Genomic DNA, 46,109 nt, shown 5'->3' on the forward strand with positions numbered 1-46,109 from the left:
AGAACTTCGCCTGGACCCGCGGCACGCCCGCGTCCTTCCGCTCCTCCTCGGTCGCCGAACGCGACTTCTGCAAGGATTGCGGCACACCACTCGGCTACCGGCTGCTGGTCTGCGACAGCATCGAGATCATGACCGGAACCTTCGACCGGCCGGACCGGGTGGTTCCGACCCTGCAATACGGCATCGAGGCCCGGCTCGGCTGGACCGGAACCATCGCGAACCTGCCGGGCAAAACCACGTTGCAGAACTACGGGCCCGATCGGATGGCACAAGTGTTCAGCTATCAGCAGCCGGACCACGACTGAGCCTCGCATGACGCGTCAAACCGGCCATGATAACATCGGCTGGAACAGAGAACGAAGAACATGAGCAAGATTCCGAACTTCGCCGACCTCGCCTTCCAGCCGACCGCCGCCCCTGCGCCCGCAGGCGAAGCCCAGCCGTGGCTGACGCCGGAAGGCATTCTGGTAAAGCCGGGCTACTCCGAAGCGGACGTGGCCGGCATCGATTTCCTCGACACCTGGCCGGGCGTCGCGCCGTTCCTGCGCGGCCCCTACCCGACCATGTACGTCAACCAGCCCTGGACGATCCGGCAATATGCCGGCTTCTCGACCGCGGAGGATTCCAACGCGTTCTATCGGCGCAACCTCGCCGCCGGTCAGAAGGGTTTGTCGGTGGCGTTCGATCTCGCCACGCACCGCGGCTACGATAGTGATCATCCGCGCGTCGCCGGCGACGTCGGCATGGCCGGTGTGGCGATCGATAGTATCTACGACATGCGCACGCTGTTCGCCGGCATTCCGCTCGACCAGATGAGCGTGTCGATGACCATGAACGGCGCGGTGCTGCCGATCCTCGCGCTGTTCGTCGCCGCCGCCGAGGAACAGGGCGTGCCGCCGGAGAAGCTGTCGGGCACCATTCAGAACGACATTCTGAAAGAGTTCATGGTGCGCAACACCTACATCTACCCGCCGACGCCGTCGATGCGCATCATCTCCGACATCTTCGCCTACACGTCGCAGAAGATGCCGAAGTTCAACTCGATCTCGATCTCCGGCTATCACATGCAGGAAGCCGGCGCAACGCAGGACCTCGAGCTCGCTTATACGCTGGCCGACGGCGTCGAATACGTCCGCGCCGGCATCGCGGCCGGGCTCGACGTCGACAAGTTTGCGCCGCGGCTCTCGTTCTTCTGGGCGATCGGGATGAACTTCTTCATGGAAGTCGCCAAGATGCGCGCGGCGCGGCTGCTCTGGGCCAAGCTGCTGACGCAGTTCGACCCGAAGAACGACAAGTCGCTGTCGCTGCGCACGCATTGCCAGACCTCCGGCTGGTCGCTGACCGCGCAGGACGTCTACAACAACGTCATGCGCACCACGATCGAGGCGATGGCGGCGACGCAAGGCCACACCCAGTCGCTACACACCAACGCGCTCGACGAAGCGCTGGCGCTGCCGACCGATTTCTCGGCGCGCATCGCCCGCAACACCCAGCTGTTCCTGCAGCAGGAGAGTGGCACCACCCGGATCATCGATCCGTGGGGCGGCTCGTACTACGTCGAGCGGCTGACCCACGACCTCGCCGTCAAGGCCTGGGGCCACATTCAGGAAGTCGAGGCGCTCGGCGGCATGGCCAAGGCGATCGAGGCCGGCGTGCCGAAGCTGCGCATCGAGGAAGCCTCGGCCAAGACCCAGGCGCGGATCGACACCGGCCGCCAGTCGGTGATCGGCGTCAACAAATACAAGCCGACCGACGAAGCGCCGCTCGACGTGCTGAAGGTCGACAATTCGACCGTGCGGCGGCTGCAGATCGACAAGCTCGGCCGGCTGCGCAAGGAACGCAAGCAGGCCGACGTCGATGCCGCACTCGCCGCGCTGACCAGCGCCGCCTCGGACGGCACCGGCAATCTGCTGGCGCTGGCGATCGACGCGGCGCGCGCCAAGGCCACCGTCGGTGAAATCTCCGACGCGCTGGAAACCGTCTACGGCCGGCATCGCGCCGAGATCCGGTCGCTGACCGGCGTCTATAAACGGGAGGCTTCGACCATGTCGGATCGCGTGGAGAAGGTGCAGGCGCTGATCGATGCGTTCGAGGACGCCGAGGGCCGGCGACCGCGCATCCTGGTCGCCAAAATCGGCCAGGACGGCCACGACCGCGGCCAGAAGGTGATCGCCTCGGCGTTCGCCGACATCGGCTTCGACGTCGACATCGGGCCGCTGTTCGCCACCGCCGACGAGGCGGCGCGCCAGGCGGTGGAGAACGACGTCCACATCCTCGGCGTGTCGTCACTCGCCGCCGCGCATCTCACCGCGGTGCCGGAACTCAAGGCCGCGCTGAAGAAGCAGGGCCGCGAAGACATCATGATCATCATCGGCGGCGTCGTCCCGCCGCAGGACTACGACGCGCTGTACAAGTCGGGCGCCGAAGCCATCTTCCCGCCCGGCACCGTGATCGCCGACGCCGCCGAAGAGCTGATCCGGAAGCTCAACGCGCGGCTGGGGCACACGAGTCAGGCGGCGGAGTAGCTGCGGAGACGGCGGCGATGTGATAGTCTGCGGCTATGACAACGGTCGCCGACATGCCGCTGGACACCATCCTCGCCCGCCTTCGCGCGCAGACTGACGCCCTGCGCGCCGCGGGCGTCGCTAAGCTGTTCGTGTTCGGCTCGCGCGCCCGCGGCGACGCGCGGCCGGATAGCGATCTCGACGTGCTGGTAAAGATGCAGCCCGACTACAAGCTGACCTGGAAAACGCCCCTTGAGATCGGCTCAATCTGCGAGGAAGCGACGGGCATATCGACCCAGGTCACTCTGCATGGTGACCATCTTAAGCCGCGTTTCGTCGAACGGATCGCGGACGATCTGGTCGAGGCAATCTGATGCCGCCAAAGACCGATGATCGGCTACGCGACATCATCGAAGGGATCGGGCACGTCGAGGTTCGGACCGCCGGCAAATCTCTGACCGACTTCAAGGCCAGTTTCGATTTACAATTGATGGTCGAGCGGCTTCTGCTCATCGTCTGCGAAGCGTCTCATCGACTTCCTGAAGAACTCAAGTCGCTGGGGACTGAAATCGATTGGCGTGGCATCAACAATTTTGGCAACCGGCTGCGCCATGCCTACCATACGATCGAAAGCGAGACCGTCTGGAACATCGTCATCGCCGATCTCCCGCGGCTGAAAGCATTCGCTGAAGCGCAGCGCCGGGCAGGATCTCACAACTAGCTCAAAGCGGATAATTCTCGTGGCACGTTTTCTTCAAATGTGGTCGTTCGTTCTGGTCGCTTTTCTGCTCTCCCCCGCTCTCGCCGAGCCGGCCAAACCCAAGCCCGACTTCGCGGTGAAGACCAAAGCGATCGACGGCACGGTTCTGCTCGATGCGGCGATCAAGGCCGATGCGAAGCTGGCGGAGAACTGCCTCGCCGAGGGCAAGAAGTACATCGCCGAGCAGCGCGCCGAGGCGGAGCCCGAGCTGAAGAGCGATCCAGAGCTGTTCCGCAATGGCCCGTGGACCTACGAGCGCAGCTACACGCAGGCCTCGCTGATCGCGGATCGCTATGTCAGCGTGCTGCGGATGGACTACAGCTACACCGGCGGTGCCCATCCCAACACCGAGATCGATACCGTGCTGTGGGACAGGCAGCAGGCCAAGCGCATCAGCATCCGGCCGTTCTTCACCGATCTCGCCGACGGCAGCCCGGCGATGCAGGCGATGGTCAAGGGTGTGCTGGCCTCGCTGAAGGCGGAGAAGAAGGAGCGCGGCACCGAGGATGACGGCGAGGACTACGCCAAGAGCATCGAACCGAAGCTGCTCAAGATCGGCCCCGTCACGCTCGCCCGCTCGACCGAGGCCGGCAAGAGCTCCGGCCTGATCTTCCACTACGCGCCCTATGCGGTCGGCGCCTATGCCGAGGGCACCTACGACGCCTACGTGCCGTGGCAGAGCCTGAAGCCCTACTTCACCGCAGAAGGCACCGCGATCTTCGGCGGCGAGCGCCCGAAAGGCGATGATGACCGCAACAAGTAAGAAGCCGCTCGATCTGCCGTCGCTGGCGAGCGAGGTGCGCGGCGGCCACCGCGCCGCGCTGGCGCGGGCGATCACGCTGATCGAAAGCCGGCGCGGCGATCACCAGGCCTCGGCGCGGGCGCTGGTGCAGGAGCTGCTGCCGCAGACCGGGCGCGCCATCCGCGTCGGCATCACCGGCTCGCCCGGCGTCGGCAAGTCGACCACGATCGACGCGCTCGGCATGTATCTGATCGAGCAGGGCCATAAGGTCGCCGTGCTGGCGGTGGACCCCTCCTCCGCGCGTACCGGCGGCTCGATCCTCGGCGACAAGACCCGGATGGCGCGGCTGTCGGCCGAAGCCAATGCCTTCATCCGCCCCTCGCCGTCGTCCGGCACGCTCGGCGGCGTCGCCGCCAAGACCCGCGAGGCGATGCTGCTGTGCGAAGCCGCCGGCTTCGACGTCGTGCTGGTCGAGACCGTCGGCATCGGTCAGTCCGAAACCGCGGTGTGCGACATGACCGATTTCTTCCTGGCCTTGATGCTGCCGGGTGCCGGCGACGAGCTGCAGGGCATCAAGAAGGGCCTCGTCGAACTCGCCGACATGATCGCGATCAACAAGGCCGACGGCGACAACATCGCCCGCGCCAATCTGGCCGCCGGCGAGTATCGCGCCGCACTGCACATCCTGACGCCGCGCTCGGTGCACTGGCAGCCGCCGGTGCAGACCTATTCGGCGATGACCGGCGCCGGCATCGCGGAGCTGTGGCAGTCGATCCTCGCCCACCGCGACGCCACCACGCCCTCCGGCGAGTTCGAGACCCGGCGACGCGAGCAGCAGGTCAAGTGGATGTGGACCATGCTCGAGGACCGCTGGAAGGCGCGCCTGAAGAGCGACGCCGCGATCCGCGCCAAGGTCAAGCACACCGAAGCCGACGTCGCCGCCGGCCGCCTCACCCCGGCGATTGGCGCCGATGCGATCGCGGAGTTGCTGGCGTGAGGGACCTCCCCCGCGCCAGGGCGTCATTGCGAGCCAACGGGTCCGGCCTTCGGCCGGCCCGATGACAGGCTCCGCGAAGCAATCCAGATGCGCGGTGCACGGAGCTGGATTGCTTCGTCGCTACGCTCCTCGCAATGACGGGGATGGGCATCGCCTCATGACCGCGCTGCGTATCTTAATCACCGGCTTTGGCCCGTTTCCCGGCGCGCCTTACAATCCGACGCCGGCGCTGGTCGAGCGGCTGGTCAAGCTGCGGCGGTCGGCGTTCGACGCAGTCGAGCGCATCGGCCATGTCTTCCCAGTGAGCTATCGCGCCGTCGACCGCGACCTGCCGCGGCTCCTTGCAACGCATCGGCCCGACGCGCTGCTGATGTTCGGCCTTGCCGCGCGGACCCGGCATTTGCGGATCGAAACCCGCGCCCGCAACGCCGTCACCATGCTGTGGCCCGATGCCGAGCGCACGACGCTGCGCACGTCCTCGATCACCCCGGGCCGGGACGCGCAGCAGTTCGGCCCGCATTGCGCGCGCCTGCTCCGCGCGGCCCAGGCCACAGGGGTCGACGCCCGCCTCTCGCGCGATGCCGGCCGCTATCTGTGCAACTATCTGAGCTGGCGCGCGATCGAAGCGACGCACAAGCCGGACGGTCCCCGCCTCGCCGCCTTCATCCACGTCCCTCTGCTGGCCCGCGATGGCCGCCCCTGGCCCGGCAGCGCGATCAGCGCCGAGCACCTGGCCGATGCGGGCGAAGCGATCCTGCTGGAGATGATCCGGCAGGCCCGCCGCGCAAGGCTCACGACGGCGTGATCGCCCAGGCGAGTTGCGAGTCTGAACCCGCGACGCGGTTCGGCGTTGGAACCCGATCGGAGGATCCTATGCCCTACGCGCTGTATTGCGACGATGCCAAGATCAGCAAGGCCTATCCGACCGAGGCCAGCGTCTGGAAACATGCCCAGGAAAGTGGCCTCGTCGTCGATGTCGATACCGGCGACGACTCGCCGCGGCCACGCCGCATCCTCGACAATGGCTACCAGATCCGCGCCTGCAGCGCCGAGCCGGGCGAAAACCCCGAGCACAACGAAGCCGAGGCGCATGCCGAGCGGGACTACCAGCTCTCGCGCAACGCTGCCTGAGAGTTAACCGTACCGCGAAACATCGCGCTGCTGCGACACCGCCGTCCCCCGGAGGATGGCGGTTTCTGCGTTACCAAGACATCTGGTTCACGCAGAGGCGCAGACATGACGATCCATCGCCGCGACCTGCTCGGCGCCCTCGCTGGCGGACTGGCCGTCGCGGCCACGCCGCTGGCGGCCGCGCCGTTGACCTCTAAGCGCGGCCGCGATGCCACCCAGCTCGGCGTGCGGCCTGATAGTTCGGACGATCAGACGGCCGCGCTGCAGCGCGCGATCGACGACGCCGCCGAGCGCCGCGTCCCGCTGGCGCTGCCCCCGGGCACCTATCGCACAGGCACGTTGCGCCTGCCCTCCGGCGCGCAGCTCAGCGGCGTGCGCGGCGCGACGAGGCTGCTGTTCACCGGCGGCCCATCGTTGTTCGACAGCGCAGGCGCCGACACCCCGACGCTGTCCGGCCTGATGCTCGATGGCGGCGGCATCGCGCTGCCCGCGCGGCGCGGACTGGTGCATTGCATCGGGGCGCGGGCGCTACGTATCGAGCAGTGCGAGATCACCGCCAGCGGCGGCAGCGGCATCTGGCTGGAAACCAGCTCCGGCACGATCAGCGACAACATCCTGACCGCGATCGCCGTGACCGGCGTCGTGTCGTTCGACGCACGCGGCCTGCGCGTCGACGGCAACACCATTGTCGGCACCAACGACAACGGCATCGAGATCCTGCGGACCACGATCGGCGACGACGGCACGCTGGTCACCGGCAACCGGGTCGAGAACATCAAGGCCGGCCCGGGCGGCTCGGGTCAGTACGGCAACGCCATCAATGCGTTTCGCGCCGGCAACGTCATCGTCAGCGGCAACCGCATCAAGAATTGCGATTACTCCGCGGTGCGCGGCAATTCGGCGTCGAACATCCAGATCACCGGCAACAGCGTCAGCGACGTCCGCGAAGTCGCCCTGTATTCCGAGTTCGCCTTCGAGGGCGCCGTGATCGCCAACAACACCGTCGACGGCGCGGCGCTCGGCGTCTCGGTCTGCAACTTCAACGAGGGTGGACGGCTCAGCACCGTGCAAGGCAACATCATCCGTAATCTCAGGCCGAAACGCCCGATCGGCACCGCGCCGGACGACGATGCCGGCATCGGCATCTATGTCGAAGCGGACACCGCGGTGACCGGCAACGTGATCGAGAACGCACCTTCGTTCGGCATCGTTGCCGGCTGGGGCCGCTATCTGCGCGACGTCGCGATCACCGGCAACATGGTGCGCAAGGCGTTCGTCGGCATCGGCGTGTCGGTGATGGACGGTGCCGGCACCGCGGCGATCAACGGCAATATCATCGCCGAAACCCAGCGCGGCGCGGTGGTCGGCCTCGATCATGCCAAGCCGGTGACGCCGGATCTGACCGCACCGAATGCAGCGCGGTTCGCGCAGATCGCGCTCGGCAGCAATTCAGTTCGCTGATCCGCGCTACTGATACGCCGCCGCGAAGAAGCTGCGCTCCAGCCGATAGTGACCGCCGACATCGCGATACACCTGCCGCAGGCACTGACCGTCGCGGCAGACCGCAACCGGGCCGTTGCGGCAGCCGAGATACTCGAAGTGCAGCACGATGGTGGACGGTGTGTAGGTCGCGAAATAGTGGCCGGCGATCGGTCCCGCCGGGCATTGCGCCGCCACCGCCCGCTGGATTTCGGATGGCAGCTGCGTCAGGTGATAGGAATTCCAGAGCGAGTCCTTCGGCGTCTGAGCCGATGCGGCCTGGCCGGCTGCGCCCAAGGACAGCAGCGCCAGGCTCGCGAAAGTCAATCGTGCGATCACAGCATCCTCCCCGAGATGCGGCGCAGCTCGACAGCGCGCGACGGTGAATCTGCACGCGACGATAACGAGCCCAAGCTGACAGGATGCTTGCAACGACGACGCGAGCAGCTCGCAACGCCGCATTTGCGGCGCGCTCTCAATGTCGCAATGCGATAACGGTTCTCAGAACTGCGTGCGCAGCCGCGTCGCAACGATCGACACCGGCCCGCGATCGCGGTTGAACGCCGGATGGGCGATGAACTGATAGTCCGCGGTCAGCCGCCAAGAATACATTGGCAGGCTGTAATAGGCCTCGATCACCTGCTCGTCGCCGGGATTTGGCAGGCGGCCGTCGCCGATGATCGCGGTCAGTCCGCCGGCATCGAGATAGCCGATGCGTGACGCCGAGATGTGATTGATCAAGCCGGCGAGGCCGAACGTGTCGTCATCCCTTCCCCACAGCCGGCCCGACACCGACACTCCCGCAGACACGGTCCGGTCCGAATCCGTGAAGGCGTTGGCCTCGAGGTTGGGGCTGCTGAAGCCGGCGCGGCCGAACAGGCCGACCTCGGCCGTGAGCTGCTGCTCGAGGCTGGCAGACAGACCGGTCTTGCTGGTGTAGCGGCGTACATCGGCCGTGCTCGGGATTGCTCGGGTTGCCTGCGCGAGTTGGACGGCATCGGCGAAATTGCCGAGCCGCGCACGGTTGAGGAAGCCGGTGAGCAGCAGCTTGCCGGGCTGGCCGCCGAGCTCGTGCCGATGTTCGATCTCACCGATGAACTGGAATTGACCGAAGCTCGGGTCGAGGTCGGTGCTGTTCGGCGTCACCGGCAGGTCGAACACCCCGCTTCGGACCGTCCAGGCGCCGACGTACCACTCGGCCGCCGCCCCATAGGTGAAGGCCCAGGCGTCGGCCGCATAGTCGAAGGTCGCTACGTCGGCGAGCCCCCAATTCAGGAAGTCGACGCGCGGGTCGTGGGCGTATTTGTTGACGTCGAAGATGTCGCCGACCGCGAATTTGCCGACGGTGAGCACGACACGATCCGCCGACTGCTTGCCGGCGAACTGGTTCGGACCGCCCTGCACGCTCTGCAGCTCGCCGCCGAGATCGATGGTCTGCCGGATGAAGTAACGCGGCAGCCGCGCATAGGGATAGTTCGAGCCGACCTTGTAGGATTCACCGCTCGGAAACGCCGCGACGCCGAACGTGCCGCTCAGGCCGAACCCCTGGTCGATCTCGGGATTGACCCAGAGCTCCGCGCCCTCCCACAGTTTCGCGCCGAGATAGAAGGTCGTATCGAACGTCTCGCGGCCATGGTTCGGCGTCAGGCTGTTGGTGCCGCTATAGGGCGTGCGAAACGGCAGGGCATATTGCCAGGTGAGCGTGGCCTGGCCGTGCACGGCGAAGCGCTCCAGCTCCAGCGCATCGATCCCTCTGGTGAAGACCTCGCTTTTCGCAAGGTCCTCGCCGAGCCGATAGTTCAGGCCGAGGCGGACGCTGTGCAGCAGCAGATCCGTGTCCACCCGCTGGCCCACGATCGGAAAGCTCACGCCGGCTGAGCCGAAGCCGGTCGCGAGATATTCGGCCCGCGCCGTCCACGCCGACGATAGCGGCGTCTCGACGCCGGCCCCGGCCGCCCAGCCGAAACGCCACAGCAGCGCGGTCTCAGTCGTCGTCGCCGCATCGTTCGACCAGTGCAGCCGATCGTAGCTCCAGGCCAATCCGACCGTCGCATAGGTCAGCCAGCTCCCCACCACGTGGCCGCCGACGCGGCCCCGCAGCGTGCCGCCAAGCAGCGTCTGCTGCTCGAAGCTCTGCGCTCCACCCGCCGAAAGACCGAAAGCCTGGCTCCCCCGAATCGGGTTCGGCGAGACCAGGTCCGCCTCCATGCCGACCAGCCAGTGCGAGGACAGTGCGAGATTGTAGCCGGCCTGGAGGCCCAGCGCGTAGCTGCCGCTGCCCTTGAAGGCCTGAAACGGATCGAACAGATCGACCGCCCCGGCACTCCCGGCCGGCATCGCCGACCAATCCGCCCGGCCTGCTAAGGCGCCGACGTGCGCTCCGACGTAAAAGCCGCTCCAGTCGAACGGCGCCGCGCTCCGCACAGCGCTGGCGGACGGCTCACCGGTCGCGGGGCTCGCCACCATGGCGAGGATCACACAGGGGTAGATCGACTTCCACATCCGGCGACTCGCAGGACCTCTTTGCCCGTTCCTACCATAGCGGCGCTCGAATGCCTGGAGATGTCAGCGTAGCTACCATTGATAGCAGTGCATATCATGTGCGGATACCGCACCGCGCCTCGGCGTGCCTTCTCGGTCGAGAGAAGGCACGCCGAAAGACGTTTCGCTCAGAACGAGACCGTTAGCCTCGTGTTGAACGACCGACCCATGCCGGGCACCGCATAGCCCCAGCTCGGCGATGCCCCCATCATCGAGACGGTGCGATAGTCGACGAGATCTGCGCCGCCGAGCGGCAGGGTGTAGAACTTGTCGAACACGTTATCGATGCCGACGTCGAGCCGCACGTTCTGCCAGCGATAGCCGGTGCGCAGGTTGAGCAGCGCATAGGCCGGCGTCGTCAGTTCGTTGTGGACCTGACTGACCTGCGTCTTGGCGCCGACAAGTTGCACCTCGGCACTGCTGACCCAGCCGCCGAGCTCGTGGTCGAGCGCGATCTTCGCGTTGATCGGCATGACGTGATACAGATTGACGCCGTCGGTGCGCTGGCCGCGAACATAAGCGAGCTGCCCGCGCAGCACACCGCGGCCGTAGGCGGCGTTGTCCCAGGCCGTCAGCCGGCCATCGAGATTGACGCCGTACATCTCGGCGTCGTGATTGGCGAACTGCAGGAACACGAAGCCGTTGGTGCGGGTCAGATTGGCCGCCGAGCACGACGAGTTGCCGCCGATGAAGCAGCGGTCGACGTCGATGTAGTCCTGCACGTAGCTGTAATACGGCGTGACCCTGATCTCCCACAATTTCTGCGCGGGGTCGTGCCAGCCGGCGGTGAAGCTGACCGTGTGGGCTTTCTCGGGCACGAGGTCGAGATTGCCCACATAGCCGTTGCCGTCGCCGAACCAGCCGATCATCTTCATCGCCATCGCCGAATTCGACCAGGCGTAGCGCTCGTACAGATTCGGCGAGCGGGTTTTGCGCGCAAAGCCGAGTTCGAACTGACTGATCGGATTGGGCGCGTAGCGGATCAGCGCCGAACCGTCGACATTGACGTCGGTGCGGGCGTGGTCGCGGCCGTTGAAGAGCGCCGCGTCGGCACCGTACATCATCGCGCTGTAGCCCTGGACATTGCCGGTGTTCGACCACACCACATCGTTGCGCAGCCCGATCAGCGTCGTCCACTCGCGAGTCCAGTGCCTCTCCCACTCGACGAAGGTGCCGAGCCGGGTGCGGCGGCCGTCGTTGATGTTGATGAAGGTGTTCGGCGACATCATCATCCCCGAGCCAGGGACCGGATCCCACCAGTCGTCGAGTTGGTAGCGATGCGCCTCGTTGCCAATGCGGATCAGGTCGTGCTCGGAGGCGATCACGCTCGCCTTAACATTATACCCGACATCGGTGCCGCGGGTGTCCATCGGCATGTTACTCACCTTGTCGGGCGCGATGAAGCCCATGGTGTGCCGGACGTGGTGATAGAACCCCGCTGCCTCGAGTTTGCCCCAATCAAACAGGCCCTCATAACGGCCGTTGACGAAGGCCGACTGATTGTAGACCATGTCCATGTATTGATTGACATATCCCTGATACGGGATGAACTGGCCGCCGACCTGCAGCGTGAACAGGTTTCCGGCATCGCGCTTCGACACGCTCAATGCGTGGTTTTGTACTTCATACAGCGTCGATTTCACCGTCATGCCGTTGCCGGCCTTGTAGTTGCCGGAGCGCACCCAGCCTCCTGCGTAGCTGACATTGGTGTCGTGGTCGGCGACGCTCGCGGAGGCATCGACGCCGTAAGCATTGCCGTTGCTGCGATAGAAGCCCGACACGGTCGCCGTGGTCAGCAGCCCCGGCCCTGCGGCGAACGCCGGCGGCGCGGTCGTGACGTCGATCTTGCCGCCGATGTAGTCGCCGCCGGCGCTGACCGGCGCGACGCCCAGATAGGCGCGCATATTGGCGATCATCTGCGGATTGACGAAGGACAGCGGCGGATTCATCTCGTTCGGACAAGCCGGGCTGATCAGCATGCTGTTGATCGCGACCTGGACGCGGTCCGCACCGAAGCCATTAAGCGCCGGCAAGCTCGACACGCCGCCAGCTCCCCACACCGCGCCGCCCGGAATCTCGGTGACGAGAGACGCGGCATCACTGCTGCCCAGACTCCGCGCGACCGCGGCGCTGCCAGGAATGTTCGTGGCGGCCGGTGCGGCCAGGCGGTCCGGCGCCGGCGCTTGTGCGGCGGAGGGGACAGCGACGCGTTGTTCGGTGGTCGGCTGCGGCGTAGCGCGGCGCACGCGCGGTTTGGGCCGCGGCTTCGGCGCATCGACCACGATGGTGCCGAGGTTGCTGCCGGATTGTGCGGCGGCCGGCGTCGATACGAACGAAGTTGCGGCGACGGCTGCAAGGCCGAGCGGCAGCGTCAGCAGCGATGTGGTCAGCAGCAAGCACATTCGAGGGGTGGGAAGACGAAGAGATTTCATGACGGGACTCGCGAACGAGACGCCCGGCGTCACCGCGCGGGCAAAGAACGTCGATCGCTGACCGCGCAACGCGGCGGATCAGCATAACGACAGCGGAACGGCGGATGCGTGCGACCGGCAGAGGCACGGTCGGCATGCGACGCAGTTACGCTGTGGCCGGAGGACCGCGCGCGAAATGGGAGGAGGTCGAAGCGCCTTTGGACAGAACCGCCGCGAGCGGCCAGCCGGGACGATAGCGCGCCCAGGCGAACTGCACCGCTGCTGCCGCATCAATTGACGGCGGCGGCGCACTACATGCCAGGACGCAGGCGATGCACTTGAAGTGCACGACGAGGCGATCCTGCGGTTCGCCCGACCCTGCGCCTTCATCGGCGGAATGACAGATCGCCGCGCCGATCAGGGAATTGAGCGACCCCGCCGGCGCGACCGGCGACACGGCCATCGCCACGATCTGAAACAGCAGAGCGAAGGCGACCGCCCAGCTCGTCGCCAGGCGTGCGGCACTGGTGCGTCGGACAGCCGACGCCGATCGATCTCCATCGCAGCTATGTGCGACTGAAGCCGATCCGTGCATCGCGCGGTGCGGTGCCGACGTCAAAGCCAATCCCCTGCCCAATCCCGCACAAGGGTAATCACATGACAACAGCTACCGCAATGCACCCTGCTATCAGGAAACATCCTGTCTTGACACACGACGCGAGCTCCGCAACGCGCCAGCGCACCTCGGCTTGGCCCACACTCCAAGTCTCGCCGACTGCCTGACCACGTTCTGCCGAGCGCAGGCGCCTAAACCGAGGGGGCCGCTCGCGGTGGCCACCTATTCGATCGCGCTCGTCCGTCTCGCAAGCGCAATGACCTCGTCCGGAGTTGGTGGATTGGCCGGATGATAGCTGAGGCAGATCGGTGTCCGGACCTTGCCGGGTTTGCCGGATCCTTCAGTCGTGAAATAGAACTCACCTGCCTTCAACTTGCCGATATCGTCGGCCCTCCCGCCACTGGCCACGATGATGTCCTGGGCGGCTGCGATGGTCGCCGGCGCGCTCTGCTTGCCGATGAATTGTGTGGTGCAGTTCGACACGATCTGATTGTGGATGCCGCGCGGCACCTGGGTCGCGACGATCATGCCGAGCCCGTATTTGCGCGCCTGCGCGACCAGTTTGATGCCGCTGCCGAGACTGAGCGCTGGCTTCTGCGACGGCAGAAAGGTCTGTGCCTCGTCGATGACGTATAGCAAACCAGTCTTTGAGGGATGCTGCTTGATCCAGCTGAACAACGCCATCTGCAGCCGGTTGACGAAGTCTTCGCGCGCCGCGTCTGTCGCCAGGCCTGACAAATTGATCACGGATAGCCGAACGCGGGACGGATCCTTTCCGAAGAAAAGCAGCTTCGGATCGAGCACGGGGCCGTCGGCACGCAGCAACGGATTGGTGGCGACAGCGGCATGGAGTTGATCGGCCATTCCCGCCGCGAGTTTGGCGGCATTGCCGATCGGGCTCAGTCCGTCCGGCAACTCGCTCAGCAAGGCGATGAAGTCTTGCAGTTCACCACCCCCATTGACCGCGAAGTGGCGCAGCGTCTCGGCGAGCACGCCCTTTTGCAACGCGCTCTTCGCGCCGGCGAGTGGGCCGAGCGTTTCCGCCGCCATTTCTGTTGCTTGGTGGCGCTCGTCCTTGTCAGTGCTCAGGCCGGCGAAATCCGGCATCACCGGCAGGAACAGCGGATTTCCGCCGTGCACCCCCGGCGTCCACACCACCACCTCCACCGTGTCGGCGTAGCGCTTGGCCTTGACATCATCCTCCTGGGTGAAGGACTCCGGCCGCGCCGGCCATGGGTCGCCCAGTCGCGACAGATCATTGTTGGGATCGATCACGATCGCCGGAATTCCGGCCAGCGCCGCTTCCTCGACAATCCGCCGCAACAGCACCGTCTTGCCCGAGCCGGAGCCGGCGATGATTGCGGTGTGCCGTGACAGCAAGCGCAGCGGCACGGCAACGGGTTCACCGCCGACCGCAATGCGTCGGCCCACCGGGATCGACTCCGAGCCCGTCGATGCCGGTGCAGCGGTCGCGGACGGACGCGACGGCGCCGGCGCGGGATCTCGTACGGTCGGTGCGGAAGGCGATGCAGCCTCGGGCCGCGGCGCTGACGGCGCTGCGACCTTTTCCGGCTCGGCCGGTGCCGCACTGTAATGCGAGCTCGCCAGCGTCGGCGTCGCGGGCGGCGGGCTCAAGCCCGCTTTCTTGAAGAATTGCGTCGCAAACAGCGGCTTGTCGGCGCGCAGCCAAGACTCGAATTCGGCGCTCCGGCCATCGGCCGCGGCCTGCTGGCTCATCTGCCGCAGCGCCACGAACACGCGCAGATCCGCCTCATCGGGATCGATCACGATGCCGCCGGACTTCTCGAACAGGTCGAACAGCTGCCTGGTCTTGGCGCCGCCCGGAATCGGACTCCGCCGCACCAGCACCAGATGGCGGTCGGCAATCTTGGCGTTGATGCCGGACGCGGTGAGCGCCGCGCGCAGTCGCGCCTGGAACGAGATCGCGTGGGTGTGTTCGAGCGCACGAAAGCAGAAGTGCCGCTCGCGATCGTTCTCGGCGTGATACGTGAACGTCAGCCGGCCGTGCAACGGCGGCACCCGTTGCGCCGGATCGCCGCGGCTCTCCAGGTCGATCGTTTCATCGGGCTCGAATTCGCGGGCATAGAGTTCGAAAACTTCGCGTAGCAGGCCGGCCAGCTTGCCGTCGTCATCGGCAACGATCAGGTCACCTACATCGGCGGCTGCGGCGAGCTGCTGAAAGTCCTGCGCCAACCCGTTTCGCCGGTCTGCTCCATCGGTCCGAGCGACGACCTCGCTCAACTGATCGCATTCGGTCACTTCGCCGGCTTCGATCCAGCGGCGGCGGACGGCGTCGCAGCGCATCAGGATGGTCCGCGGCGTGGTAATCACGCCGACTGCCGCCTCGATCGCCTTGTCGGTGAAAGGCCAGCTCGGATAAGGCGGCGTGAAGTTCAGCGAGTCGTAAGCCGGCGCAAGCCGGCTTACGATCAGACTTCGGATGTCGGCCGGGTCCTTCATTTCGCGCAGGTTGCGCGGTTCGCGATAGCGCTGCGCGAAAGGCGTCAACCCCGTCTTCTGCAAAGCTTGCCAGGAGTTGATCAGGCACGTCACGACCGTCATCGTGCGATAGCCGACGTCGTAGAGCTCGAGCAATCCAGCCGCCAGGGCTTCGCCCAGGCCGGGATTGAGCGTATCATCGTCGACGCGTGCGCTGACGATGCTCGGATTGACGACGCCGTCGATCTGATCGATCGCCACCATCGTTGGCCCGGCGATACTCATGATCCACGACATGCCCCGCACCAGATCGACTGGCGGCGGCGGCGGCTTCAAGAAACCGAGCGCCGCGCGGGCCTGTTCGTCGGCGTCGTAGCCTTGCAGCCAGGCATGCGCGAGGCCCGCACTGTCGATGTCGTTGGAACGCAGCAGGCACATCGCACGAAACACGTCCTGGTGCTTCAGCGTGTTCGGCATGTCGTGCCGCATCAGGCCCTTGACCAGAACATCGACAATCTTGCGCGCCTCGATATTCGGGATGCTGAAGGCGGTCTCGACCTCCTTCTCGACCTTGAAGCGCCTCGCCACGCCCGCCAGAACGGCTTCGAGCTGGCGGCGCCCGTCCGGCATCGGCTGCAGCAACGAGGTGATGTAGCTCAGCGCGGCGTTGCGCCAGAAATCCGTCAATCCCATCACTTCGAGCAACACGAACCAACCGCCGTTCTCCCACACCTGGCGGCGAAGCTGGCCGACGAAGTGCGTCTTGCCGATGCCTGCATGCCCGGTCAGCGCGACACCGCGGCCGTGCGACGAAGAGCCCAGCGTCTCCTGCAGAAACTCTTGCAGGACCTGCTCGATGACATCGCCGTTCGGACCGACGTTGCCGGTCGTGCCATCGTCGATCCAGATGCTGTCGAGAGAGCGAACCCAATTGAAGTCGACGACGCGCAATGCCTGCAGTGCTCGAGTCATGCTTGAAGCCAGATAAAGTGATAAGGATCGCCACCCGCGCTAAAAGCAGCGCGGGATTCATCAGTTGAAATGTCCTTGGGATCATCGTTGCGTCCGAACCCTGCCCCGCGTTCGGTCCTGTGGATCCGCAGCAATGCGGCATCGACCGTCGCGCGGTCGAGATCTGACAATTCGGCGCGGAGTTTACCTAAGGCGACGGGCTCGCCCCTGCGTCCGTTGGTGATTGTCAAATACGCCTGTTCTATCCGTGCCCGCACTTGCTCGGGCGTAGACGATGCCGCTTGCTTGTGAAAAACGGCATCTTCGGCCTTCTTCGGCCTTCGCGGTCGGGGGCCAGCCGGAGCTTTCTTGCTCGGCGACGACTTCTCCTTCGTCGCGCCGGCCGGCGGCCAGTCTCGCGCCGGCCCGATAAAATCGGCGAGCGTCTCTCCGCTCTTGTCGAGATTTTGTTGTAGTAACCCCAACCATTGCTGCAGCACCTGATAGTTCTTCGGCAACTCGTCTCCGAGATGCCGACCGGCCCAGTCCCAGCCCTTGTCCTCCAGCTTGAGACCGATCGCTCGTCCGATTCTGGCGCTGGAGATCAGCCGTTCAGCCACCAAAGCCTCACGGTCCTTCTTCTCGACTTTCGGGACGATCTCGCCTTGCATCGCCTGGCCCTTGCGGCCGAGCAGACACCACATGATCAAAGTCTGTTTCGGAGTCATGTTCGCTACCGCATGTTCATCGTTGATTGCCGGAAGCGCACCACCGTTCTGATCTTCTCGATGGCAGCCTGCAAATCGGTGTTGACCTGATGATTGGTGATCCGCAGCACGAGATAGCCGGCGACCAGCAACTCGTAGTCGCGGTGACGATCATTGGCGAAGTTTGGATCTCCTTGGTGCTCGGGGCCGTCGAGCTCGACCACGACACGCCCTTCGCGCCACAATAGATCGACCCGCGGACTGCCATATCCGCCGAGGACGACGGTTTGGTTACAGGCGAACAGTGGTCCCAGTTCGCGGTCCTGCTGCAAGGCGCTCTCGACGCGCCGCTCGATGGCACTGCCGTGGTGGGCTCGCCCGCGCGGTGCGATGAACCGCATCAGCAGGGGATCGGCGGCCGGGACGACCTCCACGACGCCATACAGCACGCGCTCGAACGGCGGTACAGCGGGCGGCCTGCTCGAGAACACCGCCACTACCGAGGCGCCTTGGCTAGCGCACCATTCCAGAACCTGGATGGTCGGCGCGGCCCGGAGCGCATCGACCGGATCGACCGACGCGACCAATATCAGATCCTGTGGGCCGATCGCCCGCATCAACTGCGTGAACTCGATCGATCTGGCAGTTCGCCTGAACAACGGCCGATGTCCTGCGGCAGCGCGTCTGGCCGCAGCACGAAACCAGGGCGCCGAAATGTCGGTTTGGCCTGCAGGAAAGACATGAACGCCATCCGCCGTGACGCAGTTGTGGCCGTACCACCGCGGCCAGAAGGAGAGAGCCAACGAAGCAAGATCATCGATGAGGTGCCGCAGGATGGCTTCGGCACTGTGCCCGCGATGCGGCAAAATCAACGCGGGGCGCTCTGTCTCGACGGTTGTCAGGGCTTGCCGGATCTCGTCGCTGCCGATGCCGGTGACGGTCAGCCGCTCGCCGGGCACGAGTTGAATCACTCGTCCTCCCAGTTCATTCAATCCGACAACATCGGACGATCGAGATTGCAGCGGCATCTCCATGCAACCGCAAAATGGCAAACTCACCCGCAGGGCGCAACAGGGGGATTGGGTTCTTTGTCGTTGCACATGCGCCTGCCAGCAAAGCCGGCAACGACGGGGCCGCTTCGGTGGGATCGCCGGGGCAAGCGTCGCCCCGGCGTCCTCTCATCTTTGCCGCAGTTGTTACGCCGCGCGCACCGTGTCGACGAACCGCCCGACTTCCTGCCGCAAGCGCGTGCTGTCGCGCGACAGCAACTGCGCCGCCGCGAGCACTTGCGAAGACGCCGAGCCGGTCTCGCTGGCGCCGCGCTGCACGTCGACGATGTTCGACGACACCTGCTGGGTGCCGCGCGCGGCCTGCTGCACATTGCGGGAGATCTCCTGCGTTGCAGCGCCCTGCTCTTCCACCGCGGAGGCGATGGTCGAGGCGATCTCCGACATCCGCTCGATCGTGCCGCCGATTTCGCGGATCGCGCCGACCGAGTCCTGCGTCGCGGACTGCATGCCGCCGATCTGCTGACTGATCTCACCGGTGGCCTTGGCGGTCTGCTCGGCGAGCGCCTTGACCTCCTGCGCCACCACGGCGAAGCCGCGGCCGGCATCACCGGCGCGCGCCGCTTCGATCGTCGCGTTGAGCGCCAGCAGATTAGTCTGTCCGGCGATGGTGTTGATCAGGTCGACCACGTCGCCGATGCGGTTGGCGGCGTCGGAGAGCTGACCGATGCGCGTGTTTGTCCTGCGCGCCTGATCTACGGCTTCGCCGGCGATCCGCGCCGCCTCTTGCACCTGTCGGCTGATCTCCGAGATCGACGACGCCATCTGCTCGGTGGCGGAGGCGACCGACTGCACATTGGCAGAGGCCTGCTCCGAGGCCGCTGCAACGGAGGTCGCCAGTTCCTGCGAGCGGTCCGCCGTCGACGTCAGCGTGCCGGCCGACGTCTCCAGCTCGGTCGAAGCGGCCGAGACGGTGTGGATGATTTCGCCGACCGCGCCTTCGAAATCATCGGCCAGTTGCCGCATCTCGGCCTTGTGCTGTTCGGCGACGCGACGCTCGGCTTCTTCCTGCTCGTCCTTGAGCCGCTTGACGTCGAGCGCATTGGACTTGAACACTTCGACCGTGCAGGCCATCAGGCCGATCTCGTCGCGCCGGCCCGAGCCAGCGACTTCGACGTCGAGATTGCCCGAAGCCAGTTCACGCATCGTGTCGGAGATCTGCACGATCGGTCGCGACACCGCGCGGCCGATCAGCCATGCCAGCACGATGCCGAGAAGCTGCGCCGAAATGGTGATGATCAGCGTCTGCGACCTGGTATCGAACACCTGCGCCTGGGTTTCCCTGCCGATCTGCTGCTGCTCGGCGACGCCGATCCGGCTGATGCGCCCGGTCGCGACCGCCAGCGTCTCGGCCACCTTGCTCATCTCGCCGATCTTCGTCTCGATGCCGGCGACGTCTGCCCCGGCCTGCCGGAAGCCGTCGGCATAAGCCGCCAGATCGGCTTCGATCGCGGCGATCTGCTTTTGCTCCGAAACGGTGTCGACCGACGTCTTCAATGCCGACAATGCCGTCTTGAGGTCGGCGAGCGACTTCTCGGCGGTCGTCAGCGAATCCTTCTCGAGGCGGATGCCGAGCATCTTGCTAGCGGCGAGCCGCAGCATCATAAAGCTCTTCAAACCCTGCCCGACCAGCAGCGCGTTACGTCCGTCCCCATCGCCCGTCATCGTCGCGCTCTGCAGTTGCTCGAACTTCGCCATCAGGCGCTGCCCGACCGGTCCCAGCACGTCCAGCGTGATGCGGTTCTGGTCCCGGCGCAGCTTGACCACTTCGGCGAACTTGTCGCCATAGAGGCCGAATTGCTGCTCGATATCGGTAAGCAATGCGTGGATCTCGGGATTCTGGATCTGCCGGGCGCCCTGCGCGATACTGGCGACGAGCTTCTGGCTGCGCTGCGTCGCCTCCGCCACCAGTGGCTCGTCACCGGTGAGGCCGTACTCACGCACGACGTTGCGTAGCGCGACGAAGCCACCGTCGATATCGTGAGCGAGATCGACGACCTCGACGCGCTGCCCGAACGATGTGAAAGCGGCGCCGAGCGTTCCGAAGCTCGTGTAGTTCATCACGGCGAGAATCGCCATCAGCACCTGAATGGCGGCGAAGCCGATCGCGATCTTGGTACCGATCTTGCGATTGGTGAAGACGGCGAAGACGCTTGACGACGATGGAGCGGCAGTCGGTCTGGCTGTGCGTGTCATGATCTGGCTTTCACTGCGAGCGCATAATGCGGCCCGGCTGTGTGCTTTCGGAGCGCGCAGGCTCGATCCGCGCGACGCAGTTGTGATCGTGGCGGCGGATCTCCCTGACGTGATGTGAATGCTTGTGGGCGAACAGCGGTGTTCGCCCGGAAGAGATGCACCGGAAATCATTTGGAAAGTTTAAAGAGGCGAAACGCACAACCGATCAAATACGAGACGCAATCGGCAGACTAAGCGGATGCCGGCGGTTGATCTTGGTCAAACCGAAGCAGCAACGCATTGTCTCATCGGGATTTCTGCACGTATCGAATACGCTCGCGCGACGCGCGCGCGGCGCCACAGCACCGCCTTGTCTTCGTCCAAAGTCTAGCTCAGCATGTGGCATTCGCCGTGATGCCGCATCGTTCTCCGGAACGACGTGCGCGCTGATGCGTCGTAGTCGAGATCTCCTCCCGTGGATGGAAGCCGATGCCTCACCTGCTGAAGATCCTGCTCACCGCCGCTGTCGTTGCTGCCCCATCTCTCGCCATTGCGGATCCTGCGCCGCGCGAGCCCTATGGGATCAACCTCGAAGGCTATCCCTATCCGTATCCGGTGCAGACATTCGGCGTCGTCTCCGGCGGCGAGCAACTCACCATGGCCTATATGGATGTCGCGGCGGCGCAGCCGAACGGCCGCGCCGTCGTGCTGCTGCACGGCCGCAATTTTCCGTCGAGCTATTGGGCACCGGTGATCAAGATGCTGAGCGAGGCGGGCTATCGGGTGGTGGTGCCGGACCAGATCGGCTTCGGCAAATCGTCGAAGCCTTCGGGTGATCTGCATTTCGACGATCTGGCGCGCAATACGATGGCACTACTCGACACGCTCGGCATCACCAAGGCCGACATCGTCGCTCATTCGCTCGGCGGCATGCTCGGCATACGGATCGCCCGCGCCTATCCGGACCGGGTCGATCACCTCGTCCTGACCGCGCCGATCGGGCTCGAAGACTACCGGCTCTATGTGCCGCCGACCCCGACCGAAAAGATCATCGCGAACGAAGACAAGCTCACCGCTGACGGCTATCGCAAGCAGCTCGAGACCAACTACGCGCTCAAGCTGCCGCCCGATCAGGTCACCCCGTTCATCGACGCCCGCTTCAACATCAAGGGTAGTCCCGATTATCCGCGCTGGCTGCGCGCCTTTGTGGCGTCGGCGCAGATGCTCTATCGCGAGCCGGTGGCGCACGAGATTCCGCTGATCACGCGGCCCACGCTGTTCATCATGGGGGCCGACGATCACAACGCTCCGGGCAAGCCGAACGCCCCGGAGCCGCTCCGCGCCAAAATGGGGCAGAATGCCGATCTGGCGCGGAAGCTCGCGGCCGAGATGCCGAACGGACGCGCCGAGGTACTCCCCGACACGGGCCACCTGGTGTTCCTGGAAGCGCCCGGCCGCTATCGGGAGCTGGTGCTCGATTTCTTGTCGAAGTGAGGCAGCAGCCCGATCAACCGGCCTTGCGCAGCAATGGGTAGCGCTCCGCCAGGACGCCGAAGTCGAGTGCTGTCTGCCAGGCCGGCGACTGCTCCGGCTCGATCGCATCGAGAAATTGCGGATCGATAGCCTCTTCCGGATCGGCAGGCGGCACGATGCTGAGATGCGGCGTCTCCGCTTCGGCGACCGGCAGGGCGGGGACACCCGCCGCCGGCGCGGGATCGGCCGGCAGGGTCAGGCTGTACATCCGGGCCGGCTCCGGGGCGGGCGGCAGCGGAATGCTGAGCGTTCGAACCGGCTCGGTGGCCGTCTCGTCGCTGAGATAGAAGATCGGCCGCGGCGCGAGAGTCTTATTATGACCGAGCCATGACAGGTCGACCGGATGATTGTCGATGGTCGCCTCGCGATACAGCAGATCGCGCCAGGTTTCGACCGCCGCCTTGGCCTCCTGGATGTTCTCCAGAAAGGCGACCTCGTTGAAGAAACGCCGCCAGCGGCCGCTTTCGAACAGTTCGGTCAGATATTCCAGCCGCTGCTCGGCGAGCACGCACCAGCGCTCGACAATCGCACGACCACGCATCGCGTCGGTGACTTCCATGATCAATCCGCCAAAGGGGGAAACGAACGCGACGCTTACCTACGAATCGATGCAAGCATATGAATCAGTTTGTTAACAAAAATTTACCATGTCCAGCCGGCGGTGCCCCCGTATTGCCACGAAGTGAGGAGCAGCGCTTCGGCAGGACGATCGGGAGCTTGTCGCCGCAGGTGGTCGGCCGCTGAGGCCAATCGGGAAGGCCCAAAAAGAAAGGACCCGCCCGGGGGGACAGCCGGGCGGGTCACAAGCCATATTGGCGCTGGGGTGGATGGGCGCTCGCGCCGAATACAGCCTCGTTGGGGCTTTGCGCTCCCACACCGATTGGTCGATTGGACAACGCCAAACGTTCAACGCGTTGCGAATTTTTCTGAAGTGGGTGACGCGGCATTGACTGGGACGGAGCGGCTCCATCGGCACATTGCCGATGCGGCCGATCCTTCTCCAGATCGCGAGCGATGTCGGAGCAAGCAGCGCCCTTGGATCAGGGCGCCGGCAGAACCGCCGCAACGATCGGATCTTTTTCCAGCCGGGCGATCAGCCGCGCCTGATCCTGCTGCGACTTGCCGCCGCCGCCGAACTGCAAGCGGAAGACGCCCCCCTTGCTGCTGTCGACCACGGAAGCCTGATAAGCCTCGAGCAGTGCGGTGATTTCCGAGACGCGGGCATCCGGCACAAAGCGCACGAACAGGCGCGGGGCGAGCTCGCTCCCGAGGCTGCGCGTGAGCGGCGCGGCACGCTGCATCGTCGCGGCAGGTGGCGCGCCAGCTGCAGGTGGCGAATTGACGGCCGGGGGCGCGGTCGAAGGCGACGGAGCGGCGGGTGCCGGCAAACGCTCCGGCTCCGCGCGCGACATCGGAGCGCGGTCGGCCTGCGGCTGATAGGTCTCGGTTTCGAGCATGCCGCCCGGCGTCCAGACCAGCATCGCACCGATCAACCCCGCCTGCAGCACCAGCGCCGCGCTGGCCACCGAGGCCGACCAGGTCAGCGCCTTGGGCGAAAGGCCCTTCACGAACCCGGCAAAACGGGCGCCAAGGCCCGGTCCTGGCAACGCAAAGCCGGCCTGCCCCGAACGTTCAGGCTCCGCATCGATCGCCGCGAACAGCTTCTGCATCGCTTTCGACGACGGCGCGCCGAGGCTCTCGTTCAGATCGATGGTGGCCGCATATTCCTCGAGCACCGCAGCGTATTGCTTGGCGAGTTCTGGATCGCGCTCCAACGCTTCGGCGACGCGATGCGTATCGCGGGCGTTCAGCGTGCCGGCGGCGTACCAGGGCAGCAGCGCCTCGATGTCGCCCGGCTCCTGATGCTCAAGCATCGATTTGCTCATCGCCATCATGGCCAGCCTCGCTGCACGCCGGCTGCCTGGAGCAGATCGGCCAATTTCTTGCGCGCGTAAAACAGTCGGGTCTTCACGGTATTCTCCGGAATGCCGACGATATGGGCGACCTCTTCCACCGACTTCTCATGGTAGTAGACGAGATCGACGATCTCCCGATGGTCGGCCGAAAGCCCTTCGAGGCACTTCCGCAACACATCGCCGGTGTCCTTCTTCTGGATCGTCACCTCCGGATCGTCGGAAGGATCCTCGATCGCAGCGGCTGCTTCGTCGTCCAGCTCTGCATCCTTGCGGCGTCGCAGCGCGGACAGCGCCTTGAACCGCGTGATCGCCAGCAGCCAGGTTGAGACAGATGACCGCCCCTCGAACTTCCCCGCCTGACGCCAGACGTCGAGAAAGACCTCGCTGATAAGATCTTCGGCGATCTGTTCGTTCCTCACCAGCCTCAGCCCGAAGCGATAGACCCGAACGTGGTGCCTGCCGTAGAGGACCTGCATCGCCCCGCGGTCGCCCTGGGCGATCCTGGCGATCAAAACCTCGTCTGCGGTCGCCTGCTTGGTGATCACTGGCCGTCCCGCACAATAAGTCGGTTGCAACCCGCAGAAGGTTCGACAACCAAAGGCAAATTTATCATCGGAGCCGACTGCCACATTGCTTCCGTGAGGTCGAGCACACAGTGTGCGCACCTACGCCAGGGATTGAGCTGAGCACGATGCGGCCGGATTCCGGCAGCCGACTCGTCCACGCCCTCTCCGGTCGGATCTTTATCAATTTGGCTCGCCGATTGCGCGGCCTATCCACAATACTGAGCATGCGCTCCCCTGCGGCAAGCCGCCCCATCATACCCAAAATCGAATTATCCTTTTGTTGCAGAGACATATGGACCTCCTCAAGAACTCCCCCGGCTCGCAAGGATACGAAACCTAAAGGCTTTCCCCGTAAGTTCCCTCAACTCACACGCGTCGAAGCGAGCGATGACCTCAACTGCCGCAATCCCGGGCATCCCAGCAGCGTCGGCGGATTCCGCCAAGACGCTCGCGGTGCGTGCCAAGCGGATGAAGCAGCGGCGACAGATGTTTGATCTGATCGCGGTCAGCTATCTGATCGATACCGCCCTGCTGCTCATCTACGCTTATGCGGGCACGATCTCTTTCGGCAACGTACCGGCCTATTTCGCCAGCGCGATGGTCGTGACGGGCGGCAACATCCTATTGTCGGAGACCGGCTTCCACGACCGCTTCAAGGACCACTACCTCGTCGTGCCGACCGTCGCGGTCAACATGGCGCTAGTGATCGGCTTCAGCTTCTGGATGCCGCAAGTGGCCTTTCTGTTCATGGGATCGCTGTTCATCATCTTCAGCATGGCATCGTTGCGCGCCACCCCTGGCCAAAGCCTGCTGTGCTGGGCCGCGATGACCGTCGCGCTGGCCGGGCTGTTCCTGTTCACCGACAGTCCGTTGGCGATGCCGCACGGATCGTTGCTCGAGCGCATCGCCACCTGGCTGGTGCTGGTGCTGACCATCGGCCGCTGCATCTTCATCGGGATGTACTCCAGCAAACTGCGGCAGTCGCTGTACCGGCGCGGCGCCGAGCTGCGCGAGGCCTATCAGCGGATCGAAGAGCTCGCCGAGCTGGACGAGCTCACCGGCACGTTCAACCGTCGCTGCATCATGCGGATGCTCAATGAAGAGATCGATCGCGCCGAACGCAGCGCAACGCCGCTGTCGCTGGCGCTGATCGACCTCGACTGGTTCAAGCGCATCAACGACGGCTTCGGTCATCCGATTGGTGACGAAGTGCTGCGCACGTTCGCGATCACCATCTTCGCCAACATCCGCAGCTTCGACCGGTTCGGCCGCTATGGCGGCGAAGAATTCCTGCTGCTGCTGCCCAACACCACCCGCGCCGATGCCGAGGGAATGCTGGAGCGGCTGCGCGAGATCGTCGCGGAGCTGGATTGGACGGCGTTCTCGCCGGGGATGAAAGTGACGTTGTCGGCCGGCATCGCGACGACCGCGACGGCCGACTCTGCGGATACTGTCCTCACCCGCGCCGACAGTGCGCTCTACACCGCCAAAGAAATGGGACGTAACCGCATCTTCGCGATCTGAAGAATCAGACCGCCGCTACGCCAGGATGGATGATGAGTTCGAAACCGGCACTCTCCGCCGCCAACCTTCTCGATGAGCTGCAGGCCACCCTGATGCACGGCACCGTCGCGCGACGGGTGGAGACCCTGCGCCGGGTCACCGATCTCTACCTCGACGGCGAAGTCGACTATTGCGACGATCAGATCGCCCTGTTCGACGACGTCTTCAACTGCCTGGTCGAGAACATCGAGAGCAACGCCAAGGTGCTGCTGGCGCAGCGCCTGGCGCCGGTGAAGGCGCCGCCCCGGATCATCCATCACCTCGCTTTCGAGGACATGATCGAGATCGCCGCGCCGGTCCTGTCGCAATCCGATCAGCTCGACGACGCCACGCTGATCGCCAATGCCCGCAGCAAGGGGCAGAACCATATGATGGCGATCTCGACGCGGCGCTCGCTCAGCGGCGCCGTCACCGATGTGCTGGTCGAACTGGGCAACGAGCACGTGGTGCAGAGCACCGTGCGCAACCCGGGTGCGGAATTCTCCGACAACGGTTATTCGATCCTGGTCAAGCGCGCCGAGCTGGACGGTGGTCTCGCTGCCGAGCTGAGCCGCCGCGCCATCCCGCGCGCGCAATATCTCAGGATGATCGCGCTGGCCTCCGCATCGGTGCGGGCGAAGCTCAAGGCCGCCAATCCCGACGTCGCCGCCGAAGTGACGAGCGCGGTGAAGCAGGCGACCCGGCTGGCGCGCTCCGCGCCGGCAACGATCAGCCTGCAGACCAACATCGCCCACGGGTTGGTGCGCGCGCTCTACGAGGACGGCCGCATCAACGAGGAACAGGTTTGCACCTTCGCCAACGAGCGGAAATTCGATGAGATCAATCAGGCGATCGCCTGCCTCGCCGGCACGTCGGTGGAGACCGCCGAAGCGCTGATGGTCGAATCCCGCGATGAAGGTCTGCTGATCCTCGCCAAGGTCTGCAAGCTGACATGGCCGACCGTGAAAGCGATCATCCGGATGCGTGACGAGCTGACCGGCACGACCTCCGCCGATCTCGACGAATGCCGTTTCACTTACGAACGCCTGCGCGTCTCGACCGCCCAGCAGGTCCTGCGTTTCCACCAGATGCAGCAATCCAGCGCCGTCGCCAAGCCGCCGGCCGCCTGAGCGGCCGGCGTATGTCAGCCGCGTCGCCTCACCACCGCGTCCGCAGGCCGGCGTAAACGGCTCGCCCCATCCCCGGATTGAACAGCGCCGATGCGGCGGTGGCCGTTTCCACCGCGATCGCGGTCGAGATGTAGCGCTTGTCGAGTAGATTACGGCCCTCGATGTATCCGGACCAGCCGGTGCCGCGATCATAACCGAGCTTGAAGTTCAGCAGCGCATAGGGATCGACCGTGAGCGTATTGGCGTTATCGGCAAAGAACGCCTGCGGCATCCACTCGACATTGGGGCCGGCGTAGAAGCCGTTCGCATGCTTGTACAGCACCTCGGCCCGGACCCAGTGCGCCGGCACCGCCGGCAACCGATTATTTCTCCAGGTCGCGTCGCCGTCGAACCGGAAGTTGCTGTAGGTGTAAGCGACATTGAACCAGAACCGGTCCTCCTGCGCGAAGGTCGACTTCAGGAACGCGACACCGAGTCCGGCCTCGACACCCTGATGCACGGTGCGGTCGGCGTTGCGGATGGTGCAGGCCCCCGGCGTCGACGGGTTGGTCAGACATTGCAGCTCGTTGCGGATGTCGGCGCGATAAAGCGAGACATCCCAGGTGAGATCCGGTCGCCGGCCGCGGGTGCCGATCTCATAGGTGGTGGCGGTTTGCGCGTTGATGTCCGTGCTCGCCGGCGAGGCGAACGTGGTGACGTCGTAAGTCGGCACCTCGGCGCTGCGCGAGATGTTGCCGTACACCTGCCAGCTCGGATCGACGTCCCACAACAGGCCGATCTTCGGACTGAACGGGTTGTAGGCGCGCCGCCCGGACTGGTCGCCGTTGGCAAGATAGTGGTCCTGCTGGTCGCGCACGGCGTGCAGGAATTGGGCCCCGGTCACCAGGGCGACGCTCGGCAGGAAGAAGAACGAGTTCTCGCCATAGGCGGAAACGTTCTGCGACTTCCACAAGTAAGACGCCGCGAGCGGCCCCTTGGTGGCGGCGCCGACGTTCCAATACTGATTGATATCGATCGTGCCGTTCTGGAGGTTGACGCCGGTGATCAGGCGATTGCGGAAGCCGCCGATGAGCCGGTCGTCGGTGGCGCGGGCGAATCCGCCGTAGTCGTGGACGTGAAAATCGAGCCACTGATAGATCGGATGCATCACGTGGCGCTCGAGCGCGAAGGCGCCGAAATCCACGGTGGTCTCGTCGAATCGCAGCGTTGTCTTGTTGGCAACGCGCACCGAGTCGATGTTGCGCTGCTGGTCCTGCTCCACCCAGACGGGATTCGCGGCGCGCGGCGAATTGAGCGCCGCATCCTTCGTCACTTCGCCGGGAATTTCCGAGCGCCACCGCCCGACGTTGAGATAGAAGCGTGTCTCGGCGTCGGGTGAGAATTGATAACCAAAGTTGGCATTGAGGCGTTCCGAGTCGGTCTTGCTGTGCTCGCGGTAGCCGTCTTCGCGTTGCGCCGACATCGTCATGTACCAGTCGAACGGACCGGCGACGCCGCCGACGCTGGTGGCAGACTTCAGATAGCCGAAGCTGCCGCCGTCGACACGCGCTTCGAACTCCGGCGCGTTGCGTCCGGTCGGCATCACAAAATTGATCGCACCGCCGAGCGAATTGGCGCCGTAGCGCAGCGCGTTCGCGCCTTTATAGACTTCGATGTAGCGATAGGCGGTCGGATCTATCTCGAACAGATCGAACAGGCCATCCGCCGTGCTGATCGGGATGCCGTCCATCAATGGGTTGATGCCGCGGTTGCCGTAAGCGCGCGACAGGCCCGAGCCGCGGATCGAGATCCGCGCGTCCGGCCCCCAGCGTTGCTGGATCAGCACGCCCGGCACCCAGCCGAGCGCGTCCTTGATCGAGTTGGCCGGCGAGTTCTTGAACGCGGTGTCGGGGACGAGTGCGACCGCGCCGGGCGTCCGCTGAATGTCCTGCCGCGCCTGCTCCGTGGTCGGCACGGTCAGACTCGCCACCCCGCCCGCCGCTTGCGGTTGCGCGCTTGCGGCGGGTTGCGCCGCACCAACGCCGCGACTGGTCGCACGCACTGCACGGCCGCCGCTCGACGCAGCGCGCGGCTTTGGCCGAGCCGCAGAACGCGGCGCCTGGTCGGGCGCCTGAACCGTCACCGGCGGCAGCGGATCGTTCGGCCGGCTCTGCGCCAGCGCATACGAGCCGAACGGCGCGGTGGAGACGACGATCGCCGCCGAGGACAACAGGGCGCGGCGGAACGACAATGACAACCACAACATTGAACGCAACATCACCACCGCACCTTCATTCCGGCATAGACCGCACGACCAGTGCCCGGTTCGAACAGCGGCGAGTTGGCGTTGGCCTTGTCGATGATGCTGGCCGAGGCGATGTAGGCCTTGTTCAGCAGGTTGCGGCCTTCGATGTAGATCGAATACGGCCCGCCACTGTCGATGCCGGCCTTGAGACCGAGCAGCGCGTAGGGTTCTGTCTGCAGCGTGTTGGCGCTGTCGACGTAGTAGGCCTGCGGCACCCACTCGACGTTCGGCCCGGCGTAGAAGCCGTTCGGATTCTTGTAGAGCAGTTCGGCGCGCAGATAGTGCCGCGGCGCACCCGGCAAGAGGTTGGTTCCGAACTTGGCGTCATTGTCGAAACGGAAATCGTTCAGCGTGTAGGCCATGTTGAGCCACAGCCGATCCGCGGTCGGGCCGCGCTCGAACAGATTTTTGAACAACGCGACGCCGAGCCCGGCCTCGATGCCCTGGTGCACGGTGCGGTCGGCGTTGGTGACGTTGCAATTGCCGAATGCGCTGTACAGGCACAGCAGTTCGTCCTTGATCTCGGCGCGGTAGCCGGTCAGCTCCCAGGTCAGGTCAGGCCGGACGCCGCGGGTGCCGATCTCGTAAGTGGTGGCGCGCTGCGGCCGGATGCTGGTGAAGGGGATGAACGGGATGCCAGGCCCCGACGAGCTTTCGCCGAAACTCGGCACCTCTGCGCTCCGCGAAATATTGGCGAAGGCCTGCCAGGCCGGATCGATCTGCCACAGCAGCCCGCCCTTCGGGCTCCACAGGTTGAACTCCGTCGACCCGGACTGATCGCCGTCGGACAGGAAGCGATCGCGGCGGTCGCGCGTCGCGTGCAGGAATTGCGTGCCCGCGACGAGCGCGACATTCCGCAAGAAGTAGAACGAGTCCTCGATGTAAAAGGTCGTGTTGCTCGACTTGTCGAGCGACGAAGATGCAAGCGCCCCCTTCTGCCCGGCGACATTGACATACTGCTTGTTGTCGAGCCGGCCGTTCAGAATGTTGACGCCGGCGACAAGTCGATTGCGATAGCCGCCGATCTCGCGGTCATCGGTGACCTTCGCGAAGCCGCCGTAGTCCTGATAGCGATAGTCCAGCCATTGGAAGATCGGGTGCATCAGGTGGCGGTCGACGCCGAACGCGCCGAAATCCACCACCGTATTGTCGAAGCGGATCGTGGTCTTGTTGGCGAGCCGCACCGTGTCGATGTTGCGCTGCTGATCGAGCGTGACGTTGTTCGGCGCCGCAGTTTGCGGTGAATTCAGCGCGATATCCTTGGTGACGGTGCCGGGAATCCGCTGCCGCACATGGTTGGCGTTGAGATAGAACCGCGTTTCGATGTCCGGCGTGATCTGGTAGCCGATATTGGCGCTGAGCCGATGGGCCTCGCCGTCGCTGTGATCGCGGAAGCCGGTCGCAGCCTGGGTTGAGGCGGTGACGTAACCATCCCAGGCGCCATTGACGCCGCCCGCATTGGCCTGCAGCCGGCGATAACCGAATGCGCCGGCATCGACGCTGACGCCGTTCGGAAACGGATCGCGTCCGGTCTTGGTGACGAAATTGATCGCGCCGCCGAGCGAATTGGCGCCGAACTGCAGCGCATTGGCGCCCTTGTACACCGCGACGTAGTTGTAGGCGGTGGGGTCGATCTCCTGGAAATCGCCGTAGCCGTCGGCGGTGTTGATCGGAATGCCGTCCATATAGAGCTGCACGCCGCGCAGATGGAAGTTGCGCGACAGGCCGGAGCCGCGAATCGACAGCCGCGTGTCGTCGCCCCATTTCGGCTGTGCGAACACGCCGGGCACGTAGTCGAGAATATCCTTGATGGTGTTGGCCACGGTGGAGTTGCGATAGGCGTTGGCCGGCACCAGCGCGACACCGCCGGGCGTCTGCTGGATATCGGCCAGCGCCTGCTGCACCGTGAGGACGGTAAGCGTCGGCCCTCGCGCCGCTGCGGGCGCGACCTCGGCGGGCGGAGCGGGCTGGGACGGAGACTGTGCGCTCCGCACCGCCCGCGTGCTGCGCACGGCGCTGCGTCGCTGCGGTCGCGGCGCCGCCAGACGGGCCTGATCGGGCGCCTGGATGGTGACGGGCGGCAGGTCCTGCCGGCTCTGGGCGGCGGCAGGAAACGTGACGAGTGACGTGGTGACGAGCGCAGCGGCGTGCAACAGCACGAGCCGGCGCAGCCGCAGAGTTGCGGACGACATGGACTTACTCCGGAATCTGAAATGACGAGAGGTGTGTGCGCCCGTGACGGCGCGAATCGTCAGCTCAGGACCGGAGGCCCGCGCGGTTGATGATCGCGCGCCTGAGTAAGCGCGACGAAGGTTTCGGGGCGTGGCGGATCATAGGCCACACCGAAGGCGAGACGGATCGCGACCGCAGGTGCGACCGGCGGCGGTGCGGCGCTGACATGATGGCCGATGCATAGCGGACAATGTATCGCGGCGGGCTTGGCCTTGCCCGGATCCACAGGTGTCGCCGCATCCTCGCTCGCCCGACAGAACTCATGGCCGGCGAGTAGTTGTGCGGGCGATTGGGCTGCGAGCAGCGCGCTGGCGAGCAGCACGTTGAGCACGAGCGCGTAGGTCGCCGCCCACGCGGCTCCCAATGCTACTCTGCGCTTCCGTGCAAACTGGCCCACCGTAGTACCCCCACTGCTCTGCTAGCACAGCCGAGAAGCGAGTCAATTTCATTCGCAATCGAAAGCAGCGACCGAAGGCTCGCGTGGAAACGCAGAGCACGCGGCGGGCGGGGCCGATGCGGCGAACAGTCTGCGCTGGAGCGAAGCCTTTGCGCGGTCGGGGGCTGGAGGCGGCAGCGGATTCGCAGCGGCCAAATGAGGCAGGCCGCCACACAGATTGCCAAAATATTGCCGCCGGCCGGCGACGATTCCTCACGGTTTGGCCCCGCTGACGCCATTGCCGCAGGGTCATTGTGACGCTGGGGCTGGCAAACCTGGGGAGATTGCCATGAAGAGCGTGGTCAGCGGCCGCTCGGCATTGATCGTCGCGGCCGGACTTTTGGCCTGTCTTTACGGACCACTGCACCCGACGCAGGCAGCCGCCGCGCCGCCCGATGGCGCCACGCAGGAGAGCGCGTCCCAAGACAGTGCAGCTCCCGTCGCCAAGAAAAAAGTGGCCCGGAGCCACGCCAAGCGCGTGAAGAAGAAGGCTGCGCCGGCCAAGCCCGCCAAACCCACCGCCGAGAACTCAAAAGCCGACAGCAAGCCCAGCACGGCGGCGGACAATTCCGGGATTTCGCCGGCCCCGGACGCCCAGGCCAGCGCCGAAACACCGGTTCCGGCCTCCGCCGCCCTGCCCGCATCCGTCGCCAATGCCAACGCCCAGTTCCCACAGGTCGCGGCCGCGGACGGCGCTGCGCCTAGTCCGGCTGCCGCCGCGCCGGCGCCGAACGGCGCTGATCCCGCCGCACAGCCCGCCGCGGTGGTGGCGCCTGATGAGGTGAACGAACTCGATCGGGCAGCCGAACCTGCAGCCCCGGTGACGATGGCCGCCACCGCGACGCCCCAGCCGGCGACGGCCGGCACCACACAGGGCTCGTCTGCGACCGTTTCGTCGGCCACCGCCAATGACGGCGCCTGGGACAAGGCGTCGCTGATCGGCAAGATCTTCATCGCCGCCGGCGGGCTTCTGACGCTGGCCTCGGCCGCCCGGATGTTCATGGCCTGAGATCCGCCCCCTCCCCTTGAAGCGCCTCGCGCCAGCGGGCAGATTGCCCGCGGCCGCGACCGGCTTTCAACGGGAATGCATCATGAGCACTTTTGAATTCATCATCGTCGAGCGCCAGAACGCCGTCGGCATCATCAAGCTCAACCGCCCGAAAATGCTGAACGCACTGTCGTTCGGCGTGTTCGGCGAAATCGGCGCTGCGGTCGAGGATCTCGAGGCCGACGAGGCGATCGGATGCATCCTGATCACCGGCAGCGAGAAGGCGTTCGCCGCCGGCGCCGACATCAAGGAGATGCAGCCCAAAAGCTTCATCGACATGTTCAACGAGGATTTCACCGCGATCGGTGGCGACCGGCTGGCGCGCTGCCGCAAGCCGACCATTGCGGCGGTCGCCGGCTACGCGCTCGGCGGCGGCTGCGAACTGGCGATGATGGCCGACTTCATCATCGCGGCCGACACGGCGAAGTTCGGCCAGCCGGAAATCACCCTCGGCACCATTCCGGGCATTGGTGGTACGCAGCGACTGACGCGTGCAATCGGCAAGGCCAAGGCGATGGATCTGTGCCTCACCGGACGGATGATGGACGCGCAGGAAGCCGAGCGCGCCGGTCTGGTCAGCCGCATCGTCCCTGCCGATAAACTGATGGAAGAGGCGCTGGCGGCTGCCGAGAAGATCGCGTCGATGTCGCGGCCGGCCGCAGCGATGGCGAAGAACGCCGTCAATCGTGCGCTGGAGAGCACGCTGGCCGAAGGCCTGGCGGTCGAGCGCGACCTGTTTCATGCGACCTTCGCCCTGGAAGACCGCTCCGAAGGCATGGCGGCGTTCATCGACAAGCGTAAGCCGAACATCAAGAACCGCTGACCGCAAGCTGACAGATGCGGCGGTCGCCTGACGATCGCCGCATCCCGATGCGCGCCGGATCGTCGCAGCGTTGCCAAGGCACCACAGTGCCCACGGCAAACATCCACAGATCCCGCCGGACGGTTTGCCTCTCGCGGCACCGCGTTCTAAAGATGCAAGGCATCGGCGGGGGCGGATGTTGCAGATCGCAGCGGGACGGATGAACAAGAACGCCCATATCAACGGTGTTGAAAGCTGCCTGCGCGTTGCGCGGCGAAGCTTCTATGCCGCGTCGGCCATCGCCCTGCTGCTGATCACTCCGGCATCGGCCGAGAACCTGACCGAAGCGCTGGCAAAAGCCTATCAGACCAATCCGCAGTTGAACGCAGAGCGCGCCCGCCAACGCGCGACCGATGAGAACGTACCATCGGCACTCTCCGGCTACCGGCCGCAGATCATCGCCAGCCTCGGCGCCGGCATGCAGGCGATCCGTAACCTGCTGCCCGATAACACCATCCAGACCGCGACGCTCAAGCCCTGGACGATCGGCGTCACGGTGACGCAAACCTTGTTCAACGGCTTCCGCACCGCCAACAGCGTGCGAGTCGCCGAACTTCAGGTGAAGTCCGGACGCGAGGCGCTGCGCAATGTCGGTCAGGGCGTGCTGCTGGATGCGGTCACCGCTTACACCAACGTGCTGGCCAACCAGGCGCTGGTCGCGGCGCAGAAAGCCAACGTCGACTTTCTCAGCCAGACGCTGGACATCACCAACAAACGGCTGAACGCCGGCGACGTCACGCCGACCGACACCGCGCAGGCGGAGGCGCGCCTCAGCCGCGGCCGCGCCGACCTCAACGCCGCCGAGGTCAACCTCGCCGTCAGCGAAGCCACATACGCGCAGGTTATCGGCAATGCGCCGTCCCGGCTCGGTCCCGCCTCGCCGGTCGACCGACTGCTGCCGCGCAGCCGCGAGGACGCGATGTCGCTGGCGATGCAGGGCAATCCGGCCGTGCTCGCAGCGGGCTTCGACGTCGACGTGGCCACCACCACCATCAAGGTTGCCGAAGGCGCGCTGCTGCCGACCGTCACCGTTCAGGGCAGCGCCAGCCGCAGCCGCGCATCCGACCAAACGCTCGGCAGCGCCGGCACGGACCAAGCCTCCATCGTCGGCCAGATCGCGGCGCCGATTTATGACGGCGGTCTCGCCGCCGCGCAGACGCGGCAATCGAAAGAACTCGCCGCGCAGAGCCGGCTGGTGCTGGATCAGGTGCGCAACCAGTCGCGGACCGCGGCGATCGCCGCCTGGGTCAGCAATGAAGGCGCCAAAATCGCGGTCAGCGCGTCGGAATCCGAAGTACGTGCCGCCGAGATCGCCCTGAAGGGTGTCAGCCGCGAAGCCCAGGGCGGTCAGCGCACGACGGTCGACGTGCTCAACTCGCAGCAGGACTTGATCCTCGCGCGCGCCCGCCTGATCGGCGCCCAGCGCGATCGCGTGATCGCCTCCTATACGCTGCTCAGCGCGATCGGCCGCCTCGACGTTAAGACCCTCGGCCTCAACACGCCGGACTACCTGCCCGAGGTTCATTACCACCAGGTGCGCGACGCCTGGCACGGCCTGCGGACTCCGTCCGGGCAGTAAGCCGGCAACTGCCGCCAACCGCGTCGGCGCGCCTTCAACGCAGCACTCGCAGACGGCGGCTGCCAACTCCGATCAAAAACGAAAGTCGACGACGGTCGGCAAGCGCGATCGCCCCGCCGCCGTGCAATAGCTGGGGTTGGAGTCAGCAAGCCTTGGCGCGATCGCCTGTCGCCGCGACGGGCGCGCGGCCGAATGATTCGGGCTGCGCCTGCGCTACGCCGCGACCGCCATAGCCTCTGCCGTGCTCGGGCGGAAATGCCGGACCGTGGGTTACGGTCGTCGCCTCGACCCGATCGCCGAGGGCGCGGCCGGTTTCGGTGCAGATGAAATGCTGCTGCGAACAAGCGAGACAGAACACCGGCTCATAGGTCAACCGGTCCCCGCTCGCCGCTTCATCGGCGAGCCAGGTCTGAGTCATCAGACCGCTTTGCGGACATCGGTATACCAGGAGCCTAGCCATAGTTGCAGAGTGACACGGCCTGCTCGCGGTCGGCTTGACGCAAGTCAATCGTCGCATGCGCGCCGATGACGCGCCATGGGCGGGTCGATTGTCATCGCACTGCAACAAAGCATTTCCTGCTGTTTTGCAGGCATTTCTCGCAATACGCAGCCTGCGGCTCCCCGCAGGACTACGAAGTCGCCTAAGTAATCATCCGAGGCGGCGGCGCGAGAAGTAGGAGATCAGCACAGGCAGTGTGATCAGAATTACGCCAGGCGCCAGCATCATGCCGGTGACGACGACGATCGCCAGCGGCTTCTGCACCTGCGAGCCGATGCCGTGCGACACGGCGGCCGGCAACAGGCCGACGCCGGCGATGACACAGGTCATCAGCACCGGTCGCAATTGCAGCTCGCCGGTGCGGATCACCGCCTTGATGCGGTCGAGGCCCTGATCGATGAGCTGGTTGTACTGTGACAGAATGATGATGCCGTCCATCACCGCGATGCCGAACAGCGCGATAAAACCGATCGCGGCCGACACGCTGAACGGGATTCCGCTGACCAGGAGGCCCATCACGCCGCCGAAGATCGCCATCGGAATCACGCTCATCGCCAGCAGCGTGTCGGCGAACGAGCCGAAATTGAAGAACAGCAACACGCCGATCAGCAGCAGGCTGATCGGGACGACGATGGACAGCCGCTTGATCGCGTCCTGCAGGTTGCCGAACTCGCCGACCCATTCGGCCCGCGAGCCGGGCGGCAGTTGCACCTGTTCGGCGACTTTCTGCTGAGCCTCCTGGATGGCGCTGCCGAGGTCGCGCTCGCGCACCGAGAACTTGATCGGCAGGTAGCGCTCCTGCTGCTCGCGATAGATGTAGGCCGCGCCTGACACGAGCTGGATCGAGGCCACTTCGCTGAGCGGGATCTGCGTGATGCCGTTCGGCCCCTGCACACCGATCCGCAGATTGTGGATCGCCTCGGCGCTCTTCCGATACTCCGGCGCCAGCCGGATGATGATCGGGAAATGCCGGTCGCTGCCGGGCTCGTACAGATCGCCGGCGCTGTCGCCGCCGATCGCGACCCGGATGGTCGCATTGATGTCGCCGGGCGTCAGCCCGTAGCGCGCCGCGCGGGCGCGGTCGACGTCGATCTGGATCGTCGGCTGGCCGAGCGAGGTGAACACCGCGAGGTCCTGGACGCCCTGCACCGTCGACAGCACGGCCTTGATCTTGTTGGCGGTGTCGGTGAGCGCCTGCAGGTCGTTGCCGAACAGCTTGATCGAGTTCTCGCCCTTCACGCCGGACACCGCTTCGGACACGTTGTCCTGCAGATACTGCGAGAAATTGAACTCGACCCCAGGGAATTTGTCCTGCAGCTGCTTCAGCATCCGCGCAGTGAGATCGTCCTTGTCCTTGACGCCTGGCCATTGCGAGACCGGCTTCAGCGGCGCGAAGAATTCGGCGTTGAACAGACCGGCCGCGTCGGTGCCGTCGTCGGGCCGGCCGTGCTGCGACACCACCGACTCGACCTCGGGGAAGCTCTGGATCAGCTTCCGCATCTGATTGACGTAGCCGTTGCCTTCGGAGAGCGAGATCGTCGGCGGCAGCGTCGCGCGCACCCACAGATTGCCCTCTTCCAGCTTGGGCAGGAATTCAAGGCCGAGGAAGCGCGACGCGACCACGGTCATCAGCACCAGGCCGACGGCACCGGCCATCACCAGACGCCGGTTCGCCACCGCCCAGCCGAGCAGCGGCATGTACAGCCGATGCAGCCAGCGCATCAGGAACGTCTCGGTCTCCTTGACGTGCGACGGCAGGATGATCGCCGACAGCGCCGGCGTCACCGTGAAGGTCGCGAGCAGACCGCCGGCGAGCGCATACGCATAGGTCCGCGCCATCGGCCCGAAGATGTTGCCTTCGACGCCGGACAGCGTGAATAGCGGCAGGAAGGCCGCGATAATGATCGCCGCGGCGAAGAAGATCGAGCGCGACACGTCGGCGGCGGCCGACAGGATGGCGTGGCTCTTCATGCCCATGATGGTCTCGGCGGAGATGTGGCTGCGCTCTTCCTCCGACAACGGCGTAGAGTGCGACAGCCGCCTGAAGATCGCCTCGACCATGATCACGGTGGCGTCGACGATCAGGCCGAAATCGATGGCGCCGACCGACAACAGATTCGCGGACTCGCCGCGCAGCACCAGGATGATCACCGCGAAGAACAGCGCGAACGGAATCGTGGCGCCGACGATCAGCGCGCTGCGCAGATCGCCGAGGAAGATCCATTGCAGCACCACGATCAGCAGGATGCCGACCACCATGTTGTGCAGCACGGTGTGGGTGGTGGTGTCGATCAGGTCCTTGCGGTCGTAGATTCGCTCGATCCGCACGCCCGGCGGCAGCACGCCGGAGGCGTTGATCGCATTCACCGTCTGCTCGACCCGCGCGATGGTCGGCGAGCTCTTCTCGCCGCGCCGCATCAGCACGATGCCCTGGACGATATCGTCGTCGTTGTTCATGCCGGCGATGCCGAGCCGTGGCTTTTCGCCGACGCTGACCGTGGCGATGTCCTTGACCAGCACCGGGTTGCCGTTGCTCGAGGTCACCATGGTGTTGGCGAGATCATCGATCGACCGGATCAGGCCGACGCCGCGCACCACCGCCGATTGCGCGCCGATATCGACTGTGTTGCCGCCGACATTGATGTTGGAATTGGAGACCGCCTGCAGCACCTGCGGCAGGGTCAGGCCATTGGCGACCAGCTTGTTGAAGTCGACCTGGACCTCGTAGGTCTTGGTCTTGCCGCCCCAGCCGGTGACGTCGATGACGCCCGGCACCGCGCGGAAGCGGCGCTGCAGGACCCAGTCCTGCAAGGTCTTGAGGTCGAGCACGCTGTAGCCGGGCGGGCCGACCAGCCGGTAGCGGAAGATCTCGCCGATCGGGCTCAGCGGTGAGATGCCAGGCTGGGCGTTGCCGGGCAGCGCCGGCAGCTGCGACAGACGGTTGAGCACCTGCTGCAGCGCTTCGTCATAGGTGTAGTCGAACGAGAACTGCAGTTTGACGTCGGACAGGCCGTACAGCGAAATCGTCCGGATCGTCTTCAGGTTCTTGATGCCGGCGACCTGGGTCTCGATCGGGATGGTGATGTAGCGCTCGATCTCCTCCGCCGAGAGCCCGGGGCTCTGGGTCACGATGTCGACCATCGGCGGCGTCGGATCGGGATAGGCCTCGATATTGAGCTGCCTGAAGGCGATGACGCCGCCGGCCAGCACCAGCACGAACATCAGGACCATCAGATAACGTCGATTGACGGCAAGGGCTACGAGGCGACCCATCCGGATCGAACCTTTCAGGCAGGCGAGCGGCGGGAGCCGCGATCAGGCGTCCGGTGTGTTCTCGTCATCATCGCTGCGCGCCGTCAACTGAACTCTGCGACAGGCTGTGCGAATTTCGCGTGCGTGAGGCACGATGACCGAGATGGGCAGTTAGGGTACCGTCGGATGAAGCTCAGCCGGTGGCGGCCCGGTCGATGAACAGGCTGCCCTTGGTGACGATCTTCTCACCCGGCTTCAGATTGCCGATGACTTCGACCAGATGGCCCGCAGTGAGGCCCGGCTTGATGGTGCGCAGCTCGATCGAGCGATCGTCGCGCGCGACCCAGATGCGGACCTGGTCGCCTTCGTAGATCAGCGCGGTGCGCGGCACGCCGACGGCGGGATGATCCGAGGCCGAATAGATCGTGACGTTGGCGAACATTTCCGGTTTCAGCGCGCCGTCCGGATTGTCCAGCGTGGCGCGGACCATCAGCCGGCGGGTGTTCGGGTCGATCGCCGCGGCGACGTAGTTGACGCGCGCCGTCAGGGTGCGGTTCGGCAGCGCCAGCACCTTGAAGCTGATGTCCTGGCCGATCTCGACCGCCGCGGCTTCGGATTCGCGAACGAAGGCGGTGAGCCACACCGTCGACAGATCGCCGATCACGAACACCGGATCGCTGGCGCCCGCATTGACGTATTGGCCGGGGCCGATCTTGCGCTGAAGCACGGTGCCGCCGATCGGCGCGTAGATCGTCGTCTCGGGATTGATCTTGCCCTTGTCCTGGAACGTCGTAATCGCCGCTTCGGTCAGCCCCAGGATGCGCAGCCGGTTGCGCGCCGCTTCGAGCGCGGTGGTGGCCGACTGCATGTCGTTCTGCGCGCTGATCAGCGTGGTCTGGGCCTGCTGATAGTCCTTAAGCGGCACCGCCTTGCCTTCGAACAGATCGCGGGCGCGCTTGTCCTGCAGCTGCGCCAGTTCGAGCTGCGACTTCGCCTTGTTGAGCGCCGTCGAGGCGGCGATGAAATCGTTCTGCGCCTGCACCGTGTCGGGCGCCTCGATGGTGAACAGCGGCTGGCCCTGCTCGACATGATCGCCGGGGCGCGCCAGCAGCTTCGTCACCCGGCCCGCATAAGGCGAGAACACCGGGGTCGAGCGGTCCTCGTCGATCGCGATCTTGCCTTCGGTGATGTGTTCGGCGCGGAAGCTGAAATCGCTGACCGGCTCGATCGTCAGGCTGGCCCATTCGGACGGGCTCGGCGTGTAGCGATCGGCGCTGCGGCGGGACTGGCTGGAGATCTCCGAATGCACCTCCGGCGTCTCGAAGCTCTGCAGCACGGCGGTGCCGGCCACCGCGGCGCCCACGATCCCGCAACCGGCCACAACCAGCCATTTACGCGGCACCGCTCGCAGACGATCAGTCAATTTGTTCAGCATGGTCCCAGCTCGAGATCCGGCTTGATCGCCGCGTTCGCCTCCCGGCGGCCCATAGTGCCGAAATCATGTGACACGCCAACCAAAAAGCGCGTCGAGCCTGAAATCCTCACCATCGCAGCGCACCATCCCGGCAGGACGACCGCCCGGACGAATGTTCCTAGCGAGCGGAACCTGAATGCTGGATTAACCGGCTCAACAACGCGTTAACTTTTTGGCGAAACCGCGGCGAGAGGTGTTACCCGGGCGCGATACAACCCGCGCGATCAGTGAAGGAGCGCGCCCCCACGCGCGTTGGTATCAGTGCCGCGGCCACCTCGCCGGATCAGTCCCGAGCGGCACCGCCGGCCGCGCCCAGAACGCCGGCGTTGCAGACAACTGGGCCGCGTGCCGCACCGCCGTCAGGGTGCCGAAGCCGGACGGCATGTCCGCCAGATAAGGCGCGGCCGCAGCCGGGTTGATATCCGGTGTGGCGAGGCCGTCGGCGAGCCGTCCCATGTCCCACAGCCATCGGCCGGTGCGGGCGAGCGACACCTGGACGTGCCAGCTGCCGCCCTCACGCGCCTGGCGCGCCTTGGCGATCATCGCGCCGAACGCCATCAGATAGCCGGTGGCGTGATCGAGGATCTGCATCGGCAGCTCCTTCGGCCCGCTGACGCCGGCCGCCTGCCCTTCGGCATGGTTGAAGCCGGTGGCGCATTGCACCAGCGAGTCGAAGCCGCGCCGCTCGGCCCAAGGCCCAAGGCGGCCATAGGCCGACAGCGACACGTAGACGATCCCCGGATTGAGCTTCGCCGCCTCCTCCGGCGAGAAGCCGAGCGTGGCGAGCGAGCGCGGCCGATAGCCCTGGCTGAAGATATCCGCCTCGGTGAGTAGTTCGCGCAGCGCGGCGTGGCCTTCGGGCGTCGTCAGATCGGCGAAGCTCGACAGCTTGCCGCGGCCGGTGTCGATCACCAGCCACGGGATCGACGGCAGCTTGGGACTCGAGACCAGCATGACGTCGGCGCCATGCGCCGCCAGCGTGCGGCCGGCGACCGGCCCCGCAATGACGCGCGACAGATCGAGCACGCGCAGACCGCTCAGCGGACGATCGCCCGCCGGCCACGGTTTCGGCGCCGCGTCGCCGATCCGGCTGATCTCCACCAGCGGCAACTGATCGAGCGCCGCCGCCTGCGGCAGCACCCGCCATTCGTCGCGCGAGCGCATCAGCGCCACGACGCCGCCGAGCGCATAGGCTGCCGTCTCGAACGCCTCGCCGTCCCATTCGAGCAGCGCCGCCTGCACCGCCTCGCGCGTCGCCTCGCAGCTCAGCACGGCGCAGACCGCATCGCGATGATGCGGGAAGTTGGTATGCAGCCGAACGTAGCGGCCGCCCTTCACCTGATACACGCCGGCGATCGGATCCCACATCGGCGGCGGCGGCTCGCCGTCGCGGCGCAAGTAGCGCTCGGAGCGGCACTCGATCGCGGCGTGGCGGATGTCGACGGCGACGTCCTGCATCTGCCCGCTGCGCATCGCCCAGATCTCGGCGGCGGCAAGCCCGCTCGCCGCGATCGACACCTGCGCCGCGGCGTCGACGCGAAACGACGACGGCAGCTGCGGCTCGTCGCCGGTCAGCCTGACGCGCGCGAGCGCGGCGGCATCGCCGCCGACCGAGGTCCACAGATCGCCGAGCAGGTCGCGGGGAGATTGCATCGGGTGATTTCCTCCGGCTTGTCGCAGAGGCTGGCGCCGGCATGCCCGCGCCGCCTCAGATGCGTCATACGCGCGCTCGATCCGCGTATCCATCCCGCGAGCCGGTTTCGGCCCGGCGTACCGCGCATCGCAGCCAAGCCTTTTCGGCCTCGCGGCGCGCTGCGCCCGAGTTTTGCAAACAGCCTCCCCCGAGGGGAGGCGGCGCGCCGCGCGGCGCAAACAGGTCGTGGTTCGCGGAGCGTGTCGTCGCCTTTGCGAGAGCGAACGACCGACCGCGCATCGCCTTGCGGCGCGCCACCGGCAGCGGTTTTGGGCGATCAGGTCCGTGCTTCCGGGGACGGGCGCGATGCACTCCGCACCGCTTGATCCGGCGGGCTTTCCCCGCCTTCACCCGTCCCGCGTCCAGCGAACTAACAAGTCGCAGAGCCTCGTAGTAGGCCCGGACGGAGACCCGATGCCTCCCGGACGCGGGCTTGCGAGACCCGTCGCGCAGGACGCCGCGTCAACCCGCCTCCGCCAGCCGTTGCTGGCTTCGCCGGGCTCGCCCGGCTGGTCACCCAGCCGACCGATCTGCCCCACACCAAGACGCCTCATGATGCGCCCCTCGTTGGACAGGACGAAGCGGAATATAGTCGCATTAGGAATTATGTCAAGACATAGACCGGAACATTTCGGCGTGGATCGCGGAGACAGAAACCCGCCACGTCCGGGTTGGTTGAAGCGCCAGAGCTGTCACGCGTTCTTCACTCACATCGCTTGCAGCCGCTCTCCGTGCTGCTTGGCCAGATCCTCCTTTCGCTCGCTGTAGCGATCGGTGAGATAGGACGACACGCCGCGGGTGAGCAGCGTGAACTTCACCAGTTCCTCCATCACGTCGACGATCCGATCGTAGTAAGCGGATGCGAGGATGCGGCCTTCATCGTCGAACTGCTCGTACGCCTTGGCCACCGACGACTGATTAGGGATGGTGATCATCCGCATCCAGCGCCCGAGCACGCGCATCTGATTGACGGCGTTGAACGACTGCGAGCCGCCGCTGACCTGCATCACCGCCAGCGTCTTGCCCTGGGTCGGCCGGACGGCGCCGAGCGACAGCGGGATCCAGTCGATCTGGGCTTTCATGATGCCGGTCATGGCGCCGTGCCGCTCCGGGCTGCACCACACCTGCCCTTCCGACCATGTCACGAGGTCGCGCAATTCCTGCACCTTGGGATGGTCGGCGGGTGCGCCGTCCGGCAAGGGCAAGCCTGCAGGATCGAACACCCGCGTCTCCGCGCCGAACGCCTGCAACAGACGCGCGGCCTCCATCGTGGCAAACCGGCTGTACGATCGCTCGCGCAACGAGCCGTACAGCAGCAAGATGCGCGGACGATGCTCCGCATGATCGCCGAGACGGGCCGGATTCGGCGTTCTGAAGGCGTTCGGAAAGATGTGCGGAAGATCTGCTGGATCGGTCATCGGGCTCCGGGAGGCTTTGTTGGACACCGCGACCTTGTACTTGATCTGGGCTTATAATTCAATTATTCATGAATCATGGAAACGAATGATGCCCTCGACGCCTTGTCCGCGCTGTCGCAGGAGACCCGCCTGGCGGTGTTCCGCCTGCTGGTTCGGCGCGAGCCGGACGGCGTGGCCGCTGGCGACCTCGCCAAAGCGATCGGCGTGCCCGCCAACTCGATGTCGGTGCATCTCGGCGTGCTGAGCCACGCCGGGCTGGTGACCTCCGAGCGGCGCAGCCGGTCGATCATCTATCGCGCCGATCTGTCCCGCTTTCGCGAGCTGATGCTGTTCATGCTGAAGGACTGCTGCAACGGCCGCAGCGAGATCTGCGCGCCGCTGATTGCCGACCTCACGCCCTGCTGTCCGCCGGCGCCGGTGCGGCACTCGTCACGAAAACACTCGAATGCAAAGGCTATCTGATGGACGTCGTGATCTATCACAATCCCGATTGCGGCACTTCGCGCAACACGCTCGGCCTGATCCGCAACGCCGGGATCGAGCCGCACGTCATCGAATATCTCAAATGCCCGCCCAGCCGTACGCTGCTGCGCCAGATGATCACGCGCGCAGGCCTCACCGTGCGGCAGGCGCTGCGCGAAAAGGGCACGCCGTTCGCGGAGCTGAAGCTCGGCGATCCGTCGCTGAGTGACGACGATCTGCTCGATGCAATGACCGCGCATCCGATCCTGATCAATCGGCCTTTCGTGGTGACTCCGAACGGCGTGCGGCTGTGCCGACCGTCCGAACAGGTGATCGACCTGCTGCCGCCGCAGCGCGGCGAGTTCTTCAAGGAGGACGGCGAGCAGGTGATCGATGCCAGCGGCCGGCGCGTGGCCACCGCTTAGGTCCTCGCTCGGCTGTTCGGCTGGAGAGCAAACCCGCATGTCCACCTTCGAACGCTATCTCACGCTCTGGGTCGCGCTGTGTATCGTCGTCGGCATCGGGCTCGGCCACGTCATGCCGGGCGCCTTCCAGGCGATCGGAGCCGCCGAGATCGCCAAGGTCAACCTGCCGGTCGCGGCGCTGATCTGGCTGATGATCATTCCGATGCTGGTGAAGATCGACTTCGCCGCGCTGGCGCAGGTTCGCGAGCATTGGCGCGGCATCGGCGTGACGCTGTTCATCAACTGGGCGGTCAAGCCATTCACGATGGCGGCGCTGGCGTGGCTGTTCGTCGGCTATCTGTTCCGCTCCTATCTACCGGCCGAGCAGATCAACTCCTACATCGCCGGGCTGATCATCCTGGCGGCCGCGCCGTGCACCGCGATGGTGTTCGTGTGGTCCAACCTGACCAAGGGTGAGCCGCATTTCACCCTGAGCCAGGTGGCGCTCAACGACACCATCATGGTGTTCGCCTTCGCGCCGCTGGTCGGCCTGTTGCTCGGGCTGTCGGCCATCACCGTGCCGTGGGACACGCTGCTGCTGTCGGTGGTGCTGTATATCGTGGTGCCGGTGCTGATCGCGCAGCTGCTGCGGCGCCGCGTGCTGGCGAGCGGCGGCGAAGACGGATTGCAGCGGCTGCTCGGCGTGTTCCAGCCGCTGTCGCTGGTCGCCCTGCTGGCGACGCTGGTGCTGCTGTTCGGCTTCCAGGGCGAACAGATCATCAGGCAGCCGCTGGTGATCGCGCTACTCGCGGTGCCGATCCTGATTCAGGTCTACTTCAATGCCGGATTGGCCTATCTGCTGAATCGGCTCGCCGGCGAGCAGCATTGCGTGGCCGGCCCCTCCGCCCTGATCGGCGCCAGCAATTTCTTCGAGTTGGCGGTCGCGGCCGCGATCAGCCTGTTCGGCTTCGAATCCGGCGCGGCACTGGCCACCGTGGTCGGCGTCCTGATCGAGGTCCCGGTGATGCTCACCGTCGTGTGGATCGTCAACCGCAGCCGAGGCTGGTACGAAACGTCGGCAAGAGGAGGCCGCGCTTAAGCCCGTCGGTCTGAAGCTCTAATGATCATTCAAGGTCCGCTTGGGCCACAGGCGTCAAACCGTCCCCTCAATGAAAATCCCGCGACGGCGGCAGGATGCGGACGTCGCGGGGGTGGCGATGGCGCTGGGCGGGGGCGTC

Annotated in this window: 37 protein-coding genes (1 of these 37 running past the window's edge); 18 read left to right on the forward strand and 19 right to left on the reverse strand. The window is 65.5% G+C overall.

Features of this window, described 5'->3' with window-relative positions:
* From IP86_RS12075 to IP86_RS12115, 9 genes are all read left to right on the forward strand, one after another.
* Window positions 1–305, forward strand: the 3' portion of a protein-coding gene (locus IP86_RS12075; RefSeq protein ID WP_054162768.1) for a GFA family protein. 160 nt of this gene lie to the left of the window's left edge; the window shows 305 of its 465 coding nt (coding positions 161–465); the start codon falls outside the window, past its left edge; it ends in the stop codon at window positions 303–305.
* Window positions 306–365: 60 nt separating this feature from the next.
* Entirely contained in the window at window positions 366–2,525 is a 2,160-nt protein-coding gene (scpA, locus tag IP86_RS12080; RefSeq protein WP_054162769.1) for a methylmalonyl-CoA mutase, read from the forward strand.
* A gap of 53 nt (window positions 2,526–2,578) precedes the next feature.
* On the forward strand, window positions 2,579–2,878 hold the full coding sequence (locus IP86_RS12085; protein ID WP_245290600.1) for a nucleotidyltransferase family protein: 300 nt from the start codon (window positions 2,579–2,581) through the stop codon (window positions 2,876–2,878).
* A complete protein-coding gene (locus tag IP86_RS12090; protein WP_054162771.1) occupies window positions 2,878–3,225 on the forward strand; it encodes a HepT-like ribonuclease domain-containing protein in 348 nt (115 codons plus the stop codon). Before IP86_RS12085 ends, IP86_RS12090 begins: the two co-directional genes overlap by 1 nt.
* A 37-nt stretch (window positions 3,226–3,262) precedes the next feature.
* Entirely contained in the window at window positions 3,263–4,027 is a 765-nt protein-coding gene (locus IP86_RS12095) for a DUF3298 and DUF4163 domain-containing protein (protein ID WP_054162772.1), read from the forward strand.
* Window positions 4,011–5,003 carry a methylmalonyl Co-A mutase-associated GTPase MeaB gene (gene meaB, locus IP86_RS12100; RefSeq protein WP_054162773.1) on the forward strand — a complete coding sequence of 331 codons (993 nt, stop codon included), beginning with the start codon at window positions 4,011–4,013 and terminating at the stop codon, window positions 5,001–5,003. Before IP86_RS12095 ends, meaB begins: the two co-directional genes overlap by 17 nt.
* Before the next feature lie 157 nt (window positions 5,004–5,160).
* A complete protein-coding gene (locus IP86_RS12105) occupies window positions 5,161–5,808 on the forward strand; it encodes a pyroglutamyl-peptidase I (protein WP_054162774.1) in 648 nt (215 codons plus the stop codon).
* Between the two features lie 68 nt (window positions 5,809–5,876).
* The gene (locus tag IP86_RS12110; protein ID WP_054162775.1) at window positions 5,877–6,134 is read left to right on the forward strand and encodes a hypothetical protein; all 258 of its coding nucleotides are present in this window, start codon (window positions 5,877–5,879) and stop codon (window positions 6,132–6,134) included.
* Window positions 6,135–6,239: 105 nt separating this feature from the next.
* Window positions 6,240–7,595 carry a TIGR03808 family TAT-translocated repetitive protein gene (locus IP86_RS12115; protein WP_054162776.1) on the forward strand — a complete coding sequence of 452 codons (1,356 nt, stop codon included), beginning with the start codon at window positions 6,240–6,242 and terminating at the stop codon, window positions 7,593–7,595.
* Window positions 7,596–7,601: 6 nt separating this feature from the next.
* On the opposite strand, the gene IP86_RS12120 is transcribed toward IP86_RS12115, so the two are convergent.
* The 8 genes from IP86_RS12120 to IP86_RS12155 form a co-directional block, all read right to left on the reverse strand.
* Window positions 7,602–7,952, reverse strand: coding sequence for a hypothetical protein (locus IP86_RS12120; protein WP_156332475.1), 351 nt, complete (start codon window positions 7,950–7,952; stop codon window positions 7,602–7,604).
* A 162-nt stretch (window positions 7,953–8,114) separates the two neighbouring features.
* Window positions 8,115–10,079: a carbohydrate porin gene (locus tag IP86_RS12125; protein ID WP_502693998.1), complete on the reverse strand. Its 1,965-nt coding sequence runs from the start codon at window positions 10,077–10,079 to the stop codon at window positions 8,115–8,117.
* A gap of 203 nt (window positions 10,080–10,282) precedes the next feature.
* Entirely contained in the window at window positions 10,283–12,556 is a 2,274-nt protein-coding gene (locus tag IP86_RS12130) for a TonB-dependent receptor (RefSeq protein ID WP_502693999.1), read from the reverse strand.
* A 175-nt stretch (window positions 12,557–12,731) separates the two neighbouring features.
* Window positions 12,732–13,079 carry a DUF2946 family protein gene (locus tag IP86_RS12135; RefSeq protein ID WP_054162808.1) on the reverse strand — a complete coding sequence of 116 codons (348 nt, stop codon included), beginning with the start codon at window positions 13,077–13,079 and terminating at the stop codon, window positions 12,732–12,734.
* A 324-nt stretch (window positions 13,080–13,403) separates the two neighbouring features.
* Window positions 13,404–16,613 (reverse strand): helicase HerA domain-containing protein, encoded by a 3,210-nt coding sequence (locus tag IP86_RS12140; protein ID WP_054162779.1) that lies wholly within the window; start codon window positions 16,611–16,613, stop codon window positions 13,404–13,406.
* Window positions 16,610–17,320: a hypothetical protein gene (locus IP86_RS12145; RefSeq protein WP_054162780.1), complete on the reverse strand. Its 711-nt coding sequence runs from the start codon at window positions 17,318–17,320 to the stop codon at window positions 16,610–16,612. Before IP86_RS12145 ends, IP86_RS12140 begins: the two co-directional genes overlap by 4 nt.
* Before the next feature lie 5 nt (window positions 17,321–17,325).
* A complete protein-coding gene (locus IP86_RS12150; protein ID WP_054162781.1) occupies window positions 17,326–18,333 on the reverse strand; it encodes an endonuclease domain-containing protein in 1,008 nt (335 codons plus the stop codon).
* 162 nt (window positions 18,334–18,495) lie between these two features.
* On the reverse strand, window positions 18,496–20,562 hold the full coding sequence (locus IP86_RS12155) for a HAMP domain-containing methyl-accepting chemotaxis protein (protein ID WP_054162782.1): 2,067 nt from the start codon (window positions 20,560–20,562) through the stop codon (window positions 18,496–18,498).
* Between the two features lie 468 nt (window positions 20,563–21,030).
* Between IP86_RS12155 and IP86_RS12160 the strand changes: the two genes are divergently transcribed.
* On the forward strand, window positions 21,031–22,035 hold the full coding sequence (locus IP86_RS12160) for an alpha/beta fold hydrolase (protein ID WP_054162783.1): 1,005 nt from the start codon (window positions 21,031–21,033) through the stop codon (window positions 22,033–22,035).
* A gap of 13 nt (window positions 22,036–22,048) precedes the next feature.
* Here IP86_RS12160 and IP86_RS12165 read toward each other — a convergent pair whose 3' ends face one another.
* From IP86_RS12165 to IP86_RS12175, 3 genes are all read right to left on the reverse strand, one after another.
* Window positions 22,049–22,633, reverse strand: coding sequence for a TIGR03809 family protein (locus IP86_RS12165; RefSeq protein ID WP_054162784.1), 585 nt, complete (start codon window positions 22,631–22,633; stop codon window positions 22,049–22,051).
* Between the two features lie 481 nt (window positions 22,634–23,114).
* On the reverse strand, window positions 23,115–23,969 hold the full coding sequence (locus IP86_RS12170) for a hypothetical protein (protein WP_054162785.1): 855 nt from the start codon (window positions 23,967–23,969) through the stop codon (window positions 23,115–23,117).
* Window positions 23,966–24,535 (reverse strand): sigma-70 family RNA polymerase sigma factor, encoded by a 570-nt coding sequence (locus IP86_RS12175; protein WP_054162786.1) that lies wholly within the window; start codon window positions 24,533–24,535, stop codon window positions 23,966–23,968. Before IP86_RS12175 ends, IP86_RS12170 begins: the two co-directional genes overlap by 4 nt.
* Window positions 24,536–24,943: 408 nt before the next feature.
* Between IP86_RS12175 and IP86_RS12180 the strand changes: the two genes are divergently transcribed.
* Window positions 24,944–26,080 (forward strand): GGDEF domain-containing protein, encoded by a 1,137-nt coding sequence (locus tag IP86_RS12180; RefSeq protein WP_054162787.1) that lies wholly within the window; start codon window positions 24,944–24,946, stop codon window positions 26,078–26,080.
* Window positions 26,081–26,112: 32 nt separating this feature from the next.
* Window positions 26,113–27,228 (forward strand): DUF2336 domain-containing protein, encoded by a 1,116-nt coding sequence (locus IP86_RS12185; protein ID WP_054162809.1) that lies wholly within the window; start codon window positions 26,113–26,115, stop codon window positions 27,226–27,228.
* 28 nt (window positions 27,229–27,256) lie between these two features.
* Here IP86_RS12185 and IP86_RS12190 read toward each other — a convergent pair whose 3' ends face one another.
* The 3 genes from IP86_RS12190 to IP86_RS12200 are packed head-to-tail and all read right to left on the reverse strand — an operon-like array spanning window position 27,257 to window position 32,141.
* Entirely contained in the window at window positions 27,257–29,473 is a 2,217-nt protein-coding gene (locus IP86_RS12190; RefSeq protein WP_197279776.1) for a TonB-dependent receptor family protein, read from the reverse strand.
* 11 nt (window positions 29,474–29,484) lie between these two features.
* Complete coding sequence (locus tag IP86_RS12195; protein WP_054162788.1) at window positions 29,485–31,704, reverse strand: TonB-dependent receptor family protein; 2,220 nt, start codon at window positions 31,702–31,704, stop codon at window positions 29,485–29,487.
* A 59-nt stretch (window positions 31,705–31,763) separates the two neighbouring features.
* On the reverse strand, window positions 31,764–32,141 hold the full coding sequence (locus tag IP86_RS12200) for a DUF2946 family protein (RefSeq protein ID WP_054162789.1): 378 nt from the start codon (window positions 32,139–32,141) through the stop codon (window positions 31,764–31,766).
* A gap of 328 nt (window positions 32,142–32,469) precedes the next feature.
* Here IP86_RS12200 and IP86_RS12205 point away from each other — a divergent pair, with 328 nt between their 5' ends.
* From IP86_RS12205 to IP86_RS12215, 3 genes are all read left to right on the forward strand, one after another.
* The gene (locus tag IP86_RS12205; RefSeq protein ID WP_054162790.1) at window positions 32,470–33,189 is read left to right on the forward strand and encodes a hypothetical protein; all 720 of its coding nucleotides are present in this window, start codon (window positions 32,470–32,472) and stop codon (window positions 33,187–33,189) included.
* Window positions 33,190–33,271: 82 nt separating this feature from the next.
* Entirely contained in the window at window positions 33,272–34,051 is a 780-nt protein-coding gene (locus tag IP86_RS12210) for an enoyl-CoA hydratase (protein WP_054162811.1), read from the forward strand.
* Between the two features lie 175 nt (window positions 34,052–34,226).
* The gene (locus IP86_RS12215; RefSeq protein WP_245290603.1) at window positions 34,227–35,669 is read left to right on the forward strand and encodes a TolC family outer membrane protein; all 1,443 of its coding nucleotides are present in this window, start codon (window positions 34,227–34,229) and stop codon (window positions 35,667–35,669) included.
* Window positions 35,670–35,811: 142 nt separating this feature from the next.
* Here the strand turns inward: IP86_RS12215 and IP86_RS12220 are convergent, their stop codons facing one another.
* From IP86_RS12220 to arsH, 5 genes are all read right to left on the reverse strand, one after another.
* The gene (locus tag IP86_RS12220) at window positions 35,812–36,087 is read right to left on the reverse strand and encodes a hypothetical protein (RefSeq protein WP_245290604.1); all 276 of its coding nucleotides are present in this window, start codon (window positions 36,085–36,087) and stop codon (window positions 35,812–35,814) included.
* 231 nt (window positions 36,088–36,318) lie between these two features.
* Window positions 36,319–39,441 carry an efflux RND transporter permease subunit gene (locus tag IP86_RS12225; RefSeq protein ID WP_054162792.1) on the reverse strand — a complete coding sequence of 1,041 codons (3,123 nt, stop codon included), beginning with the start codon at window positions 39,439–39,441 and terminating at the stop codon, window positions 36,319–36,321.
* 172 nt (window positions 39,442–39,613) lie between these two features.
* Window positions 39,614–40,855 carry an efflux RND transporter periplasmic adaptor subunit gene (locus tag IP86_RS12230; protein ID WP_054162793.1) on the reverse strand — a complete coding sequence of 414 codons (1,242 nt, stop codon included), beginning with the start codon at window positions 40,853–40,855 and terminating at the stop codon, window positions 39,614–39,616.
* 297 nt (window positions 40,856–41,152) lie between these two features.
* Window positions 41,153–42,547, reverse strand: coding sequence for a CoA transferase (locus tag IP86_RS12235; RefSeq protein WP_054162794.1), 1,395 nt, complete (start codon window positions 42,545–42,547; stop codon window positions 41,153–41,155).
* 747 nt (window positions 42,548–43,294) lie between these two features.
* Window positions 43,295–44,005: an arsenical resistance protein ArsH gene (gene arsH / locus IP86_RS12240; protein WP_054162795.1), complete on the reverse strand. Its 711-nt coding sequence runs from the start codon at window positions 44,003–44,005 to the stop codon at window positions 43,295–43,297.
* Between the two features lie 75 nt (window positions 44,006–44,080).
* On the opposite strand from arsH, the gene IP86_RS12245 reads away from it, so the two are divergent.
* The 3 genes from IP86_RS12245 to arsB are packed head-to-tail and all read left to right on the forward strand — an operon-like array spanning window position 44,081 to window position 45,970.
* Window positions 44,081–44,467 carry an ArsR/SmtB family transcription factor gene (locus IP86_RS12245; protein ID WP_054162796.1) on the forward strand — a complete coding sequence of 129 codons (387 nt, stop codon included), beginning with the start codon at window positions 44,081–44,083 and terminating at the stop codon, window positions 44,465–44,467.
* Window positions 44,467–44,892 (forward strand): arsenate reductase (glutaredoxin), encoded by a 426-nt coding sequence (gene arsC / locus IP86_RS12250; protein ID WP_054162797.1) that lies wholly within the window; start codon window positions 44,467–44,469, stop codon window positions 44,890–44,892. The genes IP86_RS12245 and arsC overlap by 1 nt, the downstream gene beginning before the upstream one ends.
* Window positions 44,893–44,929: 37 nt before the next feature.
* Entirely contained in the window at window positions 44,930–45,970 is a 1,041-nt protein-coding gene (gene arsB / locus IP86_RS12255) for an ACR3 family arsenite efflux transporter (RefSeq protein ID WP_054162798.1), read from the forward strand.
* The last annotated feature ends 139 nt before the right edge of the window (window positions 45,971–46,109 follow it).

It is taken from the genome of Rhodopseudomonas sp. AAP120, from assembly GCF_001295845.1.
GTDB lineage: Bacteria > Pseudomonadota > Alphaproteobacteria > Rhizobiales > Xanthobacteraceae > Rhodopseudomonas.

Excerpts from the sequence above, each read along its gene's own strand:
- scpA (WP_054162769.1), top strand. The coding sequence starts at position 366 with ATGAGCAAGATTCCGAACTTCGCCGACCTCGCCTTCCAGCCGACCGCC.
- IP86_RS12085 (WP_245290600.1), top strand. The coding sequence starts at position 2,579 with ATGCCGCTGGACACCATCCTCGCCCGCCTTCGCGCGCAGACTGACGCC.
- IP86_RS12090 (WP_054162771.1), top strand. The coding sequence starts at position 2,878 with ATGCCGCCAAAGACCGATGATCGGCTACGCGACATCATCGAAGGGATC.
- IP86_RS12095 (WP_054162772.1), top strand. The coding sequence starts at position 3,263 with ATGTGGTCGTTCGTTCTGGTCGCTTTTCTGCTCTCCCCCGCTCTCGCC.
- meaB (WP_054162773.1), top strand. The coding sequence starts at position 4,011 with ATGACCGCAACAAGTAAGAAGCCGCTCGATCTGCCGTCGCTGGCGAGC.
- IP86_RS12105 (WP_054162774.1), top strand. The coding sequence starts at position 5,161 with ATGACCGCGCTGCGTATCTTAATCACCGGCTTTGGCCCGTTTCCCGGC.
- IP86_RS12110 (WP_054162775.1), top strand. The coding sequence starts at position 5,877 with ATGCCCTACGCGCTGTATTGCGACGATGCCAAGATCAGCAAGGCCTAT.
- IP86_RS12115 (WP_054162776.1), top strand. The coding sequence starts at position 6,240 with ATGACGATCCATCGCCGCGACCTGCTCGGCGCCCTCGCTGGCGGACTG.
- IP86_RS12125 (WP_502693998.1), bottom strand. The coding sequence starts at position 10,079 with ATGGTGGCGAGCCCCGCGACCGGTGAGCCGTCCGCCAGCGCTGTGCGG.
- IP86_RS12130 (WP_502693999.1), bottom strand. The coding sequence starts at position 12,556 with ATGTGCTTGCTGCTGACCACATCGCTGCTGACGCTGCCGCTCGGCCTT.
- IP86_RS12140 (WP_054162779.1), bottom strand. The coding sequence starts at position 16,613 with ATGACTCGAGCACTGCAGGCATTGCGCGTCGTCGACTTCAATTGGGTT.
- IP86_RS12145 (WP_054162780.1), bottom strand. The coding sequence starts at position 17,320 with ATGACTCCGAAACAGACTTTGATCATGTGGTGTCTGCTCGGCCGCAAG.
- IP86_RS12150 (WP_054162781.1), bottom strand. The coding sequence starts at position 18,333 with ATGGAGATGCCGCTGCAATCTCGATCGTCCGATGTTGTCGGATTGAAT.
- IP86_RS12155 (WP_054162782.1), bottom strand. The coding sequence starts at position 20,562 with ATGACACGCACAGCCAGACCGACTGCCGCTCCATCGTCGTCAAGCGTC.
- IP86_RS12160 (WP_054162783.1), top strand. The coding sequence starts at position 21,031 with ATGCCTCACCTGCTGAAGATCCTGCTCACCGCCGCTGTCGTTGCTGCC.
- IP86_RS12165 (WP_054162784.1), bottom strand. The coding sequence starts at position 22,633 with ATGGAAGTCACCGACGCGATGCGTGGTCGTGCGATTGTCGAGCGCTGG.
- IP86_RS12170 (WP_054162785.1), bottom strand. The coding sequence starts at position 23,969 with ATGATGGCGATGAGCAAATCGATGCTTGAGCATCAGGAGCCGGGCGAC.
- IP86_RS12180 (WP_054162787.1), top strand. The coding sequence starts at position 24,944 with ATGACCTCAACTGCCGCAATCCCGGGCATCCCAGCAGCGTCGGCGGAT.
- IP86_RS12185 (WP_054162809.1), top strand. The coding sequence starts at position 26,113 with ATGAGTTCGAAACCGGCACTCTCCGCCGCCAACCTTCTCGATGAGCTG.
- IP86_RS12190 (WP_197279776.1), bottom strand. The coding sequence starts at position 29,473 with ATGTTGTGGTTGTCATTGTCGTTCCGCCGCGCCCTGTTGTCCTCGGCG.
- IP86_RS12195 (WP_054162788.1), bottom strand. The coding sequence starts at position 31,704 with ATGTCGTCCGCAACTCTGCGGCTGCGCCGGCTCGTGCTGTTGCACGCC.
- IP86_RS12205 (WP_054162790.1), top strand. The coding sequence starts at position 32,470 with ATGAAGAGCGTGGTCAGCGGCCGCTCGGCATTGATCGTCGCGGCCGGA.
- IP86_RS12210 (WP_054162811.1), top strand. The coding sequence starts at position 33,272 with ATGAGCACTTTTGAATTCATCATCGTCGAGCGCCAGAACGCCGTCGGC.
- IP86_RS12215 (WP_245290603.1), top strand. The coding sequence starts at position 34,227 with ATGTTGCAGATCGCAGCGGGACGGATGAACAAGAACGCCCATATCAAC.
- IP86_RS12220 (WP_245290604.1), bottom strand. The coding sequence starts at position 36,087 with ATGACTCAGACCTGGCTCGCCGATGAAGCGGCGAGCGGGGACCGGTTG.
- IP86_RS12225 (WP_054162792.1), bottom strand. The coding sequence starts at position 39,441 with ATGGGTCGCCTCGTAGCCCTTGCCGTCAATCGACGTTATCTGATGGTC.
- IP86_RS12230 (WP_054162793.1), bottom strand. The coding sequence starts at position 40,855 with ATGCTGAACAAATTGACTGATCGTCTGCGAGCGGTGCCGCGTAAATGG.
- IP86_RS12235 (WP_054162794.1), bottom strand. The coding sequence starts at position 42,547 with ATGCAATCTCCCCGCGACCTGCTCGGCGATCTGTGGACCTCGGTCGGC.
- arsH (WP_054162795.1), bottom strand. The coding sequence starts at position 44,005 with ATGACCGATCCAGCAGATCTTCCGCACATCTTTCCGAACGCCTTCAGA.
- IP86_RS12245 (WP_054162796.1), top strand. The coding sequence starts at position 44,081 with ATGGAAACGAATGATGCCCTCGACGCCTTGTCCGCGCTGTCGCAGGAG.
- arsC (WP_054162797.1), top strand. The coding sequence starts at position 44,467 with ATGGACGTCGTGATCTATCACAATCCCGATTGCGGCACTTCGCGCAAC.
- arsB (WP_054162798.1), top strand. The coding sequence starts at position 44,930 with ATGTCCACCTTCGAACGCTATCTCACGCTCTGGGTCGCGCTGTGTATC.